The following is a 55,474-nucleotide window of genomic DNA, read 5'->3' as shown; positions in this document are numbered from 1 at the left end:
CCTGGTCGACCCTCAATGGCAGGACTCCCTGGCCGACGCCTTGGCCAGCTCCCTCGCGCGCTTCTTCTCGACGTCGGGCTACGGTGCCTCAGCGGGCGAGTCGATCATCGAGCACGTCGGAGCGTCCACCCACTGAGCTCGTCGGGCGCCCGATCGCTGCACCGGGGCCGTGAGGCCACGCCGGGTCAGGGAGCGCCACCCGGGCCCGTCTCCCAAGCGCGGCGACGGGGCAGTGCCGCAGCGATCACGAACCCCAGCCCCACGCCCATCAGCAAGCCCACGACGGCACGAACGATCGTGCGCCCGGCGCGGGGGCCGTCCTCGCGAGCCGCCACTGCCTGCGGGGCCAGCGCCAGCGCGACGACGCTCGGGTGGCTCACGCGAGCGGCACGATGCGCTCCTTCGGAGCGGTTTCGTGGAGCCCTCACGCTTCTCCTCCTCGATCGCTCGAACGTCCGGACCGGGCGTGGCGTGGATGGTCCCAGGTTCCCCGGTGCCTGCAACGCTACTCTGCAGCGGTCACCCACGGCGAGGAGCACACGGTGAGCGAGATCCGCCTGGACAGCTACGAGGCGCACTTCGCTGCCCGCACACGCGGTATGGCGGCAAGCGAGATCCGAGCGCTGTTCGCGGTGGCGAATCGCCCCGAGGTGGTGTCGCTGGCCGGTGGGATGCCCTTCCTGTCGGCATTGGACCTCGACGCGGTGGGCGACCTGGCACGGCAGGTGATCGCCGAAGAGGGATCCGTCGCGCTCCAGTACGGCGGAGGCCAGGGGCACGCGCCACTGCGTGAACAACTCGCCCACGTGATGGACCACGAGGGCGTCCCGGCCCATGCCGATGAGCTCGTCGTGACCACCGGGGGCCAGCAGGCGCTCGATCTGACCGCGAAGCTGTTGTGCAACCCCGGGGACGTCGTCCTCGCCGAGGGTCCGTCCTACGTCGGCGCCCTCAGCGCCTTCTCCGCCTACGAGGCCGAGGTCATGCACGTGCCGATGGATGGCGACGGCATCGCCCCGGATGTCCTCGCCGAGCGGCTGGGCCGGATCCGGGCGAGTGGCCGCCGACCCAAGTTCTTGTACACCGTGCCCAACCATCAGAATCCCGCTGGAGTGTCCCTTTCCGAGGGGCGCCGGCAGCAACTGGCCGAGATCGCGGCGCGGGAGGACCTGCTGATCGTCGAGGACAACCCCTACGGGCTCCTCGATTTCAAGGGGGAGATGCGCACGGCGCTGCGTAGCCTGGTGCCCGAGCGAACGATCTACATCGGCACACTGTCGAAGATCTTCTCCCCGGGCATCCGTGTCGGCTGGATCGCCGCGCCGGGTCCGCTCCGGGAGAAGTTCGTGCTGCTCAAGGAGGCCGCGGATCTTTGTCAGTCCAACCTCACGCAGCTTCTGGCGAACCGCTGGCTCTCGACCCAGGACTGGCAGGGACTGATCGAGGCGTTCCGGGACGGGCATCGCGAACGGTCCGACGCGATGCTGAGCGAGCTCACCGCTGAGATGCCCGAGGGTTCCACGTGGAACATCCCGGCTGGGGGATTCTTCGTGTGGCTCTCCCTGCCGCCGGGCATGGACGCGCGGGAGCTGCTCCCCAAGGCGCTCAACGCGCGCGTGGCATACGTACCGGGTGCTGCGTTCTTCGCCGACGGCAGCGGGGGAGAGCACATGCGGCTCAGCTACTGTTACCCGACGCCCGACCGCATCCGCGAAGGCGTCCGACGACTCGGCAGTGTCGTCCGCACCGAAGCCGAACTCCGCGACGCGATGTACGGAGAGCACCATTGACGGGCGTCGCGGTGGTTGCGGGCGGTCTGAGCCTCGAACGGGATGTCAGCCTCCGCTCGGGGGGCCGGGTCGCCGATGCCCTGACCGACCGCGGACACGAGGTTGAGCTCCTCGACCTCGATAGCGCCCTGGTCGAGCGGTTGTCCGAGAAGACCTTCGACGTGGTCTTTCTGGCGTTGCACGGCAAGTCGGGGGAGGACGGAACCGTCCAAGCGCTGCTGGACCTCATGGGGATCCCGTACACCGGGCCCGACGCGACGGCTTCCGCGATCGCGTGGGACAAGGGCGTGTTCAAGGGCCTCTCCGCGCGCCACGGGATCCCGACGCCCGACTGGGTACCGGTGAGCAGCGAGGCCATCCGGGACCTCGGCGCCGCGTCCGCGCTGCCCCGCATCATCGAGCGGCTGGGCTCGCCGCTGGTGGTCAAGCCAGCGCAGGGCGGTGCTTTCATGGGGGTGCGCGTGGTCGATGGGGACGACGATCTCCGCGCGGGCCTCGTCAGCGCGCTGAGCTACTACGACGTCGCTCTGGCGGAACGCTTCGTCCGAGGGTCCGAGGTTGCCATCGCCATCCTCGACGGGGAGGCCCTGCCGGCCGTGGAGATCGTCCCCAAGACGGGTCAGTACGACTTCTCCGCCCGGTACACCCACGGCGCCGCGGACTTCTACGCGCCGGCACGGCTCGACGACCGGACGCGGGGGGAGGCCGAGCAGGTCGCACTGCGCGCATGGGAGCTCGCCGGTTGCCGGGACATCACTCGGGCGGACCTGATCGTTGACGCCGATGGCCAACCATGGCTGCTCGAGTTGGACACCTGCCCGGGCATGACCGAGACGTCGCTGGTGCCCATGGCCGCCGAGGCGGCCGGCATCGGTTTCGACGAGCTGTGTGAGCGCTTGGTGCAGCTCGCACTTCGCCGCTGACCTGCGACGACGCCACGAGTGCCGATCTCCCGGGCGTGGAACCCGAACCGCAAGAGATTCGTCGAAGGGTGCGCTGACAGCGGCCAGAAGCACGAACTCGTCGCGTTATGGCTGCTCGTGGCCGAGCTCCTCGCCAGTTCGTGCACCAAGGATCGCCAGCAGCCGCTCCAGGTCTTCGGAGCCTGCATAGTCCACGACGATCCGACCCCGGTCGGCGCTTCCCTCGATCCGCACCTGCGTTGCGAGCGCGTCGCTCAGCGCCTCCTCGAGGTGGGGGAGTGAGGACCGCCCACGGCTCCCGCCGCGCCGGTTCGCCTCATCCGATCCGCGGCCTCCCGATCGTTCCCCCGTGCCGTCTCCACTGTCCGGTTTCGTGCGAGCGGACCCGGCGGCGCCCTTGCGCGCGAGTTCTTCGGTCGCTCGAACGGACAGCCCTTCAGCGACGACCCGCTGGGCGATGCGCTCCTGCTCGTTCTCGTCCTTGATCGCCAGCAACGCCCGCGCGTGACCGGGCCGCAGTGCACCCGTCGCGACCCGCTTCTGCAGCTCCGGCCCCAGCGAGAGGAGCCGCAGGGTGTTCGTGATCGACGGCCGGGATTTCCCGATGCGATCGGCGAGCTCGTCGTGGGTCAACCCGAAGTCGTCGAGAAGCTGTTGCATCCCCGCGGCCTCCTCGAGCGGGTTCAGGTCGACGCGATGGATGTTCTCGACCAGCGCCTCGGTCAGCAGGTCGCTGTCGTCGGTGGCCCGCACCAGCGCCGGGATCTCCTCGAGTCCCGCGATCTGGGCGGCGCGATACCGACGCTCCCCGGCGATCAGCTCGTACTTGCCGTCCTCGACCGGCCGCACCAGGACCGGCTGGAGCATGCCGAGCTGCCGCAACGACTGCGCCAACTCCTCCAGGCCCTGTTCGTCGAAGTCCTCCCGCGGCTGTCGCCGATTCGGCACGATCGCGCCCAGGCGCAGCGTGAGCAGGCCGCTCCGCCCCTCCGTGGCCGTCGGGATGAGAGCGTCGAGTCCGCGGCCGAGACCCCCTTGGCGACTCATGCGCGTGGTCCTCCGGCAATCGGGGCAGGGGTACCGAGTGAGGCGAGTCGCTCCACGAGCTCACGAGCCAACCGGTGGTACGCGATCGCTCCCCGGGAGGCCGGGTCGAAGACCGTGATCGGCTGTGCGTACGAGGGCGCTTCCGCCAGGCGTACGGACCGTGGGACTCGGGTCTTGCAGACGCGCTCACCGAAGTGTCCCGTCACCTCTGCCGACACCTGCTGGCTCAGCCGGGTTCGCCCATCGTGCATCGTGAGCACGTAGCCGATGATCTCCAGGCCCGGGTTCAGGTTCGTCCGGACCAGCTCCACGTTTCGCTGGAGGGCGCCGAGACCCTCGAGGGCGTAGTACTCGCACTGGATCGGGACCAGCACCCCATCAGCGGCGGTGAGCGCGTTGACGGTCAGCAAGCCGAGACTGGGTGGGCAGTCGATCACGATGAGGTCGTAGACCTCCCGCGCCGGCTCGAGCGCACGGCGCAGCTTCTGCTCCCGGCTGAACGCACTGACCAGCTCGATCTCCGCTCCCGCCAAGTCGATGGTTGAGGCGATGAGGGAGAGGTTGCTCCAGGCCGTGGCCTGTTCACCGTCCGCGAAGGTGGCGTCCCCGAGGAGCATCTCGTAGATCGTGGCCGTGTCCTGTGCGCCCCGCATGCCGACCCCCGAGGTCGCATTCCCCTGGGGATCGAGGTCGGCCAGAAGCACCCGGTGCCCTTGCTCGGCCAGTGCTGCTGCCAGGTTCACCGCAGTGGTTGTCTTGCCCACCCCACCCTTCTGGTTCGCGACCGCGATCACGCGCCCCGAGGGGGCTTCCACCTCTGCCGAAGCGCTCACGGGCTCGCTCCTTCCTCTGGGCGGAGAGCCGGGACCATGGTGCCCGCTCACCGGCACCGAGCCACCAGACATCCACAACGGGGCGACCTCGGACGCAGCACGGTACGCGTCCCAGTCTCACCGACCCGGCTGCAACGTCAGGGCGGGCACGGCGAGCATAGCGCCCGAACGAGCCCAGGCGGCCCCCGGAGTCAGGCGCTGGCTTGCCCCACGGTTCCAGCAGCGGGGTCGGCCACTCCAGCACCGCGCGATCGGCCACTCCAGCACCGCGCGGCCGGCCAGTCAGCGAACGGGCGAGTCAGGCTGACACGCCATCCCTCGCTCCTCGGACCGACCAACCGGTGCCCGGGAGTTCGTTCCACGTGGAACCAGGGGTGGAACAGCGACGGGCAGTTCTCCGGCTACTACGGACGGCCGCCGCGGTCACCGTCAAACGGCCTCGCTGTCCTCCGGGCTTCCGCCCCTGGATCGATCCGTGCGATCCGGCCGCCACGGCCTCCAGGCCGCGTCGTTCCACGTGGAACACCGTGCCCACCGCCAGCGACCAGCGTGCGGCTTCGGCAGCGCCCACCGCGACAGAGGTCACCGCGGGCTATCGCTCCCGACGCCCCCGTGTCCGAGCCTGTCACTCCCGCTCACGTCACGGTCGGCTTTCGCCGATCAGGCCAGGGGGTGGCGCTGCGGGACGCCGTCAGCCCGTGGTGTCGTAGCCGGAGGCGCGCCCACTGCTCGGAAGCGCACCAACCGCACCACGGTCGCGGCGTCGGCCACCTCCTCCACGGACTCGATGTCAAGCCCGAGCATGTCGGCGGCGGAGCGGCCAGCCTCAAGCTCGGCATCCACCCCGGGACCCTTCACCGCCACGATCTCGCCCCCGGGACCCACAAAGCCGCGGGCGAGTTCCGCGACCACCGGAAGTGTCCCCAGCGCGCGAACGAGAACCCCGTCGAACCTGCCGCGCAACTCTGGATCGCGGGCTAACTGCTCCGCCCGTCCACACCGCACAGCCGCGTTCGCGACACCGAGCACTGCGCAGAAGCGCTCCACCTCGCGGACCTTCTTCGCGCGGGCGTCCGCGAGCACCACCTCGACGTCAGGACGTTCGATCGCCAACACGATGCCGGGGAGCCCGCCACCCGTCCCGAGGTCGAGCCACGAGCTATCCGGGCGAGGATTGAGATGCTCGACGACAGCGCGGCTCTCCACGATGTGTCGCTCGCGCACGGACGCCCGCGCACCCCGTGAGACCAGATTGATGGGGCTGTCCCGCAGGAGCTCCGCATACCGGTCGAGCCGTTCCTCGGCCTCCTCCGTCACACTCGCCCCACCCTCACGGCTCGGACGCTCCCAGCGCCGTCCCAGTCGTCGGACCCGACGATCCGCTCGGCCGGACACGTCGCTCGCACACGGACGGCGCGGCCGGTGGTGCGATCCTCGCTCCCACCGACCCGGGACCCGACGAAGCTACTGCTCGAGGGGATGGATGACCACACGGCGCCGGGGCTCCGCCCCCTCGCTCGTCGACGTCACTCCACCCGCCTTGGCGATGATGTCGTGCATCATCTTGCGCTCGTAGGGATCCATCGGCTCGAGCCGCTGGGGTTCCCCGCTCTCCCTCGCGAGGGCGATCGCATCCCGGCACTTGTCGCGCAGCTTCTCGACCTGACGCTCTCGGTACCCCTCGATATCGACGCGCACGTGCGCTCGACGCTCCGTGCGCCGCTGCGTCGCGCAGCGCACGAGCTCTTGGAGGGCCTCTAGCGTCGCGCCTCGGCGCCCGATGAGCAGGCCGGTGCCCACGTCCGAGATGTTCACCAGGGCCTGCTCCTCGCGGACGACGATCTCGATGTCCCCCGGCAGGCCGAGTTGATCGAGCAGCCCCTCGATGAAGTCGGCCGCGATCTCGGCCTCCTCGTCGAGCTGCTCGATGCGCTGCTCCGGGGTCAGCTCGCTCGCCTCGGCGGTGTCGTCGCCCTCGAACTCTTCGTCAACAGGCGCCTCATCGGTCGACTCCGAGGCCTCGTGATCCTGTCCGTCGGCCATCGCGTCGGGTTCGGTGGTGTCGCTCACGGTAGGCTCCTCGCCTCGTTGCGCGGCCACGTGGTCTGTGTCGGCCGCAGGTGCTTCGGGCTGTGGTCCGGGCGGTTCGTGGCGGAGCGTGCTCTCGGTGTCGCGCCGCGTCGCATACACGCGCGCCGGCCGTCTCCGCAGCCAGCCTCTGGTGGGCCGCTCCAGCACCACGACCTCGAGCGCGTGGGGGGCCGCGCCCAGGACGACTGACGCCTCGGCGACGGCCTCCTCGATGGTCGGCCCCGTCGCTTCGGTCGAGCGTGCTCGCTCGTTGGTCACGCCGGCTTCGTGGTCGCTTGGGCGGGGGGTGGACCGACGTTGCGAAGCATCAGCCACTGTTGCGCCATCTGCCATAGGTTCGTCGTGACCCAGTAAAGCACGACACCTGACGGAAAGTTGAACGCGAAGATCGTCAGCATCGGGGGCAACACGTACATCAGGATCTTCTGCTGCGGGTTTTGCCCCGCCTGCGGGTTCATCGCCATCATCGTCTTCTGTGTCAGGAACATCGTGATGCCCATCAACGCCACCAGGACGAGGGCTCCGATACCGTTGCCGTCCGCGGCCCGCGCCGAGAGGCTCTCGACAAGGATGAACCCACTCGTTTCCAGTTCCTCGACCTGCACCTGGGCGCTCCGGGAATCGAGGACCCAGAACAGCGCGATGAAGATGGGGATCTGAGGGAGGAGCGGCAAGCACCCCGCCATGGGGTTGACGTTGTGCTCCTTGTACAGCGCCATCATCGCTTCCTGCTGCTTCTGGCGCTTCGCCTTGTACTTCTCCGGGTCCGTCTTCATGAGGGACCGGTCGACCTTGTACTTCTCCTGGATCTTCTTCATCTCGGGCTGCAACTGCTGCATGGCCCGCATCGACCGGATCTGCTTGACCGCCAGCGGCAACAATAGGACCCGCACAGCCACCGTCAGCAGCACGATCGCCACCGCCCACGAGTAGGCAGGGAGCACCGGCTCGATGACGCTCTGGAAGAACCGCAGGACCGACTCGAGTCCTTCCAGGAGGCTGATCCAGATCTGCACTGCGGTCTCCTTACGGAGTGGAGGGGGCGGCTACCGGCGAGGTGGGACGTGGTCGATGCCGCCGGGATGGAAAGGGTGACACCGCGCCAAGCGACGCGCGACCAGGCTCGAACCGCGCCGGGCACCGTGCGTGGCCAGCGCCTCCATCGCGTAGTCCGAACAGGTGGGCGCGAATCGACAGCGTGGCATGCCCCGCGGGATCAACTGGTAGACGCGCACCACGCCACGCAGTACGCGAGCGGGAGCCGACGGGCGCGGGCGCCCAAGCTCGTCAATCGTCTGGTGCGCCATCTCGTCCGCCTGGCAAGAGCGCAGCCAACTCGCTGCACAGTCCCTTGAAGGGTGCCGTCACCGCACGGGGTCGCGCGACCACCACCACGTCGTGCCCGGGTTCCACCCCGACCTCGCGCAGCCCGGCCCGCAGTCGTCGTTTCGCTCGGTTGCGATCCACCGCTCGCCCCACTCTGCGGCCCGCCACCACCGTGGCACGCGGAGGTGCACTGTCACCCCGGTCGTGTCCATGAACGACCATGTAGCGCCCGGTTCGCCGCTGCCGACGTGCAAGAACCGCACGAACCTCGCCGCTCCGGCGGAGGCGTGCGGGCGCGTGGCGCGCCCGAGCCCCGATCACTGCCCCCGCCCCGGCACCTTGGCCGGCCTCCCCCGCAGTCATGGCGCCTACGCCGTCAGGCGCTGGCGACCCTTGGCCCGCCGGCGACGGATCGTATCTCGGCCCTCGCGGGTCCGCATACGGGCGCGGAATCCGTGGCGCCGCTTGCGACGGCGGACCTTCGGCTGATACGTGCGTTTCATGGTTAGCTCGCTTCAAGACGGGCAACGGCGCGGATCGACCGGTGCCGCAACCCCGGAGCCTACCGGTCGACCCATGTGGACTTCGGTGGCGCTGGTTGATCAAAGGGCGCGCGCACCAAGCAGCCATCGTACGCACCCGCGGGCGGGACCGTCAACCTGCACGGACTCCGAGGGTCGAAAGAGCCAGGCCACACGATCCCCAACCGAATGCCCTCAACCGGTTGCGCCCGCTCGAAGCGCCTTCCTATACTCCGCCTTCCTGCGCAGGTCCCGGTCGCTCGGTCACGGTTCGGTCACGACGCAACGATCGAGCACGCCGGCGGGATCCACGCCTCGTGCGTGATGCAGCTTGCTGCGTCCCGACGGTGCTCCGAGCGACGATCCGGGCTGGGGCCCGGTGGTGCCCGCTTCCCTGGTGCCACGGCGGTACGGAGCCGCCGCACACCGGTGCACCGGTAGCGACGAGACCACCGCGAATGAGGAGCGCCCTTCCACATGTGTGGATCAGCTTGTGGACAACCTTCTCGCGTTGCTGGCCTCCAACACCGCCTCCCTCGCCACCACACCGGTCGCCGGATCGTCGGTGGCACCCTCGCGATCCGTCTCGACCGCCTCCCACTCCGCACACCTCACCCGCACGCAACCCACCGAGCCCTCGGGGCTCGCGTTCGACCGCCCGCCCCCCTGCACGCGGCGCGCTCCGCGGCCGGACGAGAGGACCGTCAATGTCTGATGCTGCCGTGATCGACCTCGCTGACCTGTGGCGCCGTTCGCTGGAGCATCTCCAGCACGAGCTGACCGGCGCCGCCCAGCGCACCTGGCTCGCCGAGACCGAGCCCGTGGGCTTCAGCCACGGCACGGTCTACCTCGCCGCTCCGCATCCCTTCGCCCGGGAGCAACTCGACCTGCGGTACGGCGACACGCTGCGCTCCGCGCTGTCGCACGCGGCCGGTGAGTCGGTCGAGGTCGTCATCACGGTGCGCGCCGCTCCCGCACCCGAGGCGTCCCAGTCGCCAGACGCCAGCGCCCCGTCGGACGCCGATCGCTCCCCGGCCGACGGCCCCGCCCTGGAACCCAGGGCCGCGCGGTCCGAGCAGGGGAGCGAACCCGGTCCGGAGGCGTTCCCCTCTCAACAGACGGCCGGTCCGCCCCTCAACGACAAGTACACGTTCGACCGCTTCGTGATCGGGGCCAGCAATCGCTTCGCCCACGCGGCGGCCTTCGCGGTCGCGGAAGCTCCCGCCAAGGCCTACAACCCCCTGTTCGTCTACGGCGGGGCCGGCCTGGGCAAGACGCACCTGCTCCAGGCCGTGGGGCACTACGCGGTCAACCTCTATCCCCGCCTGCGGGTGCGCTACGTCACGAGCGAACAGTTCACGAACGAGTTCATCGACGCGATCTCCAACGGCCGCCAAGTGCCCTTCCAGCGGCGGTACCGCGACGTCGAGGTCCTCCTCATCGACGACGTGCAGTTCCTCGCGACGCGGGAACGGACCCAGGAGGAGTTCTTCCACACGTTCAACGCCCTACACAACGCGGAGAAGCAGATCGTCATCTCCTCGGACCGCCCGCCCAAGCAGATGGGCCAGCTCGAGGAACGGCTGCGCACCCGCTTCGAGTGGGGGTTGATCACCGACATCCAGCCCCCCGACCTCGAGACGCGCCTGGCGATCCTTCGCAAGAAGTCGGCCCAGGAGCACCTCCACGTGCCCCCCGAGGTCCTCGAGCTCATCGCGAACCGGATCAGTTCGAACATCCGCGAGCTCGAGGGGGCGCTCATCCGCGTGACCGCCTTCGCATCCCTGCAGGGGACCGAACCCACGCTCGGTCTCGCTCAGACCGTGCTGAAGGATCTCTTCCCGGAGACCAGCACCAACGAGGTGAGCGTCAGCCTGATCATGTCCGAGACCGCGCGCTACTTCGGCATGACCGTCGAGGAGCTCTGCTCCAGCAGCCGCACCCGCCAGCTGGTCAACGCCCGCCAGGTGGCCATGTACCTCGCGCGTGAGCTCACCGACCTCTCGCTGCCCAAGATCGGTGACGCCTTCGGCGGACGCGACCACTCCACCGTCATGCACGCCAACCGCAAGGTCGCCGGGCTGATGAAGGAGCGGCACGCGCTCTACGATCAGGTCCAGGAGCTCACCAGCCGCATCAAGACCAGCGCGCAGTCGGCGGGATAGCTGTGGACATTCGGGGGACGAACGGCGGACGACGGGTGGACAGCTGTGGGGACACTGCCCATCCAGCAAGAATCACAAGGTTGTCATGGGAACTCCACCGGGTCGAGCCCACAGGAGGCCCACAAACTTGCCCGCAGCGTTTCCACAAGCCACCATCCCTCTACGCTGCACAAACGACCGTTATCCGCAGGAAGATCGGACCCCGACGACGGCGTCGGTCTTATGTATTCCTCCAAAGAGTAGAGACCGGTCCGGTGCCGAGCGGTGGACAACCATCCCGGCCCCACCCAGGGAGGCCCCATGAAGTTTCGAGCCGAGCGAGCCGAGTTCGCCGAGGCATCCAGCTGGGCACTGCGCACCGTCGGCGCACGCGCGACGCTGCCCGCCTTGTCCGGGGTGCGTCTGGAGGTGACCGGCGACCGCTTGCAGTTCGCCTCGACCGACCTCGAGATCTCCAGCGAGTTGTCGATCCCGGTGCAGGCCGAACGGGAGGGGGTTGCCCTCGTCCCGGGACGGCTTCTCGGGGACGTCGTGCGCACGTTGCCGCATGCCGCAGTCAGCGCCGAGGTCGATTCCGACCGCTTGCGGCTCGAATGCGGTCGCGCCAGGTTCGAGCTGCGCCTCATGCCCGTCGAGGACTACCCCCCGCTCGCCGCACCGAGCGAGGACGTCACCCCTGCGGTGATGAAGGCCGACGACTTCGCCGCCATGGTCAGCCAGGTCGCGCGGGCGGCGAGCAGCGACGATGCGCGGCCGGTGCTCACCGGCGTGTACCTCGAGGCGAGCGACGGGACAATCATCGCCGCGGCCACGGACTCGTATCGGCTGGCGGTTCGCACGTTGCCCTGGGAGGAAGCGACCGACGGCACCGTGCTGGTCCCCCGGCGCGCGCTTGAGGAGGCCCGACGCAGCGCGGAGAGCTTGGGAGGCGAGGTGCGCGTCATCGTCGAGCCGTCGCAAGTGACGTTCTCGCTGGGCGATCGACGGCTGACGACCCGCCTCATCGAGGGCAAGTTCCCGGACTACCGGCAGTTGCTGCCCGAAGGATTCGATCGGCGGTTGTTGGTTGATCGCGCCGCCTTGACCGAGGTCGTGCGACGTGTCGCCGTGGTCGGGGACGCGAACACCACGGCCACCCCCGTGCAACTGCACTTGAGTGAGGACACCGTGCGGGTCACCGCGGGGTCCGGCGAGGTCGGCGAGGCCGAGGAGTCGTTGTCCGGAGAGCTCGAAGGGGAGCCGTTGCAGATCGCCTTCAACCCGCGGTACTTGACCGACGGGCTCGACGCGTTCCGGTCCGATCGGGTTCAGTTGGAGTTCCGGGACGAGCTCAAGCCCGCGGTCCTCCGGCCCGCCGGTGAGGACCAGGACGACGACGACAGCCGCGACGGGGATCTGCTGTACCTGCTGATGCCCGTGCGGGTGTAGTCCCGGTGGCGCGGCTTTCCTGGCTGCATCTCTCCGACTTCCGCAACTACGAGCAGGCGGAGGCTTCCTTCGAGCAGGGGCCGTCCGTGCTCGTCGGCCCGAACGCCCAGGGCAAGACGAACCTCCTCGAGGCGGTCCATTACCTGGCCACGGGCGGAAGCCACCGGGTGAGCAACGACGGGCCGCTGGTTCGGGAAGGCGCTTCCGCGGCCGTGATCCGCGCGCGCGTGGTCGGCGACGATGCGAGGGAGCGAACCGTCGAGCTCGAGCTGCGGCCACGGGGCCGCAATCGGGTCCAGGTCGACGGTCAGGGCCAACCCCGGGTGCGCGACGCGGTCGGGGTCGTCCGAGCGGTGTTGTTCGCTCCCGAGGACCTCTCGTTCGTGCGAGGGGACCCTTCCGACCGTCGGCGCTTCTTGGACGACCTGCTCGCTCAACGGCGTCCCGCGTACCTCGCGGCTCGCCAGGACTTCGAGCGCTCCCTGCGGCAGCGCAACGCACTCCTCAAGGACAGCCGCCGCCGCGGTGCGGGGCTGGACCCCTCGTTCGATGCGTGGACGGACGCGCTCGCCCGATCCGCCTCCGCGCTCCTCGCTGCGCGCATCGCGGTGGTGCACGCGCTCGCCCGCCCGACCGCCGAGGCCTATCGCGCCCTGGTCGCTCCCGACGACCCGGCCGACGATGCCCCGGTGGACGCGGCGAGTGAGATCACGCTCGAGTACGAGCTGTCCACGGGTCGGCGAATCACGGGGGTCCCCGAGGCGGGTGTCCCCGATCCCAGCGAGCTCGCGGACGAGCTCGCCCAGGGACTCGCAGCTCGCGTCGAGGAGGAACGGGAGCGAGGCACGACCCTGGCTGGCCCCCACCGGGACGAGTTGCGCCTCGCGGTCGGGGACCTCCCGGCGAAGGGCTACGCGAGTCACGGGGAGGCGTGGTCCCTCGCTCTCGCACTCCGGCTCGCGAGCCACGAGGTGCTCCGCGAGATCGGTGATGAGCCGGTGGTGCTCCTCGACGACGTGTTCGCCGAACTCGACGCGTTACGGCGCGCGCGGCTGGCAGCCCGCTGCCACACCTTCGGCCAGGTGCTCATCACCGCTGCCGTGGACGAGGACGTGCCCGTCTCGGGGCCGAGGTTCCGGGTCCGGGGTGGCACGGTGCAGGCTCCCGACGGCGCCGCCGCTCCCTCGACGGTGAACCGGGAGGCCGGGTGAGCACCGGCGACCGGCCTCGCCGCCATCGGGACCATCTCGGGCGTGACCGGCTCGGCGACGACGCCGATCCGGAGGCGGGTCGCCGCCGGCTCCCGGGGGCATTGGCGGACGCCCTGGAGCAGGTGGTGCGCGACCACGGTTGGAGCGAGCGTCTCCAGGGCGCGCGCGTGCACGACGTGTGGGAGACCACGGTGGGTGGCGATCTCGCGCGCCACGTGCAGCCGTTGCGGTTGCACGGCGGCGTGCTCGTGCTGCAGGCGGACTCGGCCGTCTGGGCCACGCAAGTGCGCTATCTCACCGGCGATCTCACCCAGCGACTGAACACGGCATTGGGCGCTGAGCTGGTCACCAAGGTGCACGTCACCGTCCTCGGGGACGAGCGGTCGCGCCGCCGATGACCGATTCGTGACGTTCCGGCGTATCGGGCAGGTCACCCCAGTGCATCGCGTAGCTCCTTGACCTGCACAAACGCGCTGTGGAGCCACGAGCCGGCCGAAGTGACGCTGTGGTAGTCTGGTGGGGTGGCCAGGGTCGCTGCGATTCCCGCGCCCTGGGAACGGCCGCGCAGCCCTACCGCGCGCGGCTGCCACCCTTTCCCACCCGGTCGAGCGGCGCGCGCGCCGCCTGCCCACCGGCCCCTGCCGGTGCGATGCCCACCGAGAGGAGCACGCTGACCCTTGAGCGCAAGCGAGTACGGCGCCAGCGACATCACCGTCCTCGAAGGCCTCGAGGCGGTTCGTCTGCGACCCGGCATGTACATCGGCTCCACCGGATCGCGTGGGTTGCACCACCTGATCTACGAGGTCGTCGACAACTCCGTCGACGAGGCCATGGCCGGCCGCTGTTCGCGGATCGAGATCCGCCTGCTCGCCGACGGCGGTGCGCGTGTGTCCGACGACGGGCGCGGCATCCCCGTCGAGGAGCACAGCCAGGGCCGGTCGGCGCTCGAGGTGGTCCTGACGGTGCTGCACGCCGGGGGAAAGTTCGACAACAAGTCGTACGCGGTGTCCGGGGGCCTGCACGGGGTCGGGGTCTCGGTGGTCAACGCTCTGTCCTCCGAGCTGCTCGCGGAGGTGTACCGCGACGACCGGGCGTACCGGCAGACCTACCGCCAGGGGCTGCCCGCCGGTCCGATCGAGGACATGGGCCCCACGCCGGCCCGCGAGGACGGAGTCACCCTCACGGGGACCACGATCACGTTCTGGCCGGACCCCGAGATCTTCGAGTCGACCGAGTTCCACTGGGACACGATCACCACACGGTTCCGCGAGACCGCGTTCCTGACCGCGGGGCTCGAGATCCACATCGTCGACGAGCGGCCGCGTGAGCCCGACCCCGATGGCACCACGGGTGAGCTCGAGGCCGGGGAATCCGTCCCCGAGCCCCGCGAGCTGACGTACCGGTACGACGGGGGCCTTCGGGACTTCGTGGCCCACCTCAACGCCTCCCGGGAAGCGCTGCACCCCGAGATCGTGCACTTCTCCAACGCCGAGGAGTCGGAGCGGGGGCCTCAGGAGGTCGAGATCGCGCTGCAGTGGAACACGAGCTACAACGACTCGATCCACACGTTCGCGAACACGATCAACACGCAGGAGGGTGGCACGCACGAGGAGGGCTTCAAGAAGGCGCTCACGAGCGTGGTCAACCGCCAGGCCCGCGACCTGGGGATCATCGGCAACAAGGGCAAGGAGAAGGACCTCACGCTCACCGGCGAGGACATCCGCGAAGGACTGACCGCGATCATCTCGGTCAAGCTCTCCGACCCGCAGTTCGAAGGGCAGACGAAGACCAAACTCGGCAACACCGAGGTTCGAAGCTTCGTCGAGCGCACCTCGCACGAGCGCCTGCGCGACTGGTTCGCCGAGCACCCGAACGAGGCCCGCGCGATCGTGAACAAGGCGGTCCAGGGCGCTCGCGCCCGCCTCGCCGCCCGCCAGGCCCGCGAGCTCACCCGCCGGCGAGGCTTCCTCGACTCGGCCGGGTTGCCCGGCAAGCTCGCGGACTGCCAGCTCTCGGATCCCGAGGCCACCGAGCTGTTCGTCGTCGAGGGCGACAGCGCCGGGGGTTCGAGCAAGATGGCGCGTGATCGCGCGACCCAGGCGATCCTGCCGATCCGCGGGAAGATCCTGAACGTCGAGAAGGCGCGCCTCGGCAAGATCCTCGAGAACAAGGAGATCCAGGCGCTCATCACGGCGATCGGCACCGGCATCGGTGAGGACTTCGATCTTGCCAAGGCGCGCTATCACAAGATCGTGATGCTGATGGACGCCGACGTCGACGGTGCCCACATCCGCACGCTCGTGCTGACCTTCCTGTTCCGCCACATGCGCGAGCTCATCGACGCCGGCTACGTCTACATCGCGCAGCCGCCGCTCTACCAGATCCAGCCCAAGGGCGCGAAGTCCAAGGACAAGGTCCGGTACGCGTTCAGCGACGCGGAGCGCGATCGGGTGATCGCCGAGATGCGCAACGGCGACGGCAGCCGCCAGATCCAGGTCGCCCGCTTCAAGGGGCTCGGCGAGATGGAGCCCGAGGAGCTGTGGGAGACGACCATGGATCCGTCATCGCGGATCATGCTGCAGGTCGGCATGGAGGACGCCGCCGTCGCGGATGCGCTGTTCTCGACCCTGATGGGCGACGACGTCGAGGCGCGCCGGGAGTTCATCATCCAGAACGCCAAGGACGTGCGGTTCCTCGACGTCTAGGGGGGCTCGGTCGACGACCGCCACGGTCGTCGCCGCGCGCTCCGCTGCCGTCAGTGACCGCTTCCTTCTCGACCGGGACGTGAGACCGTGAGCGACGAACATCCCCCCACCGACGACGAGCCGACCCCGCCCCCCGACGGGGCGGAGCCGGTGACCGCGAGCCCGGCCACGGCCGAGTCCGCGGGTGACGGCGTGGCGTTACACGTGGAACCGGTCGAGATCGAGGACGAGCTCAGCCGCTCGTACCTCGACTACGCGATGAGCGTCATCGTCGGGCGTGCGCTCCCGAGCGTGCGTGACGGCCTCAAGCCCGTGCATCGACGCATCCTCTACTCGATGTACGAGGGCGGGCTGCGCGCGGGCACGCAGCATCGCAAGGCCGCGTCGGCGGTCGGCGACGTGATGAAGAAGTACCACCCCCACGGGGACTCGGCGATCTACGACGCGCTCGTGCGCATGGGACAGCCCTGGGCGATCCGCTACCCCCTGATCGACGGGCACGGGAACTTCGGCTCGATCGACGGCGATCCCCCCGCGGCGATGCGCTACACGGAGGCACGGCTCGCGCCGATCGCGATGGAGCTCCTGCGCGACATCGACGAGGAGACCGTCGACTTCATCGACAACTACGACGGGGAGGAGGAGGAACCGGTCGTCCTGCCGAGCCGGTTCCCGAACCTGCTCGTCAACGGCTCGGCGGGCATCGCGGTCGGCATGGCGACGAACACGCCGCCGCACAACCTGGGTGAGGTGGTCGATGCGGTCATCGCCCAGCTCGACGACCCGGAGATCGACCTGGATGGGCTCATGCAGTACGTGTCCGGGCCCGACTTCCCGACCGGTGCCTACATCCTCGGCACCGCCGGGATCCGCCAGGCCTACGAGACCGGCCGCGGCACGATCCGGATGCGCGCGGTGACCGAGATCGAGGAGGACGGCCCGAACGCCAAGAACCCGGGCACACGGATCGTCGTGACGGAGCTGCCCTACCAGGTCAACAAGGCCAACCTCGCGATGAAGATCGCCGACCTGGTGCGGGACAAGCGCATTCCCGGCATCCGTGACCTGCGCGACGAGTCCAAGCGCGACATCCGGCTGGTCATCGAGTTGAAGCGCGACGCCAACCCGCAGGTGGTACTGAACCAGCTCTTCAAGATGACCCAGCTGCAGGAGAGCTTCGGGGTCATCAACCTCGCGCTGGTCGACGACGTGCCGCGGACGCTGTCGCTGAAGGACACGATCCAGGCCTACATCGATCACCAGCTCGAGATCATCCGCCGGCGCACCGAGTACCGACTGCGCAAGGCCGAGGAGCGGGCGCACGTCCTCGAGGGCCTCATGGTCGCCCTCGACAACCTCGACGACGTGATCGAGCTGATCCGCAACGCGGCCAGCGCCGATGCCGCCCTCACCCAGTTGCAGGAGACCTACGAGCTCAGCGAGGTGCAGGCGCGCGCGATCCTCGACATGCAGCTGCGGCGACTCGCCCAACTGGAACGCCAGCGGATCATCGACGAGTACGAGGAGCTGCAGGCGCGCATCGCCGACCTGCGCGACATCCTCGCGCGCCCCGAGCGAATCAAGGAGATCATCCGCACCGAGCTCGGCGAGATCCGGAGCGACTACGCCGACCCCCGGCGCACGCGCATCGTGCCCGGGGGCGGGGACCTCGACGACGAGGATCTCGTGCCGGTCGAGGAGGTCGTCGTCACCCTCACCGATGTGGGCTACGTCAAGCGGACCCGAGCCAGCGAGTACCGCACTCAGCGTCGCGGGGGCAAGGGTGTGGCGGGCACGAGCCTCAAAGCCGACGACATCGTCAGCGACGTGCTCATCACCTCGACGCACAACTGGCTGCTGTTCTTCACCAGCCAGGGACGCGTCTACCGGGTGAAGACGTGGCGGATCCCCGAGAAGTCCCGGACCGCGCGGGGGACGCACGTCGCGAACGTCGAGGGCCTCGCGCTCGAGCCCGGGGAGGAGATCGCCCGGGTGGTCGATCTTCCGGAACTGTCCACCCAGGACGAGCGCTACCTCGTCTTCACCACGCGTCAAGGGATGGTGAAGCGCACGCGGCTCGCGGAGTACGATTCCCCGCGGCAGGTACTGATCGCCATCAACCTGCGTGAGGGGGACGAGCTCGTCGGGGTGCAGGTGACCGAGGGGAACGACGAACTCGTCCTGGTGTCCCGACGCGGGATGGCCATCCGGTTCCACGAGAGCGATGCGCGCCCGATGGGCCGTGACACGACCGGGGTCCGCGGCGTGGAGCTGTCGGCGAACGACGAGGTCCTCGCCCTGACGAAGGCCGTGGACGACGGGCAGTTGCTCGTCGTCACCGAGGAGGGGTACGGCAAGCGAACCCCGCTCGAGCGGTACCCGCTGCAACGCCGCGGGGGCAAGGGCGTCAAGACCGCGCAGCTGACCGACGCGCGGGGCGGCCTCGTCGGCGCACTCGTGGCAGCGTACGAGCAAGAGATCTTCATCGTGACCGATCAGGGGACGATCATCCGCATGGATGTGAAGGACATCCGGCCGACGGGGCGTGCGACCCAGGGGGTCCGCGTCATGACGCCCACCGACGGTGCGCACGTGGCGTCTGTCGCGCCGGTGGTCGAGCCCGACGAGCCCGAAGAGGGCTCCTAAGTTCCCGCCGAGGTGTCGTGATGACCGCGCAGAACCCCGGGTCGGCGACCCAACCGACCGCGCCGCAACAGCCCGTGCCACCGGCCCGCCCGCAGACGCGTCAGCCGGCGCGCAGCGGCCGCCGGGTCCTGCAGGTCCGTAAGGTGCATCCCTGGAGCGTGCTCAAGCTCTCGCTGGTGTTCTACTTCGCCTTCCTGCTCGTGGTGATGCTGGGGCTAATCGCCTTCTGGGCAGTGCTGGTCCGCATGGGCGTCATCGACACCGTCCTGGGGCTCGCCGCAGAGGTCGGGCTGCCCTTCGAGATCGACGGGGGTGCGCTGGCCAGCGGGGTGTTCCTCGTCGGACTGCTCAACGTCGTCCTCTGGAGCGGCATCAACGTCTTCGCGGCGCTGCTCTACAACCTCGTTGCCGATCTCCTGGGCGGGCTCAAGCTCACCCTCACCGACGACCGGTAGGCGGCCTGCATCGCGACCGGCTGTCCCGCCCTCGGCGGACGTCCGCGCAGTGCGCATCGCGCGGTCGCCGACTAGACTGTCGACATGATTGGGGCGATTAGCTCAGGTGGTTAGAGCGCACCCCTGATAAGGGTGAGGTCCGAGGTTCAAGTCCTCGATCGCCCACGCTCCGGCCGCTCGACCCGCCGCTACGCCGGTATGTCGGCCGGGTGTCACGGCCCGCTCCGACGGTGGAGGTTCCATTGCGCAAGCTCCTGATCCTTGCTGCCACCGCGGCCGGTGTGGCGTTCGCACTGAAGAAGCAGCGCGAACGCGAGTTGAGCGAAGCCATTTGGGAGGAGCCCACGGGACCTCCCAGCGCGTGAGCGGTCGGCGCGCGTCGCGCGCCGCCACGCGTCACTCCACCGCCAGGGGGCCGTAGCTCAGCTGGGAGAGCACCTGCCTTGCATGCAGGAGGTCGCCGGTTCGAATCCGGTCGGCTCCACCACCATCTCCGTCCTCGATCGCGCGGGGTGTCGAGCGCTGCCGAGCCCCCACATCGGGCGTTCTCCGCGCTGCGGTGGCCGTCATCGGGTCCGCGGGCCGGGACCCTGGCCCAAAGGCCTTGACACGGCTCAGTGCCGCGCAGTACATGGAATTCTCGGGGCCCGAGTCTGGGCGGGGCAGGCTCCGACGCGGAGGACGGCGGCATTCGCTGGCTCCGCGGCCCCGGACCGGTTCGGCCATTGGGCCGAGGTCCTCGGAGCGGAGGCGATGTCCTCGCGCCGCGTCGTGAGAGGAACACGTGATGAACGAACCGACCGCGGGAACGCGGTTTGGCGGTTGGCTGGGCGATCGACCCGCGTCGAAAGGCGCGGTGGCACGAGCGGTCGCGTTGGTGGTCGTGATCGTCGCGCTGGGGCTGGCGCACGTTCCACCGGCGCTGTTCCAGGGTCCAATGTTGGTCACAGCGTGGACGGTGGAGGGTCCGGAGGCGATCCATCAGCTGCACGGGCTGTTCAACGGAGTGTGGGTCGTCATGTTGTACGTGCCGCTCCTGGCGTTGCTCTACCGTCCGGCTCCCCGCCCGGCGGTGGCCGTCTTCGTGGCCGCGGTGGTCGCCGCCGGGGTGCTGAGGGTGCTGGCCAGCCCGGTGATCCTCGCGGACGCCGGGCCCGGGCCGTTGGTCGTCGCGGGCGTCCTCACGATCGCGCTGCTCGCACTGGTTCCGGGACTGCGAGGGGCGTTCCGGCCAATGGGGCGACTCGATCCGATCCTGGGCGGAATCGGCAGCGCTGGGGTGCTCTTGGCGGTGCTCTATGCGGTCCAACAGTCGGTGATCTGGCTGCAGCTGAGCGCCACCGACCCGCACACCCAGTTGGCTCACTGGACATTGATGGCCCTGACGGGGCTGCTGGCGGCGTTCGGTGTCGCACTCGGCGCGGCCAGGCTGCCCGGGGGGCGGTTGCCGTTGTGGCTGGGAGCGATGGCTGCTGCCTACCTCGGAGTGGCCTCGCTGGTCATGCCGGGACAAGCGTCGGCACTTCCGCTGTGGGCGGCGCTCGGCGTGCTCGTGCTCAGCGCCGCAGCGGTCGTGCGGTTCGAGATGCTGGCGTTCGGTGCCGCGCGCGGCGTGGCGACACCGCCCGCGCCCCAACCGCGGCCGGGTCCCGCAGTCGCCGGCGGGTAGCGCCCGGGTTGGAGCCTCCGGCCGGCCCGTGCGCGTGACACCCTCGGTACGGGCCGAGCCGGCTCCGAGTCGCGGATCGGCGGGACCGCGACGGGTGAGCCACCGACGGGGCGGACCGAGGCTGACCCCATGAGCGGCGGGTTCCCCCGGGGTGGGTTCCCGTTGATCGGCCGCGCCACGTACCCTGGTGACCCCCCGTCCCTTGGCGAGCCCGCCGAGCGCGGAGAAGGAGGCCACCATGCGGGATGCGGTCATCGTCGAGGCCCTGCGCGTTCCCACCGGTCGGCGCAAGGGCGCCCTCGTGAGCGAGCACCCCGCCGACCTGCTCGCGCAGGTCCTCGGGCAGCTGGTCGAGCGGACCGGCTTGGAGCCCGAGCGCGTCGATGACGTCATCGGCGGCTGCGTCGGCCAGGCGGGCGAGCAGTCGCTCAACGTGACCCGTCACGGGTGGCTCGGCGCGGGTCTGCCGGAGTCGGTGCCGGCGACCACGGTCGATCGGCAGTGTGGCTCGTCCCAGCAGGCCGCGCACTTCGCTGCTCAGGGCGTGCTCGCCGGCGTGTACGACATCACGATCGCCTGCGGCGTGGAGTCGATGACCCGCGTGCCGATGATGAGCAACGTCGCGGGCGCGAACCCGTACGGCGAGCAGATGAGTGCCCGCTATGACGGCGGCCTCGTCCACCAGGGCATCAGCGCCGAGATCGTGGCGCAACGTTGGGGTGTCACGCGCGAGGAGGCCGATGAGTACGCGCTGCGCTCGCACCAGCTGGCCGCGGCCGCCGCCGACGGCGGACACTTCGACGACGAGATCCTGCCGGTCAAGGTCACCGGTGCGGATGGCCAGGTCCGCGAGGTCAGGGCAGACGAGGGGATCCGTCGCGAGACCTCGCTCGAGGCCCTGGCCGAGCTCGAGCCCGCCTTCTACGAGGAGCGGGTCGCGGCTGCGCACCCCGGCCTCCCGTGGATCGTGACCGCCGGGAACGCGAGCCAGATCTCCGACGGCGCCGCGGCGGCGCTGATCATGGAGCGCGAGACCGCGGAGCGACTCGGGTTCGTGCCGCGCTGGCGCTTCCACACGTTCGCGCTCGCGGGTGTCGACCCGGTCACCATGTTGTCCGGGCCGATCCCCTCGACCCGCCGGGTCCTGGAGCGCAGCGGCCTGGACATCGACGAGATGGAGCAGATCGAGGTGAACGAGGCGTTCGCCAGCGTCGTGCTGGCGTGGCAGCGCGAGTTGGACGTCGATCCCGGGCGCGTCAACCCGCGGGGTGGCGCCATCGCGCTGGGACATCCATTGGGCGCGAGTGGCGCGCGGCTGCTCACGACCCTCTGCCATGGTCTCGAGCAGGGCGGGGGTCGCTACGGACTCCAGACGATGTGCGAGGGCGGGGGCATGGCCAACGCCACGATCATCGAACGGCTCGGCTGAGCCCATGGCCGTCCGGGGCAGGGTCGTTCTGTGGGGCGTCGTCGCGTTGGCGGCGGTGGTGGCGCTCGCGACGGACGTTCCGGCGGCCTACGTGCTCGGACCGCTGCTCGGGTTGGCGATCCTGCGGGTGGGGTTCGCCACGTTCGGGCAGCTGGGTGCCACCGTCCCGGTCGACGAGGATCCCCAGCCGGTGGACCAGGCGATGGAGAGAACCGTGTACTCCTGCCAGCCGTGCGGGGCCGAGGTGCTGCTCCTCGTGCGCGGATCGCAGAGCCCCCCGCGACACTGTGGGGAGCGCATGACCGAACATCGCGAAATACCTCGAGATGCCTCGGATCCCTCGGCGTGATCGGAACTCTGACCGTTGATCTGGACCCTGAAGCCGTACGATGTGATCCTTGTCCCCAGGTGTGGACGATCTTGGGGACGAAGCTCCCGTCGTGTGATTCAGCGCCGTGACAGGGCTTGGTGACCGCCGCACTCGTCCCCAGTTGTGGGCTTCGTTGTGGGAAACCCCAACGTTGTCACGCGAACTCCTGGGGCCTGGACGACGCCCGTGTAATGATTGCCCGTCCGCATCCACAGTTGTGGAAAGCCTTGGGGAAAACCCGTCGGAGGCGGGACCCCCGGCCGTGTCCCGCGGATGTCCCGACGGGACCGTCGCCGGCCAGCGGCGGCCGGTCGGAGGTCGCCGGTCAGGGGAGGCGTGTCAGCGGTAGTAGCTCAGCGCGATCAGCCCACCGGCCATGAGGGCGAACCCCAGCAGCAGGTCGATGCCTCCGCCCGGCAGCTCGAACACGAAGCTGACGACGATCAGCGCGACGCCCCCGAAGATGAGGCCGAGCCCCAGGCGCGGCACCCACTTCGGGCTGCGCGGGGGCTTGCGTCGTGGCGGTGGTTGCGAGCGTGTGCGGCGGGAGCGTGATTTCGGCACGGCGACCCCCTCGTACGGCGGCGTGTCGGATCACGGCGACCCGGCCTGGGGCACAATGGAGACTACCCAGCGGCGCCGGTGGCTACCGTCGCCGCGGTCGCGGATCAGCAGGCAGCCATGCCACAGACAGGAGCGGTGATGGCAACGGGTCTGGATGGCCCAGCGTACGGAGCACGACGATGACCGCGACCGCGGCCCCCGAGGCCCGCTCGGTGCCGGCTCCGCGCCACAGGAGGTCATGGCCCTTGCTCGCGTTGCGGGGCATCGGGTGGACCCTCACGATCGCCGGGGCGGTGATCCTGCTCTACGTCGTGTACGCCCTGTGGTTCACCGGTCTCGAGACCGACCGGGCCCAGACCGATCTGTTGGAGCAGTGGGAAGCCGGCGTCGGCGCCCTCGATCCAGAGGGGTCCTCGGGTACCGGCGACAGCGGCGGGGACGATGCCACGACCGACGGGGACAGCGCCGAGGAGGCTGGCGACCGCGACCCGCCGACCGTCGCTGAGGCAGGTGGGGAGGTCGAGGCGCCCGACGTCGCCGGTGGCGCCAGCGCCGTCGCGGTCATCGCGTTCGAGCGACCCGGCAGCGACGAGCCGCCGGTCCTCGACGAACCGGTCGCGGTCCTCGGTGACGTCACCGTCGCCGACCTCCGCAACGGGCCGGGGCACTATCCCAGCACCGCCGACCCCGGCGACGACAGCAACTTCGCCGTCGCCGGTCACCGTGTGACCTACAGCGCGCCCTTCCGCCGCCTCGACGAACTGCGGGAGGGCGACCGCATTCACGTGTGGGACCTCGACGGAGAGCGCCATGAGTACGAGTTCAGCGAATCACGGATCGTGCTCCCCACCGAGACGTGGGTGCTCGACGACGACCCGGTCGGCCTCGGCGCGGGCACCATCACGTTGACGACCTGCCACCCGGTGTACTCCGACCGTGAACGCCTCGTGACCTTCGGTGAGCTGGTCCCGTGAGCCGGATCGTGCGGGTGCTCGTCGGACTGCTCGTCGTGTCGGTGGCGGTCTGGGTGTTGTTCACCGTCGTGTTCCCGTGGGTCGATCGCACCTTGATCGACGACCCCGTCCTCGGGCTCGCCGGCGTCGGCGGGGCGCTGTACCGCTGGTGAGCCCCTCGGCCCGACCGACCGGTGTCCCGGCCACCTATCCGTACCCGGCGGTGCCGTTCACCCGGCTGCTCGACGACGCCGCACACGACTTCCCGAGCCACGAGGCAGTGGCGTTCCGCGGCCACACGCTGACGTACCGCGAGCTGCTGGACCAGGTGGACCGCTGCGCCGCCGGGCTCGCGGACCTGGGGATCACGCAGGGCGACCGCTTGGCCTCGCTCCTCTCGCCGAGCCCACAGGTGGTCATCGTCACCCTCGCCGCCGCGCGCCTCGGAGCGGTGCTGGTGCCATTGCCCTTCGATATCTCACCCGAACCAATCGCGCACGCCGTGACCGACACGGGGTGCCGGGCCCTCGTGTGCGAGGATCGGGCCTACGCCACCGTCGCGCAGCTCAAGGGGCGGCTGCCGACCCTCGTCCATCTGCTCGTGACCAGCCCGGTCGCCTACGCCGCCTTCCCCCGTACGTTGCGGGGCCGCTTGCCGCGGCAGGCCCGGCGTGACGGCGCTGTCGGCCTCAAGGAACTGATCCGCCGGAGCCCACCGGCCGCTCGCCAGGCACCGGTGGATCCCGCCGGCGACCTGCTGGCCGTGGTGGGCACGTGGGGCGCGGGAACGACCGCGGACCGGGTGCCGGTCAGCGCGTGGGACCGGGGGGTCGCGCTCACCCACGATGCGGCCGTGGTGGCGAGCTTCCAAGCCCGCCTGTGGATCCCCGACGTGCAGGCCGGCCGCGAACGGGTGCTGCTGGCCGCCGACCCATGGAGCGGGTTCTGGTTGTCCGGGGGCCTCGGCCTCTCGCTGCTCTCCGCCGCCCGCATGGGTTTCCCGTCCGCCGAGGCGACCCGCATCGACCGTGACGTCGGTGACCAGCAGGCAACCCTCGCCGTGGGCGGCGTGGCGCGACTGGCGGGCGACCGCGGCGACCACGACCCACCCGCGGCGGACGCGGGTCTGGGTGGCCGCGCCGAGCTCACCTCCCTGCGGGTCGCGCTGGTCGATGGGCCGGTCGCGCCCGCCGCGGTCGAGCGCGCGCACTCGCGGGGCGGGGTCCGGCTGCGCGGCGGCCTCGCCCTACCGGAGCTCGCCGGCCTCGCCATCGCCGACCCGGTGTACGGTCGCGCGCGGGCGGGTTCGTACGGGCTCCCTTTGCCCGACGTCGCCGCGCGCGTCGTCGACGAGGACGAGCGACCGGCCGCGGACGGGGCGACGGGCCGACTCGAGGTGGCCGGCCCCCAGCTGCTGCGTGGATACTGGGGCCGGCCCGAGCAGACTCGGGCGGTACTGCGGGACGGCTGGTTGCGGACGGGTCGATGGGCCGTCCGCGACGCCGAGGGGTTCCTCTGGCCGGCGCCCCCACCCGCGACCGCCTAGAATGTCGGCATGGCGCGGGTCTTTTTGATCGACAACTACGACAGCTTCACCTACAACCTCGCGCAGGAGCTCGGCGAGCTCGGCGCCGAGGTCGAGGTGGCCCGCCACGATGCGTTCGCCCTCGCCGACCTGGAGGCCGATCCGCCGGACGGCATCGTCATCTCGCCCGGTCCGGGCACCCCCGACGACGCCGGGCTCTCCAACGAGACGATCCGCGTCTTCGCCGGACGCGTGCCGCTGCTGGGCGTGTGCCTCGGACACCAGTGCATCGGGCAGGTCTACGGCGGACCGGTGGTGCGCGCGCCCGCACTCTTCCACGGCAAGACGTCCCACATCCGCCACGACGGACGCGGCGTCTTCGCCGGCCTGCCGCAACCGTTCGAGGCCACCCGCTACCACTCGCTCGTCATCGATCCGGCGACGATGCCCGACGAGCTCGAGGTGACCGCCACGACCGACGACGACAGCGGCGTGGTGATGGGACTACGGCACCGCCGCCTCGCGGTCGAGGGGGTCCAGTTCCACCCCGAGTCGATCCTGACCGGCGCGGGGATGTCCCTGCTCGGCAACTTCCTCGACAGTCTCGAGCCCTCGCCGCCGGTCCCCGCGTGACGGCCGGGTGGATGGGGCGTTAGCCCTCCTCCTCGTCCTCCTCGTCGCCATCCCCGTTGTTCTCGTTGTCCCCGTCGTCCCCGTCGTCCCCGTCGTCCCCGTCGTCCCCGTCACCGTCGTCGGGATCCGTGCCAGGTTCGTCGTCCGGTTCGGTATCGTTGTTGTCGTCCGGTTCGGTGTCGTCCTCTTCCTCCTCGGCCCCGCGGGACACGACGATCGAGACCTCCGAGCCGATGTCGACCGAGTTGTTGGGACGCGGATCCTGCTCGATTACGCGACCCTCCGCGGTGTTGGCCGAGAACTCACGGCTGACGGCCACCTCGACGCACGGGTCGCGGTCGCAGGCGTCCTCGAGCCGCTCGATCGCCTGGGCCTCGGGCTGGTTCTCCACATCCGGGAGCTCGACGGTGTCCGGACCCTCGGAGACGACGATCTCGACGGTCGAGCCGGGCTCGGCCTCGGTGCCGCCGCTGGGGTTCTGGCGGATGACGTCGTCCTCGTCGACGAGGTTGTCGGGTTCGTACTCGACCTCGACCGTGAAGCACGGCTCGGGCTCGCAGGCCCCCTCGAGCATCTCGCGGGCCTCGTCCTCGGGGGTGTTGACGACCATCGGGACCGCGACGACATCGGGCCCCACCGCGACCCAGTAGTCGACCGGCTCCCCGAGCCGGTGCTCCTCGCCCGGCTCGGGACGGGCGTCGACGACCTCCCCCTCCTCGGCGTCCTCGACGTCGCGCTCGGTACGCTCGCCAACCGTGAACCCGGCGTCCTCGATCGCGTCGACCGCGACCTCCTCCTCGACCCCGATGATCTCGGGGACGGCCGCGGTCTCCGGCCCGGCGGAGATCACGAGGATGACCTCGGTGCCCTCGGCTACCTCGTCGAGCGGCGCGGGGTCGGTCTCGGCAACCGTCCCCTCCTCGTACTCCTCGCTGGTCATCCGGTCGGGCTCGCGGGAGACCTCGAAGCCGGCGTTCTCGAGGGTCTCCTCGGCGAACTCGGGATCCTCGCCGAGCACATCGGGCACGATGACGGTGTCCTCGCCGCCCGCGAGCAGGTTCGTGAGCAACACCGCCCCGAGCGCGAAGACCGCGAGGATCAGCAGGACGATCATCGCGGTCGCGAGACCACGGCGGGGCGGGGGGTCGTCGGGAGGGGGCTCCGCTTCGTACGTCGCCGGTGGGCCGGGAGGGAGCACGGTCGTGCCGCCGTCGTCCCACGCGCCGCCCTCCGGGATCGCGGCAACCGGGAGGCCCGCGGCAACGCGCTGCAGATCGCTGTGCAGGTCCCGCACCGTGGCGTAACGCTGGGCAGGGTCCTTCGCGAGCGCGGTCAGCAGCACCGTGTCGAGCGCCTCGGGCAGGTGGGGGGCCACCTCGGACGGCAACGGCGGGTCGGCGGTGACGTGCATGTAGGCGAGCGAGACGGCGCTGTCGCCCAGGAAGGGCTGTCGGCCCGTCAGCAACTCGTAGAGCACGCAGCCCATGGCGTAGACGTCGGTGCGGCGGTCGACGTGGCCGCCCTGGGCCTGCTCGGGCGCGATGTAGGCGGCAGTGCCGAAGACGCTGGCGGTCTGGGTGACGGTCTCGGCATTCACCGCGCGGGCGATGCCGAAGTCGGTCACCTTCACCTGCCCGTCCTCGGACACGAGGATGTTGCCGGGCTTCACGTCGCGATGGATGAGGCCGCGCTCGTGCGCGTAGTGGATGCCGAGGGCCGCGTCACCGCCGATCTGCAGGGCGCGCTCCAGCGACGGCTGCTCGTGGTTCAGCATGGCCGAGAGGCTCTCGCCCTCCACGAGTTCCATGACGATGAAAGGGCGGGAGTCGTGCTCCCCCGCGTCGTAGACGGCGACGACGTTCGGGTGGGAGAGGCTGGCGGCGGCCTGCGCCTCCCGTCGGAAACGTTCCAGGAACGAGGGGTCCTCGGCGTAGCGCGCGTGCAGGATCTTGACGGCGACCTCGCGGTCGAGCTGGGTGTCGAGCGCGCGCACGACGTCGGCCATCCCCCCGTGACCGAGCCGACCGCGCACCTCGTAGCGGCCACCCAACAAGCCGGTGCCGCCGCTATCCACCCGCGTCGTGTCGTCCATGTGCTCCTCGCTCGTGCCCGAGCGCCTAGGGCAGGGCCGCTTCCAGCACCGACCGGGCGACCGGGGCCGCGACCGTGCCACCGCTGGCGTCGGCACCGCCGTCGGTGATCACCACCGCGACCACCACGTCGGTGTCCTCCGAGGTGGCGAAGCCGGTGAACCACGCGATCGGGTCGCGGCCCTCCACCCCCTCGGCCGTGCCGGTCTTGCCGCCCACCTCGACCCCCTCGATCTGCGCGGAGGTGCCGGTGCCGTCCTCGACCGCTGCGACCATCATCGCGCGCAGGCCGCGCGCCGTCTGGGAGGAGATCGGGTGGGCGCTCCCGCCCACGAGACCGCCGACCCGCAGGGGCTCGGGGTCATGCGAGGCGACGACGCGGCCGGAGGCGTCCTCGACGTGGCGCACGAGACGGGGCTGCATGAGCTCCCCGTCGTTCGCCGCGGCCGACGAGATCAGCGCCATCTGCAAGGGGGTCATCCGAACGTCACGTTGGCCGATCGCGCTCTGCGCCGCGCCCGGCTCGTCCAGATCCTCGCGCGGGAACGCGCTCGGCGCGACCCCCGGCAGGTCGAAGTCGAGTTCGCCCGCGACGCCGAACGCCTCGGCCGTGTCGACCAGCGTGTCGCCGCCGAGATCGAGGCCCAGCTGTCCGAAGGTCGTGTTGCAGGACTGGGCGAAGGCGTCCTCGAGCGTGATCTGACTTCCGTCGGCGCAGGGACCGCCATCGAAGTTCGAGATCGTGGCCGTGGTCTGTGGCAGGGCCAGCTCGGTGGGATCGTCGAAGGTGCTCGAGAGGCTGTAGCCGTTCTCGAGCGCGGCGGCGGAGGTCACGAGCTTGAACGTGGAGCCCGGCGCGTAGGTCTCTCGCACCGCCCGGTTGAGCGCGGGGTTCGACTCGTCGGCCTCCAACTCCTCCCACGCGTTGGTGACTTCCTCGACGTCGTGGCTGGCGAGCGGGTTCGGGTCGTACCAGGGAGAGCTGGCGAGCGCGAGCACGGCCCCGGTATCGGGCTCCAGCGCGACGATGGCGCCGGTGTTCCCCTCGAGCCCGGCGATCGCCGCGTCCTGTACCGAGGGTTCGATCTCGAGGCGCAGCGTGTCACCAACCGGATCCTGTCCGGCGAGCAGGTCCGCGAGGTTGCGGGCGAACGCGTCCGCGCCGCGACCGGACAGCTCGTCCGTATAGGCGCTCTCGAGCTCGGAGCGCCCGTAGATGAACGAGTGGTACCCGGTGATGTGCGCGTAGGCCGCGCCCTCGGGATACCGGCGCAGGTACCGCAGCCTGCCGCCCTCGCTCTCCTCGCTGCGGGCGACCGAGATCGCCTCTTCGCCGTCGCCGGCGATCATGAGTCCGCGAGGCTCCGCGTACTCGCGGATGAGGCCGCGCGTGTTCTCCGGGTCCTCCCGCAGGGAGCTGCCCTGGACGACCGCCAGGACGTTGAGGTTCACGAAGACGGCCGCGAACAGCACCATGAACACGATCGCGACCCGGCGGATCTGGGTGGCCATCATCGCCGGCCCCCACCCCGATCGGGCGGGCCCCAATCCTCTTCGTCGTCCTCGCTGCCGGGCTCTTCCCCGTCATCGGCCTCCGCATGGGAGGCCCCGGGCGGGGACCCCGTGTCCGCCGGGCTCCCGCTGGCCTCGGGGTCGGGCAGGTCGACGGGGTCCATGGCGCCGGTCGGCTGGTCGACGCCGGTTCCGCCCGGCTGCTCGCCAGCCCCAGCCGCCTCGGGCTCACGCGTCGGAGTGCCCGCCGGTGCGGCCTCCGCGGCAGACGCGGCCGCTGGGACGTGGGCGGTCTGGGCGTCCTCGGGGAACTCGTCGTCGGTGCGTTCGCGGGTGCGGCGCGGGGTGATGGGCGCGCTCACCCGCACGAGGAGCGCGATCAGCACCCAGTTGGCCAACAGCGACGAGCCGCCGTACGAGACGAACGGCAACGTGATCCCGGTGAGGGGAATGAGACGGGTCACCCCAGCGACGATGATGAACACCTGCAGCGCGAAGATCGTGGTGAGGCCGAGGGCGAGCAGCGTGCCGAACTCGTCGCGGGCGCCCAGCGCGATCCGGAAGCCGCGGCCGGCGAGCAGCACGAAGCACAACAGGACCGCGGTCGCGCCGAGCAGGCCCATCTCCTCGCCGATCGCGGCGAACACGAAGTCCGTGCGCACCGCCGGGATGAAGTCCGGCTGCCCCTGGCCGAGGCCCACGCCGAAGATCCCGCCGGTCCCGAAGGCGAACAGGGACTCGAGCAGCTGCCCCGCACCGAACTCGTCGCCGCGCGGGTCGAACCAGATCGCGACGCGCGACGACACGTGGGCGAACTGGGTATAGGCGAACCAACCGCCGAGGGCCGCCAAGAGCAGGCTCGCGATCGGGTAGATCGCACGCCCGGTCGCGACGTAGATCATCACGATGAAGACGCCGAACAGCAGCAGCGACGGGCCGAGGTCGTTCTGCAAGCCCTGTACCGCCATGCCCAGCGCCCACAGGATCAGCAGCGGGGCGAACGCGCGTGGCGGAGGGGACATGAGCGGGCCGAGGCGGCTCGTGGCGAACGACAAGAGGTCGCGCTTCTCGGCGAGGTAGCTCGCGAAGAAGACGACGAAGCCGAGTTTGGCGACCTCGACCGGCTGGATCGTCATGCCGCCGATCTGCAGCCAGATCCGCGCGCCGCTGATCTCCTGCCCGAGCCCCGGCAGCAGTGGGGTGAGCAGCAGGACCACCGCGCCGAGCCCGATCACGTAGCGGTAGCCGTCGAGGGTCCCGTAGTCGCGCAGCACGACGAGCGTCCCCGCGAACGCCAGCACCGCAACCGTCGTCCACACGCCCTGGGTCGGCGCGAGCTGCGCAGCGTCGGCGTCCTGGGCGAGCTCGGCGAGGTCGATGCGTCGCATCATGACCAGCCCGAGCCCGTTCAGCAGAAGCGTGACGGGGATCAGGACCGGGTCGGAACCGGGGGCGAGGCGGCGCTTCAGCAGGTGGACCCCCGCCGCGAGGACCGGCAGGGGCGCGAGGTAGAGGAAGCGCCCGGGCGGGAGGTCGGGGTCCACGACGAGCTCGACGAGCACCGCCGCGAGCGCGGTCACGAGCAGCGCGATGAGCAGCAGCCCCAGCTCGGTGTTCGCGCGGCGACCCGCGGGGGTCATGGTTGCTCGATGCGGCTCGGTCTCGCCGTCGCGTCGAGCGACGAGGTGCCGAACACCACGTGCCGGGTGTCGGCGTTCGCGTCGTCGCCCTCCTGGGTGTCGTCCGCACCGTCGTCGGCGTCGTCCCCGGCCTCGTCATCGCCGTCGTCCCCGTCGACGCGCTCGGTCTCGAGATTGGCGAGGATGTCGCGCGCGTCGGCGAGGTCGCGGGCGTGCAGTCCTGCCTCCACCTCGCGCTGGCGCCAGGCCGGCAACGCGTCCATGGGCACCCGCTCGCTGTCCTCGTCCTCGACGACCCGGAACAACGGCTGCCCGGCGATCTCGGTGTCGACCCCTTGGAAGATCGCCACCTCGCCCTCGTGGTCGCTGACGAAGTAGGAGGTGCCGATGAACAGCCACGCGCCTCCGCCGATGACGGCCGCGAGGACGATGATGCCGAGGATCCACGCGCCCACGACACCGACCCGTCCGCGGCGCCCGGAGCGGGCCTTGCGGGAATCGATGTCGCCGGTAGCGCGCTGCCCGCGGCCCTGGGGCGCGCCGAGCCGGCCCATGGACGAGGCCCAGTCGCTGCCGGACTCGGTGCGCGTCGAGATCTGGCGCACCGGCATCCGCGCGGTGTCCGTGCTGGCGTCGACCCCGTGGGTCGCGAGAGCGGTCCCGGTGTCGGTCGCGTCGGGATCGCTCGTGTCGCCCACGGCACTCGCGGCCACCGGTGCGGCCGACCCGTCCGGCGTCCCGTGGGCCCGCAGCAGCACCACGGTGATGTTGTCGGGCCCCCCGGCCTCGTTGGCGCGCTGGATGAGGGTGGCGACCGCCTCCCGCGCGTCGCTGAGGCCCTCGAGGGCGCCGGCGATCTCGGCATCGTGCACCGGACCGGTCAGTCCGTCGGAGCACAGCAGGATCTGGTCGCCGTCCTCGAGGTGCAGCGGCGGGAGCGTGTCGACGATGACCTCGACCTCGTTGCCGATCGCGCGGGTGATCACGTTGCGCTGGGGATGGGTCTCGGCCTCCTCGCGGGTCAGGCGCCCCTCGCGGATGAGCCGCTCGACCAGGGTGTGGTCGGTGGTGAGCTGGGTGATGGGCTCCTGACCGCGGAGGAGGTAGGCGCGGCTGTCGCCGACGTGCGCGACGTGCAACCGGTCCTCCCGCCACAGCGCGGCGGTCAGCGTCGTGCCCATACCCCGGTAGCTGGGCTCGGCCTCGGCCTTCTCGACGACCTGCCGATTGGCCTCCTGCAGGGCCTCGGCGAGTGCCTCCTCCGCCTCGTCGTCGCTGGCGAACTCTCGCTGGTCGAGCGCGGCGATCGGCTCGAGAGCGGTCTGGGCCGCGACCTCGCCGGCGACGTGGCCACCCATCCCGTCGGCGACCGCGAACACCGTGCGGCCGACGAAATAGTCGTCCTCGTTGCCTGCCCGGACCTGGCCGATGTCGGACTGGCCGTGCGCTTCGATCTGCATCCTCCGCCTCACTATCACTTGCGCACTTCGACGACCGTGCGGCCGATGCCGAGCTGGTCCCCGGCATAGATCGGCGTCGGCTGGGCGATCTTCTGACGGTTCACGAACGTACCGTTCGTCGAGCCGAGATCCTGCAGGACCCACGCCTGCCCGTCGTGGGCCAGACGGGCGTGTCGGTCGCTCGCGTAGGAGTCGACGATCCGGACGGTCGCGTGCTCGCCCCGCCCGAACGTCAGCTCGCGGCCGTTCAGCGGAACGACGGCGGGTGCGGCGTCGGGGCGGTGGACGACGAGCTCGCGCGGGGGTGTTCCCGACGCCTGCCGGCCTCGGGGCGCGGGTTGGCCACCGGAGGCGGTCTGACCGGCCGGGGCGCGCCGCCCCGACGGCGCCGCGGCCGGGCGGGCCGAGCTCTGTTGCGCCCCTCCCGTCGCCTGGCGCGCCTGCTGCCGGGTTGCCTGGTTGACATCGCGCAGGATGGCGCGCATCGCTCGCCAAACGAACAGGTAGAAGAAGAGCAGGAAGACGCCCTGCAGGAGGGTGAGCACGACCTGCGGCATGAGCTAGTTTCCCCCCGTGGGCGAGAACGGCATACGAGACCCGGCGCGGGCGGTCATCGCGCGGAGCCTCCGCCCGCCGCAGCCCGGAAGCGAAGGCGCACGCTGCCGAGCTTGACCTCGTCGCCGTCCTGGAGCGGACCGTCGCCGATCCGCTGGCCGTTGACGCTGAGGCCGTTCGTGGAGCCGAGATCCTGGATGCGCCAGCTCGCCCCGTCGTGGTCGATCCGTGCGTGGCGGCGGCTCACGCTGGGATCCTCGATGGTGACATCGCACTCGGCGAGGCGACCGATGACCGAACCCCCGGCGATCGTCCGCGTCTCGGGTGGGTGGTCGGGTCGTGAGATCTCGAGGGTGGCCTGCTGACTGTCGCCGAGCATGACCGTGGCCGCAGCTGCGCTGCTGCCCGGGGCCGCGGACGCGGAGGGCGCAGGGGAGGGTGGCTGGGACCGTGGAGGGGGGGCGGATGCCTGCTGGCGCCGGGGAGCCTCCACACGTCCGCGCAGCTCGTAGGTGCCGACCCGGATCGCCTCGTCGGGCACGAGCTCCACCCGCGGAGGGCCCTTGAGCTGCCATCCACGCTCACGGGCGGTGCGCTGCACCACGCCAGCGAGCTCGTGCTTCAGGGTGTCGCCGTAGCCGCTGAAGCGCTCGAGGTCGGTCGGGGCGAGCTGGACGCGGTACGCGTTGGGCACGAAGACGCCGTCGACGCCCACCTGCCGGTGGTTGCTCGCGTACCGCTGCACCGCCTTCGCGAGCTCGACAGGCTGCAGGCCGGACCGGAAGGCGCGCGCGAAGAAGCCTTCGACGGCGCCCTCGAGTCGCTGCTCGAAGTCGCGCAAGATGCCCATGCCGTACGGGGGTCCTCTCACGGAGACGTTGTGCACCGAGTTTAATGGGGTTGCAGGGGGCTGGTGCGAGCCTTGTCGTTGTCCCCAGGGGTACGGACGGCCGCCGTCCACGGCGTCGGTGTGGGCCTGTTGCTAGAATCTCCGCTTGCTGACCTCGCTGTCAGCGCCCTCGGGCGAGTGGCGGAATTGGTAGACGCGCAGGCTTCAGGTGTCTGTGGGCTTCGGCCCGTGGGGGTTCAAGTCCCCCCTCGCCCACCAACCAGTCCATATTCAAACCCTGGCCAGACGAGACAGGGTCCGTTCCGGCGGTGACTCCGAGTAAGGGTTGCGGCCGGTCTGCGTTCTGGGGGTCGGGCTCCTGTTCGGAGAGCTCGAGGGCACGGCGGCGAACGTTGGGCTCGAAGTAGATGTCCCAGGGACCGGCCAGCTCGGATGTAACGGTGTACTCGTCGTCGATCTCGATGCGCGTGAAGAAGGCCTGGTTGTACTGCCGGCGCACGCTCTCCGAGCCCTCGATGTAGGCGGTCTGGATGTCGGGGAGCATCGCCAGGGTGCGGTCAAGGTTGGCCTCAATCTGCTCGGCTCGGCCTTCGGTGCTGCGGAGCGTTCGCTCCGCCTGGTTGATCCAGCGGTGCAGCGTGGTCTCGGAGATCCCGACGTCCTCGGCGATCCGCCGTTTGGGCACCTCGCCCTTGAGCGCCATGGCCACCACGTCAGCCTTGAACTCCAGTGGGTAGTGCTTGGTCGTGTCGACATCCTTCCGTGAGCGCAGTCTCGCTCACATCACGGATGTCAACCGAACCGGGGGCAGCCCCCGGGGAAGGCGACCCCGTGCTGGAGGACGCGAGCGTCTCGTAATCGTGGCGGGTGACACACTCGGAAGGGTTCATGCGTGTATGTGGGGAGCAGGCGAGACGGCGAGCGGGACGGCATGGACGAGACAGGACGAGACGAGGCGGAGGGGTTCTGCTCCGCGCAGTTCCCGAGGCTCGTTGGTGGCCTGTCGCTGCATCTGGGTGACCGGCGGCTCGCCGAAGAGGTGGCCCAGGAGGCGCTGCTGCGCGCGTTCGCCCGGTGGGAGCACGTCCGCGGGCTGGACAATCCCGCGGGGTGGACATGGCGGGTGGCGTTGAACCTGGCCAACAGCACGTTCCGGCGGCGCGCCGCCGAGCGGCGCGCCAGCCAGCGTCTTGCTGGTGGCCCCCCGTCAGGCGAAAGCAGCGCCACGGACGGCAGCACCCGGATCGCGATTCGACACGCGGTCGCCAGGCTCCCCAAGCGCCAGCGAACGGTCATTGTTCTGCGGTTCTATCTCGACTTGCCCGTGGCCGAGGCCGCGACGCACATGGGGGTGTCCGAGAACGCCGTGCGGTCGCTCACCAAGCGGGCGGTTGCGGCGTTGCGCGTGTCGTTCGGCGACGACGTGCCCACCGACGGTCCGGGTGTCCCTGTCGATACGGAGGCCTGTGATGCCTGACGATCCGCGCCGATGGTTGCACGACGCCGCAGCCGAGCCGACCGGCCCCGCGGCTTTCGACTTGCTGTGGGCCTCGGGGCGTCGCCGTCGCCGCCGGCGACAGGCCGCTCTTGGTGGCTCAGTCACGGCGCTGGTGGCCGCGGTGGTGGCCGTCGTGCCGATGGTCGCCGGCCCATGGGTCGGCGACGACGCGACCGTCCGGCTCGCCGGGGGCTCGTCGGGCGAGGGCTGCCCGGTGACCGAGCTCGAGGAAGCCCGGTTCTCCCCGCCCGATCCCTACCCTGCCGAGCCGCCCGTCGACGACGGGATGTGGTACGGCACCGCCGAGTTGTGGACCGTGCTGGTCGATGACGCCAGCGGCGGGCTCAAGAGCGTGTGGTGGAGCGCGGACTTCGAGGGCGGCGCCGACGAGCCCGAACCCGACATCGAGGTGGCCTACGAGCGCCTCGATGCCCCCGGCGCCGACCCAGTGGTGCTCGGACCTCCGGGCACGAACGCGTACGAGTACAGACGCGGCTGGTTCATGATCGCCGGGATGACCCCCACTGACCCGGGCTGCTGGCGTGTCACCGCGACCTACCGCGACGCGGAGCTCACCTACGTCTACGCCATCGACGACGAGGAGTGAGGATCGAGACGCCGCCGGGCGCACCCCCGAAGAAGGGACTGCATATGGCCGAGATCGCGCTGTTCCACCATGCCCACGGACGCACGTCGGGAGTCCTCGCGTTCGCCGACGAGCTCAGGCAGGCCGGGCATTCCGTCCACGTGCCCGATCTCTTCGAGGGGCAGACGTTCGAGCGACTGGAGGACGGCGTCGGCTACGCCGAGCAGGTCGGTTTCGGCACCATCGTCGACCGCGGCGTGCTCGCCGCCGAGGGCTTGCCGCCCGCGCTCGTCTATGTCGGCTGGTCTCTCGGGGTGCTGCCCGCTCAGAAGCTCGCTCAGACCCGAGCAGGCGCCACCGGGGCCGTGCTGCTGGAAGCCTGCGTGCCTGCCCACGAGTTCGGCAGCCCATGGCCGCCAGGGGTGCCGTTGCAGGTGCACGGCATGGACGCTGACGAGCTGTTCGCCGACGAGGGCGATGTTGACGCCGCCCGCGAACTCGTGACGAGGGTGGAGGACGCCGAACTGTTTCTGTACGCCGGAAACCGTCACCTGTTCGCCGACAACGGGCTGTCGTCCTACGACCAAGCCGCAGCCCAACTGCTTCTCGACCGTGTCCTCAGCTTCCTGGACGCCGAGGCCTGACCACTGAGCGGCGCCACACAAGAGGTTTGAGGCGTACGCCAATAGATGAGGTGAGACGATCGTGCCAGCGGTTGTCGGCGCTCTGTCGGGGGGCATGGCGGGGTAGGACATTAACAAGGCAGTCAGGTCTGGGTGCGGCGTGTGGCGGCCGCGGCGGCGCTGGTAGAGAGGACGGTGGAAGGCCGCGGGCAGGGGGAAGTAGCGGATATTGCGGTGGTGTGTTCAGCCGGGTGGCGCCCAGCGAGGGCCCAGTCGATGAAGGGCCTCATGCACCACTCGGAGTATGACCCCGCGAACCTAGGACCTCATGGCCGCGCAGACGAATGCCTCGAGCGGCGAATCCATCCGCACATAGCCTTCGGAACCCGCCGGGTAGGTGGGCCTGCCAGACCTGGGCAGGTTCGCCTCCCGGTCACCGGATGGCACCGATGAACTCCGCGGTGTAGGACCGTCTATCCAGCGGACCGCTCCTCTCACGTAACCGGGAAAGGATGTCTGATGCGTAGGCTCTTGTTCCAAATGCTGGTGACCGCCGACGGATCGATGGCGGGTCCCGGAGGCAAGCTGGATTGGCACATCGTCGATTGGGACTTCAGCGCCTACGTCGACCGGATGCTGCGCTCGATCGACGCGATCCTGCTCGGCCGGCGCACCTACGAGGGGCTCGCTGGATACTGGCCCGACGCCCGCGAGCCCGAAGCGGCGCTCATGAACGCCCTCCCAAAGTTCGTCTTCTCATCCACGCTGCGACAGGCCGCCTGGTCCAATAGCCGCATCGTCACCGAGGATCCCGTGGGCGAGGTGCGCCGCCTGAAGGCCATGGAAGGATCCGACCTCGCGTTGTTCGCCAGCTCCACACTCGCTGCGACGCTGGCCGATGCCGGCCTCGTCGACGAGTACCGCATCATCGTCAACCCCGTCCTGCTCGGTAAAGGGAGGCCCGTCCTGCCCAGACTCGCCAAGCGCATCCCGCTGCGACTCGCGCGGACCGACGTGTTCGCCTCCGGGACCATCTGCTTGTGCTACCAACCTGCCTGATGGAGGATCGAGCGTGCTCATCGTCGCTGGATGCTTGCGAGTCCAAGCCGCCGGCCGCGAGGACTACATCGCCGGCTGCAGGGAGGTCGTGAAGGCGGCGCTACGCGCCGAGGGTTGCCTTGACTTCGCCCTGACCGCCGACCCGATGTCGTCGGACCGCATCTACGTCTACGAGCGGTGGACATCACGCGAAGCCCTACAGCGGTTCCGCGGCTCCGGCCCCGACCCCGCTCAAGCCAGCAAGATCCCCGAAGCGGATGTGCAGCATTGCCACGCCCCCTTCCGTGGCCGACTCAGTAGCCCGATGGAACCACGAGCCTGTGACAAGCATACGGCTCAGGGCCCCGAGATTGGCCAAGCGCCGCCATTCCGGTGGTTCTGGTGCGCGGTTCGAACGATCCACGCCAGCCACACGGTTACGGACTGAATGGCGCCGCCACCGCTTCGGCGGAGGGGCTCGCAACGGTGACTTCCGTGCACGGCGAGGCAGCGGCTTCGCCCAGCCACGCTCTCGCGCCTGTGATCGGCGCTCCGACGTAAGGCGCTCGTTGCTCACCTCGTCGGTCACAGGGCCTGTCGATTGCCGGCGGTAGCGACGGAGTGGCCTACGCTACGGTCGGCCTGGCTTGCCGAGCGGATTCGGGATCCCGTCGTCGTTCCATCCGAGGCTTGAGAGCTGTCCCCTCAGGCCCACTGCTCCGGTAGGGGCTTGTTCCGTTCTCGAGCCGAGCGCCCCTCATGGTCACCGGCGCGGCTGCATGGCACAGCTCGTAGCTCTCTGCAGTGGCAGGCGCGGTCCGAGCTGCTGGCCCTCCGACGTGCCGATTGCCACCGTGTAACAGGGGGGCAAGAGCCGCTCGCGCCCGTGGAGACGCACGAACTAATCGAAAGGCAGCGTCACCGACGTCTTGAAGTTGGTGCAGCCAGACAGTGTGCAGTACGTCGTGACCTCGACGACCTATTGGGGGCTGCGGATCTATGAGGAGTCGACGCCCGTCGCCTGGCCGGACGGCGAAGAGTGTGCATACGGACACGAGCAAACACCGGAAGCATTCATTCGCCACACCCTTCTTCCCATTGGTCTCAGGAGTCATGTTTCCCGCGTACATGTCGCGATGGTGGCGGTGATCGCGGCTCGGGAGGTCAGGGAGGCCCTGGAAAGCAGGGTGCCGCAGACGTTGGCGACAGCCTTGCCCAGGTTGCCGAGGGGTTGAGCATCCCGGCAGAGGCCATCGAAGACTATTTCGCTGAGAATGAGTACGGAGAGCTTATCTTCACCAACGACCCCGAGAAGTTTGGCAACAACAACGCTGACCGTGTCCGGGCGCTGGCCATCACGCTCGTCTTCGCACGCAAGGTGGGTGGATATGACCGAGACGGGACGACGTACGACACCTTGAAGGCTGAGTGCGAACGGTTGGGAATCTACGACGCCAAGAACTTCTCGACGCAACTCAACGGCATTTCTAAGTGGGTCATCCCGAGCGGTAGCGGGGTGAGTCGGACCTTCAAGACTAAGCCGTCGACGAAGGATGAAGCACGAAAGCGGATGGGCGTACTGCATGAGTGAGCCGTTCGCGCTTCGGCTGCAGATGCTCCCATCAGCCCGGAAGAAGGTGCTGGTTGCGTCCGTCTTGGTCTCTGCTCGAAACGAAGGGGCCTTTGCTGTCCAGCAGGTTGAGCAGTTGTTCGGAGACCTCTCGGTCCCCGCTCCAGGGATTCGGCAGGCACTCGGTCGCCTAAAACCTTCGGGCTCGGATGGCGGCGGACTCTGCCGTGGTTCGGGCAGTTCCGCCCGTGGCGAGACCCCACGGTTCTGGAACGCTATCGACCGCAGCGCGACGGAGATCGTCCGGCGGCAGGTCAGGTAGGATCTCGCGTGGCGAGGGACCTACGAGCGAGTCGGCAGCTCGACGCGCCACCTCGATGAGCAGCGCGAGGTCGGAGGATGCCTCGACTTGGCCCACACGCCCGCAACCGCCGCGTCGCCTCGGACGGCCACGGTTCGCTGCGGCATGGTCACGAGCTCCTCGAGCCAGCAGCGTAGCTGCCCGTGTGGGGGCTACAGTCCAAGGGGATGTCTCACCCGGCTGCCACAATCTCGTACGCTGACGACAACCGCTGCCAGGGGGATTCCGATGTCACCACGTGTCCTGCAGCCGAGCCGCGCGGAGCTTGAGGCTCGGCGCGCGCGCCTTCTTGCTCGCCTCGCGATGAGCCGGGACGAACTCGACCGTGCAGCGGACTCGGGAGCACTGACCGGCGAGCAGTACTGGCTGCTGGAGGACATCCGCTCGATTGAGTTCCTCCTCGGCACAGACGATGACGGAGGCTGATCCGGCACTCATCGAGACCGCCAGCGAGTTCGCGGCCGAGGTCAGCGACCTGCTGGACCGGACGGTGGTCGATGAACCGCCTATCGGCGCCCAGGTGGCGGACGACCGTGTTGTAGTGGGTGCGTTCGACGATGATGGCAACACGGTCGACATGCCGCTGGCGATCCAGGGCGAGCACCGACTCGACCTGCGCGCCTCGTTCCGGTGCACGTTCGACTTCACCGGATCATTCCTGGCGATCGACCAGTCCGAGTTCGCGTTGATCGTGCCCACGGTCCGGCACCCGGTGGTTCGATTCGACTACGTCCGCGAACGTGCATGGGCATCAGCGCATGTGCAGCTCCACGCAGAGTCCTCGGCAGTCGGCTTCCTTCGCGCCCACGCGGGCAAGGCCTCCGAGACCTGGCGGCTCCACCTCCCCGTCGGTGGCCGGCGATTCCGGCCGTCGCTCGAGGACGTCATCGAGTTCGCGATTGCTGAGTTCAACGTCGACAGGAAGCACGGCTACGCCCACCGCATCGAAGAGGGACGAAAACGGTGGCGGCGGCTCCAAGTCAAGGCTGCCATCCGCGACGTCATCAGGGACGACCCCAGAACGGGACCGGGTGAACTCAATGAGGCCATTGAGCTCGCCGCCCAGTCTGTCGAGGGCGGCACCGGCGAGTAGCGCGCGCCGGGTGATCGGGTATGTCACCGCCGGGTCCCTCTGGTCTCCGGGTTGGGTTCGGGGTGCCGTCGTCGTTCCATCGAAGGTTCGAGAGCTGTCCCCTCAGGCCCACTGCTCCGATAGCGGGTGGCCCATACTCACACCGTCGGTGAGGCGATCGACCACTCCCGGCCGCTGACGTTCATGGCAGATGTTCGACGTCAACCGGTGAGCTGCGTGCGAGCTTGTGGTCGAGGGTGAGTAGGGTGGCGCCGAGCAACTCAGCGCACGCGACGTAGATGGCGTCGCGTGCGGCGACGTTGTCCCGTAGGGCCCACGCGCGCTCCAGCAGTGGCGTGATCGGATACCGCTCGACCGGAAACCGCCCAAGCTCTACCAGGGCTCGGTCCACGCTCGCGGCCGCTGCCGCACCGCCCCCTACCAATCGCGCGAGCGCCGAGAGCACCTCGGCGTCGAGATGGGCGGGTGTGGCCAAGGCAGCGCTGCGCATCGCGCCGGCTACGGCATCGCCGAGCTCGCTGCGGCGCAGCACCTCGACGACGGCCGAGGCGTCGACCACCAGCAGACGAGAACTCACGCCACATCGCTGTCGCGTCGGCCCTCCTCGACGAGCGTGACACTGTCCGGCCCTTCGGCCGGCAGGGGCGGGTCCCTACGGACCTCGTCGAGCCAGTCCTCGACCGTTGGCAGACCGGTGTGCCGGCGCAGAACCTCGACCACGTAGGCCCGCAGGCTCACCCCCGCGGCATCAGCCCGGCGCACGAGCTCTTGATGCGTGGGCTCGTCGAGGTCGCGGATGTGCATGCTGATCGTCATGACGGCTACGGTAGCAGATCGCTACCATGCAGCCACGGAAGCGTGCGCCCGCTTGATTCCGTGGTCGCGTCCCCCATCGCTCGTGGAAGACGACTTCGTTGACGGGGCGACGGGTGGCGGGCGAGAGATCCGTCCCGGTGAAACGGGCCACCGGGATCAGTCCAGCCTGTGACACTCGCGGTGTCCGACGACGTGGACTCGTTGTCGGTCGGCTCGGTGTACTGCGAGCTCGTGTGCCCTGGCAGGGCCTGGCCCAGCACGTCTGAGGAGCTGCGGCTCTTCCCGCCTCGGAGCGGGCCCGCGTCAGCGCGCACCGGCACCTACCTCACCTATCGCCCGGACCCGCAGAGCGACCCCCAAATGGGAGGTGTGAGGTCCTGCCCCAACCGCCTGCGTCCACGCGCCGCGGGTCAGGCTTCCTGCGGTCCCGCCGCGGGACGGCCGACCGCGGCGGGCCCCACCGGCACCGCGTCGTCGGGATCAGGGGGGCCAGCCTGTGCGTCCACCGGAGAGGGCCGAGCGTCCATGCGCCGGGTCGCGACCCGGTCGCGCCCCGCCGCCTTGGCGTCGTAGAGCGCTTGGTCGGCGAGGTCGACGAGGTGTGACGGGTCGACGCTCGCGTGGGGGGCGCCGGCGGCGACGCCGACGCTCGGGGTGAGCCGCCCGCCGATCGGCGAGGTCGCGTGTGGGACCGCCGCCTCGTCGAGGTAGCGACGGAACCGCTCGCAGACCGCCCGCGCCCCGCGGGTTGCCGTGTTGGCGAGCACGGCGGTGAACTCCTCGCCGCCGTACCGGCACGCGAGGTCGTCGGGGCCGGCGATCGCGCGGGCGAGACACTCGGCCACCACGCGCAGGGCCTCGTCCCCGGCGAGGTGGCCGTAGTGATCGTTGTACGGCTTGAACGCGTCGACGTCGACCATCAGCACGGCGAGCTCACGCCCGGTCTCGAGGTGCTCGCGCCACTGCTCGTCGAGGTGCTCGGCGAACGCGGTGCGGTTCGCGAGCTGGGTTAGGCCGTCGCGCATCGCCGAGCGCTGCAGCTCGCCGACGGCACGCTGCAGCTCGCGCTCGGCCCGCCGGCGCGTCACGACCTCTGCCTGGAGTTCCCGGGTGCGGCGCTCGACGACCTGCTCGAGGTAGCGTGCGTGCTGGAGGAGTTCCTCGCCGGTGAACACCCCGTCGATGGCGCGGCTCAGCTCGGTGCGCATGAGGGCGGCGACGCGGGCCGACCCGGTCGACTGCTCGAACAGCAGGTACCCCAGCGGGCGATCGAGCACGGCGAGCGGCTGGAGCACGAGCATTCCGCCTTCCAGCTCGTCGGCGAGGTCCGGCGGGAGCAGTTCGTGGGAGGCGATCGGCTCGGTCGGGGCCCCGTGGCGCTCGCCGTTCCGGTAGGCGAGGACGACGCGCGCGCGGTCGGTCTCCACGCGCGTCGGACCGTCGTCGCCGTCGGGATCGAAGCGGCGCTCGTACAGGCCGAGGTAGCAGCGGATGATGCCGAGGCGGTGCAGGTGGGCGCTGACCGCGTCGACGATCTCGTCGACGGTCCAGCAGTAGTTGAGGGCGCTGCTGAGGGCCAGACTCGCGTCGCGTGCGGCGAGCTGCTCCTTGTCGCTCTTGGCGATGGCGATCGCTTCGTCGAGGTCGGTGACCGGCGGTTCGCCCTTCGGCCGTGTCGACCCGCGGACGACGACGCGCGAGGTCACGGCGACCTCGCGGGCGATCGGGCCGTCGCGGATCTGCTCGAGCATGAGCTCGGCAGCGACACGACCCTGCTCGCCGAAGCTCTGGTCGACGGTGGTCAGACCCGGCCACTGGGTCGCGATGAGGTCGTTGTCGTAGCCGGTGACGGCGACGTCCTCCGGGACCCGCAACCCCGCATCGTTGAGGGCGGCGATCGCGCTCACCGCCGACATGTCGTTGAGCGCGACGACGGCGTCGAAGTCCCGGCGGCGCTCGAGCAGCTCCCACATCGCGGTGTACGTCGGCTCCGGCGTGAACCACCCGGTGATCACGAGGTCCTCGTCGACGGGCATGCCGCGGCGGGCGAGTCCGTCGCGGTAGTGGCGCTCGCGGGCGATCGAGTCGGGGTGGTGGGGGATGCCACGGACGAGCGCGGGGCGGCGGGCGTCGCGCTCGTCGAGCAGATGGGCGAGCAGCGGGCGCATGCCGGCGGCGTTGTCGCCCCACACGCACGCGGCATCACGCCGGCGGAGGCCATCCGCCGGCGGCGCGACGTGCGCGCGGAGTTCACCGGCAAGGAGGTCGACGAGGCGACGCTCACCCGCGTGCTCCATGCCGCGCACGCAGCGCCCAGCGTGGGGATGAGCCAGCCGTGGGACTTCGTGCTCGTGCGCGATCGCGGCACGCGCGAGGCGTTCTGGGATACACGTGCAGCACGAGCGCGCTGCCTTCGCCGAGCAGCTCGAGGGGGAGCGGGCTGCGACGTTCGCTCGTATCAAGGTCGAGGGGATCCTGGACGCCTCGTTGGGACTGGTGGTCACCTACGACCCCGACCGGGGGACCCCCGCCGTGCTGGGCCGCCACGCGATCGCCGACGCCGGCGTCTACTCGGTTTGCCTGGCGATCGAGAACCTCTGGTTGACCGCCACCGCCGAGGGGCTCGGGGTCGGTTGGGTGTCGTTCTACCGGGAGGAGTTCCTCCGCGATCTGCTGGGCATCCCGGCGTCGATCCGGCCGGTGGCGTGGCTGTGCCTCGGCCCGGTGACCACGTGGCAGGAGACCCCCGATCTCGAGCGGCACGGCTGGCGTGCGCGCCGGCCACTGCAGGAGGCACTACACCACGAGCACTGGGGCGGCTGAACAGGCTCGTCGGGCCCTTGGCGGAGCCGAACTCCTGAGCCCGCCGTGAGCCCCAGTTCCGCGAGCACCCGCCGATCGGACGGCGGCGGGGTAGCCGCCCGGCTACGGTCAGAGGTCGAGGTCGCCGCCGACGACTTCGTCGGCGACCTCGTGGATGCGGCGTCGGTGCGAGCGCGCGTAAGAACGCAGGCGCTCGAACGCTTGAGCGGTCGAGAGATCGTGGCGTTGCGCGAGCATGCCGTTCGCGCGCTCGATGACCACGCGGCTGTCGAGCGCCTGCTGGAGCTGCTCGGCGAGCGTGCGATGCTCATCGAGCTTGCGGGCGTTGAGAACGTAGCCGGTGGCCATGTCAGCCAGGAGCTGGCCCATCTCGGCCTCGTCGCCGGTCCACTCGTGAGGCCGCTGGCGGTAGAGGTTCACCGCGCCGACGCGGTGGCCGGCGACCTCCATGGGCAGGCCCGCGACCGCGACCATCCCGTGCCCGAGTGCCTCTGCGCGGTAGTCGGGCCAGCGCTGCTCGTGCTGCAAGTCATTGACGAACACTGCGTGGCCGGTCCGGTAGGCCTGGTGGCAGGGTCCTTGACCGCTGGCGATCTGGGTTGCCTCGACGTGGACGACGTCCTCATCCGTGGCCGCCACGAACCGTAGGCGCTCGTCTTCTGCCAGCGACACCGCCGCGGCATCAACGGCCAGCAGCTCGACGCACTGGTCGGTGAGTCGGTACAGCACCTCCCCTACCGAGTACTCGTCGAGGATGGTCCGCGCGTAGTCAGCGAACGCGCGACGAAGCACGCTGGGGTCGATCATGGTGCTGCCCTTTCCCGGGGTCGCGCCGCGGCTGGGCGAAGCGGCGGCGGAACACCATGGCGAGAAGTGTCCAGCCCCATCCCGACCACCGGCCCGGGCGGGAAACCCCGCGCGGTCGCGCGCGAGCTAGCACCTCACTTCGCAACCGATCACCTTAGCGGACAGCCCGCATCGCGGAAGCCCCTGCGCGCCGCAGGCGCCCGTGAACCGGGTTAACCTTGCAAGGATATGACCCGTCACGTCGCGCTACTTCGAGGGATCGGGCCGTCGGATCCGAACATGCGCAACGATCGGCTGCGTGCCGTCTGTGAGGATCTCGGGCTCGACAACGTGGTAACGGTCCAGTCCAGCGGCAACATCGTCTTTGATGTGGGAGATTCCGAGCGGGCCGATCTCGAAGGCCAGTTGGAGGCGGCGTGGCGGGAAAGCCTGGGCTTCGAGAGCACCACGATCGTGCGCACCTGTGATGAACTTGCCGCACTCACCGATCTCGCTCCGTTCGGTGACCGGCAGCACGGCAGGGAGTCGTATCTGCTCGTCACGTTCGTCAAGAACCACATCGAGCCGACCTTCTCGATGCCGCACACTCCGGCAGGTACAGCGTGCACCATGCTTGGCGGGACAGGCCGCGAACTCTTCACCGTCACGGACGCGACCAAGGCGGGCTCGCCGAACACGATGAGCTGGCTGGAGGGTGAATTCGGCAAGGCCATCACGTCGCGGACGTGGCTCACGGTCCAACGGATCCTCGGCAGGTGTCGCTGACGACACGGAGCGCCGGTTCGACTTGAACCTCGTTGCTTAGGCCAAGTGCTCCTCGGGGGTGGTGGCGGTCGACTCGCGGGTGGCCAGCCTGCGGCCGCTCACGATGAGGGTGATCAGGATCCGTTCCCCGGCTCATCACGACTCCGGGGAGACGAGATCGATACCGTGCTGGGCGAACACCTTGGTGATGCGTTCGAGGTCGGGCTCCACCTCGGGCGGGTCCGGCAAGCGCAGTTCGTCCGTGCGCTCGCCGAGGGCCTCGACCATGGCCTCGAACGCGGGGCCCGTGTGGATGTTGAACATCCGTGCCGGCCCGTCGTCGGTGACCCTGAAGGTGTGGGGACGCCGGCGCGGTAGCCACGCCATTCCGCCTCGGGTGAAAGTCTGCTCGCGGCCGTTGCACCAGAAGCTCACCTCGCCATCGAGGACGTAGAACAGTTCGTCCTCCTCGCGATGGCTGTGCGGCGGCAGCGCGAATCCGGGGGGAAGCTCGAACTCGGCGATCGTCATGCGTCCGCCGGTGGCGTCTCCTCCGACCTTGATGGTGGTGAGCGTGCCCAGCATCCACCAGTGGTGCCCTCCGCCAGGGGCCACCAGACGCAGGGTCGCGCCTCCGTCGGTCATGATGTCGCTCATCTCGGTCTCCTGTCCGCTCGACTCGGGGCCGGTCTCCGCGTTCTCGCGTAGGACGGCTCGTTGGTGACGAACCGAGCGAGCCACACCTGCGTCCAGCCGTCACTCCCCCGTTGCGGTGGCGATCCGTCGTCGCACCCCCCAGAACGCGGGGGTGGCCGATCTCGGGCAGAGGTTTAGGCTCAGGACGAGCCGCAAGTCAGCGAGCCACGACCGATCGGGCTGCGCGATGGCTGCACGCACGACCTCGTTCGCCGCCCGCGATCGCGTGCGCAACGAGATCGGCGAGGTGTGCCGCAGCGGGACGGGGCCGGGGCCGCTGCTGCACGGGGTGCTGGACCGCCTGCGCACCCAGGTCGGCTTCGACGCCGTGTTCATTTCCGCCACCGACCCCTCCACGATGCTGTTCTCTCAGGCGGGGATCGTGGAGGGCATCCCGTCGGCGATGTGCGCGCCGTGGCTGGACAACGAATTCGCCGCCGACGACTTCAACAAGTACGCCGATCTGCACCGCACGCACAGCGGCCCCTCGACGCTGCAGCGCGCGACGTTCGGACGGCCCGCCCGCAGCGCCCGCCACCGTGAGCTCAACACCGCCTACGGGTTCGGTCCCGAGCTGCGAGCCACGTTCAGCGTCGACGGGGAGTGCTGGGGTGCGCTCAACCTGCTGCGCGCCGAGAACGCGGCCGACTTCGATGATGCCGACCTTGACCTCGTCGGCTCGGTCTCCGAGTTCGTCGCCAAGGGCTTGCGACGGATCGTGCTCGCCGTCGACGTCGACGGCGAACCCCACGCTGAGCCCGGCGTGATCCTGCTCGACGGCGACGGCTCGGTGGTGTCCATGACCGAGCACGCCGCGCTCTACCTTGCGGAACTTGCCCACCCCGAGGTCCAACAAGCCGGCATGACACTGCCGGGAGAGGCTTACGTCGTCGGTGCGCGAGCGCGAGCGCGGGCTTCAGGAGTTCCCGGCCCCTCGCCCGTGGCGCGCACGCGGGCACGCAATGGACAATGGTTGACGCTGCGTGCCGACTGCTCGCGGAACGTCTCGGGAGCGGTCGTGTCGACCGCGATCGTGATCGAACCGTCCCGAACGAGCGAGATGCTCCCGCTGTTCGTCGCCGCCCACGGTCTCAGCTCGCGCGAGCAAGCCGTCCTCGCCGAACTCGTGAAGGGTGCGACGACGGCCGAGACGGCCACCGCGCTGCACATCTCTCCCCACACGGTTCGTGACCACGTGAAGTCCCTCCACGAGAAGGTGGGCGTCCGCTCGCGAGCCGAGCTCATCAGCCAGCTCTACCGCCTGCACTACGCTCCGGGCTTCGAAGTGCAGCACCACATCTGACGGCGATCGGGCCCCGCTTGGGAACCCTGATACACGAAGCGTCCGCGGATTGCCGGGATGCGGGGCATGCGCGAGAAGGTTACGCCCAGCGATCACACCACCGACCGGAGCTGGTACCGGTGGCGGGCGATGAGGTTCGTGCTCCTCGTTGCGGTCGGGGTGATCGTGCTGCTGGTCGCGTTCCCGCGCGCAGGGAACGACGGCGAGCCCCCCTCACAGCCGGAGGGTGGAGGGCCGGCCGAGGCAGGCCAGGACACGCTCGACTGGTCGGAGGAACTCGACCACATCGAGGTGACCGCGCGGGACTTTCGCGCCGACTGGAACCGCCTGGTCGATGAGCTCGACTTCGGTCACGAGCTCCAGCCGTTCGCGTTCGACCACGAGCGCCGCCGCATGGGAGTGGAGGCCCAACGCTTCCCCGACGGCTCCGAGCTGGAGGTGGTCGAGCATCCCGACGGGTACGTCTCGCGCATGGAGCTGCGCGGTGAGCCCACCGACGTGGACGAGGCCGCAGACTACGTCGCGATGGTCTACGCGCTGATCCATGCGACCAGTGGCATGGGCACCGACGAGGTCAGGGCGTTCGCCGGGGCCGAGTTGGGCCTCGACGAGACACTCGACGCGACCAACCACTCCGAGCAGGGTGACCTCGGGGGCGTCGCGTACGAGGCCGACGCCTTCCAGGGACAGTGGCTCGTGTGGGCCGGGAGCGCCCACGACGCGAGATAGCGAGGCTCACGGTTTCAGCCGACGAGACCGACGAGCGCGAAGCCCAATGCGCCCACGGCAACGAGGGCAGCGATCCCGGCGCGCAGGAGCAACGCAGCGCCCTGCGCGGAGGGATCCTTGCCGGCCAGCGACACCTTCCCCGCGATGGTCGGCTCGCCACCCTGCTGAGTGACCGTTCCAGCGACGTAGAGCCGGTCGCCGACGAAGGCCGCGTGCTCCTCCACCCAACTGCGCTGATCGCCGCTGCCACTGACGCTGAGGCCGCCGACGTTGACGTTCAAGCCTCCGCTGCCCTGACTGGCGGTGCGCATCATCGGGAGATGGTCGATGTCGATGTCCCCGTCCGGTTGGACCGAGATCCTGGGCGCGCCCTCGTCGCCGGCGAGCACGAGAGGTATCCCGACCTGGCCGAGGTCGTGGCTGCGACGCCGCCGTTGAGAGCGCGAGCCCGAACCCGCCGAGGTTGACGCGCCGCCTTGGCGGCGCTCCTCGACGACCTCCTTGGCCGAGAAGAAGGCGCCGGTCCGCTCACTCCAGGGAGACGTGACCTCCTCGCCAGCGGCGGTGCCGGTGACGACGGCCTCTCCCTCATGGTCGACCGCCTGCTCCGGCGCCAGGACCGGCAGTGCCATCAGCCGGGCTCGCTTGCGGAGCCACAGGACGGCGAATACGAGCGCCACGACGCCGATCGCACCGACGATCGCGGCTGCAACAGGATCGATGTCCATCTCGCCCACCACACTCCGTCCGGGACCCCGGGACGTGGAAAGCGAGACGCGCTCCCCGACAGGAGGTCCGCCACAACGCTGTCAGAAACGTCAGCTTGCGGGCGGTGGCCGCGCAAGTCAAGAACCGCGCCCGAAGCGGTAGAGCCGACAGCCGCATGGATAGGACGGGCAGGACCCGCATGGGGTGGCGTAGACTCACGGCTCCCCACACATCGCACAAGGGAGCCAAGCAGTGCGGGTGCTCGTGACCGGTAGCAGCGGCCACCTCGGCGAAGCGCTGGTCCGAACCCTGCGGGGACGGGGCGACGACGTCGTCGGTATCGACGTCACGCCCTCGCCGTCCACGACGGTCGTCGGCTCGATCACCGACGCCGGGACGGTGCGCGAAGCCGTCGCGGGGGCCGAGGCGGTGCTCCACCCGGCGACGCGACACAAGCCGCACGTCGCGACGCACGGTCGCCAGGACTTCGTCGACGTCAACGTCACCGGGACGCTCACGCTGCTGGAGGCCGCGGTCGACGCCGGTGTGGGGGCGTTCGTGCTGACGAGCACCACGAGCACGTTCGGCCGGGCCATGACGCCACCCGCGGGAGCGCCTGCCGCATGGATCACTGAGGACACCGTGCCGCAGCCGCGCAACATCTACGGCGCGACCAAGCTCGCCGCCGAGCACGTCGCCGAGGTGGTGCACCAACGTGACGGGTTGCCGGTGTTGGTCCTGCGAACCTCGAGATTCTTCCCCGAGCCCGACGACCGCGCCGACGTGCGGGCGGCCTTCGAGGACGAGAACGTGAAGGCCAACGAGCTGCTGCACCGTCGGGTCGACATCGCTGACGTCGTCTCCGCGCACCTGCGGGCGCTCGAGCGGGCCGCGAGCATCGGCTTCGGGCGCTACGTGGTCAGTGCGACCACTCCCTTCGCAGCTGCGGATCTCAGGGAGCTGGGCGTTGATCCCGCGCGAGTTGTGGCCCGCCACTACCCGGACCAGCCGGAGTTGTACGCCGCGGGGGGATGGCGCCTGCCGGAGGCCATCGACCGTGTCTACAGCAACGAGCGCGCCCGCCGCGACCTCGGCTGGAACCCCGAGTACGGGTTCGAGCAGGTGCTCGAGAGCCTGCGCTCGGGGAGCGACTGGCGCAGCGCCCTCACCCACGCCGTTGGCGTCAAGGGCTATCACCGCGACGCGTTCCCCGACGGCTTGTACCCGGTCGAGTGAGCGCGATTACTCGCGACGGAGGCGGCGCTCGGCCAGCGCGCCGGCCACCACGGCGAGTGCGGCGAGGGCGGCGAGGGCGACACCGTCGACCCCGTGCCCGTGCCAGGGGGCGCTGATGGCGTCGACCAGCGGTCCCATCGGGGTGAGCTCGACGAGGCGGTTGACGGCCTCGGGGAGCAGGGCGGGCGGAGGGCCGCCGCCGGCGACGAAGAAGAGGCCGAAGAACAGGAGGAGGCCGAGGCCCTGCGCGGCCCGGGCGGTGGGCAGGACCGAACCGAGCAACAGCCCGATCGCGGCGAACGCCAACGTGCCGGCGACGAAGCCGAGGGCCACGCCGGGCACCGATGCGGGCGCGGTGAGGTCGTACCCGGCGAACCCGATCGCGACCATGGCGGCGACGCCGACGGCGACGAGCGCGGCCATGACGATCAGTTGCGCCGCCATGACCACGAGCGGCGACAGCCCCGACGCCCGGAAACGTCGCAGCACCCCGGTCTGGCGATACATCGCCAGGTGCGTCGGGATCCCGAGCAACCCCATCACCGCGACCGTGGCCGCCGTGTACACGGGCACGTAGAAGTCGGTTCCGCCGACCCCGCCGAAATCGGGATCGGGATCGTTGCCGAAGGAGCCGACGAGCAGGACCATCAGCACGACCGGGAACAGCAGGCTGACCAGCAGCGTGAGCGGTTCACGGGTCAGCAGCTTGAGCTCGGTCCACACCACCTGAGCGGTCACGCGGTCACCTCCGTGGTGAGGCTCCGCCCGGTCCGGGCGAGGAAGACGTCCTCGAGGCTCGGATGGTGGGTGCGGAAGTCCGGGGGGAAGATCCCGTGCTCGGCCAGCGCCGCGGCCAGGCGAACCGGTGTCGCTGGGTCGCCCGCGACCGTGATCTCCCCGTCCGCGACGGCGAACGAGGTGACGCCGGGCAGCGCCCGCAGGAACGCCACCTCCCGGCCGTCCGCCGAGAACGTGACGTGAACGTCCCCGCCCGACCCGGCGGTGAGCGCGGCCGGCGTGTCCAGCGCCACGACACGTCCGTCGTCGACGATGGCGACCCGGTCGCAGAGGGCTTCGGCCTCCTCCATGAAGTGGGTCACGAGCACGATGGTCGCGCCGCGGTCGCGCACGCCCCGGACCAGCTCCCAGGTGGCGCGTCGAGCGGCCGGATCGAGCGCGGCGGTCAGCTCGTCGAGGAACACCACCTCCGGGCTGCCGAGCAGCGCCAGCGCGAGGAACAGGCGCTGCCGCTGGCCCCCCGACAGCACCGCGTAGGGCCGACGGCGCAGCCGCGTGAGATCCCATTCCTCGAGGGTCCGGTCGACGTCGACCGGGCGGTCCTGCAGTCGCGCGAAGAAGCGGACGGCCTCGCCCACGCGCAGGCGGTCGGGCAGCGCCGCCGATTGCAGCTGCGCGCCGATGTGACGCCGCAGGCGATCGGGGTGCCGCGCCGGGTCGAGGCCGAGCACCTCGACGCTCCCGCCGTCGCGGGATCGCAGGCCCTGCAGGCACTCCACGGTCGTGGTCTTGCCCGCGCCATTGGGTCCGAGCAGCCCGAAGACCTCTCCCCGCTCGACCGTGAAGCTCACGTCGCGGACCGCGGGGACGTCCCCGTAAGCCCGCCGGAGCCCGTCACTGCGAATGATCGTGTCCATGCGCGGCACGCTACGGGCCCGCGGATCGCGCCACGTCCGCGCAACGGGCGATCTTCGGGGTCCTCCGAAAGCAGTACGGCGGGGGTCCGGTACGCCGAACGGGGGTCAGGCGCCGGGGGCGAGCCAGCCGGCCCGGTAGGCCAGGGAGGCCGCCTGCACGCGGCTGGTGACCCCCAGCTTGGTGAGCACGCGGGAGACGTGGGTCTTGGCGGTCAACTCCGAGATCGTGAGCCGAGCGGCGATCTCGCGGTTGGAGCAGCCCAGCGCCACGAGACGCAGGACCTCGCCCTCGCGGTCGGTCAGCACCCCGAGTTGCGCGGCGTCGGGACGGTCACGGTGCGGGCGGGCGGCCAGGAGGTGGTCGAGGAGCCGTCGCGTCGTGCCGGGGGAGATGGTCGCACCGCCCGCAGCCGCCGAACGGAGCGCGTCGACGAGTTGCGCCGGCGGGGTGTCCTTGACGAGGAATCCTGCCGCGCCGGCCTCCAGAGCCTCGAAAACGTTCTCGTCGCTGTCGAACGTGGTGACGATGAGCACCTCGGGGGGTTCGTCCAGCGTGCGGATCCGCCGCGTGGCGTCGATGCCGTTGGTGCCGGGCATGCGGATGTCCATCAGGACCACGTCGCACCGGTTGGCCGTGACGGCCGTCACGGCCGCATCGCCCGTCGCGGCTTCGGCGACCACTTCGATGCCCGGCTCGGCGTCCAAGAGCGCCCGGAAGCCGGCTCGGACGAGCTCCTGATCGTCGACGATCGCCACGCGCAGCGGCGAGGCCTGCTCAGGCACCGGCCGTCTCCTCGATGGGAAAGCGGGCGGACACGGTGAAGCTGCGCTCGTCCGTGCTCGTCGTGAGGGAGCCCGCGTACAAGGCGACACGCTCGGACATCCCACGCAAGCCGTGCCCGTGCACCGGGGGTTCCGTGCGACGCCCGGCCGGGAGGCCGTTGGACACCTCCACGTCCAGGTGCGCGGGGGCGTACGTCGTCGTAACCGTCGCGCGGCTGCTGGGGGCGTGCTTGACGACGTTGGTCAACGCCTCCTGGATCACGCGGTAGACGGCGAGCTCCAGTCCTACGGGAAGCCGACGGGCGGCTCCCTGTGTCACCAGCGCGACGTGGATCCCAGCACGCTGCGCACTGTCGACCAGGGTGGGCAGGTCCGCCAGCGTGGGCTGGGGCTCGGGCACCGGCGCGTCGGGGGCGTCGTCCCGCAGCACCGTCAGCATGCGGCGCATCTCGGCCAGCGCCTCGCGTCCCGTGTGCTCGATCACCTCGAGCGACTGCGCTGCCTGCGCCGGACGCTGCCCGACGATGTGCGCGCCCACGCCCGCCTGGACGGTGATCACGCTCATCGCGTGGGCGACCACGTCGTGCAATTCTCGGGCGATCCGGGCCCGTTCGTCGGCCACGGCGCGTTCGGTGAGCTGCTGACGTGCCTGCTCGAGCTCCAGCGTTCGGGCCTCCAGCGTGGCGGCCCGTGCCCGCCGGTCCGCGATCAGCACACCCAGCGCCCACACCGCCACGAAGAACACGCCGACGAAGGTCAGCTCGAGCAGGTCACCGCCCCACAGCAGGGTGCCACCGGACACCATCCACACGGGCGCGGCCAGCCCGGCCGCACGGACCCGCAAAGGCCGGTCCCAGGCGCCCAGCGCGTACATCGCGACGACGGTGGGCAGCGACTGCAGCTCGTGGATCGGGTAGCCGAGCTCGACCCAGGCGGGGTAGGCGATCGAGCACAGCGCCACCACCGCGAGCGGGTTCCGGCGGATCGCCAACAACGGCAGCGTGTTGGCGCCGACCATGAGAAGTTCACCCGGCAGCCGCGTGGGCTCGAAGCCTTCCAGCAGCCAACCCGAACCCGCGAAGACCACCGCGAGAACCGCGGTCAGGGCCCCCACCCTCGGGTTCGAAGCGAACATGAGGTGGTGACGTTACACCCCGACCGCGGTGTGCGGGCACCCCCACCCGGACGTGCGCGAGCGCGTGCGGACGGACGGCCGGGCCGGCGGCTCCGGCGATCCCCGTACTACCCACCCGGGTTCGGAGTGGGCGGCGTTCCGGAGCCGGGGGCGGGCGAGGCCCCCGGCGGCGGGACCTCCTCGGGTCGCGGAGCCGCGGTCGGCGGCCGTGTGCTCGCCGCCGCCAGGAGGACGGTGCCGGCGAACAGACCGACGCCGTACGGCACGTGCACGGCCGTGGAGGCGGCGAACGGCATGTGCCCGAGGGCTTCCTGGACGAAGAGCAGCATGGGCAGCAGCACGGCCCCGATCATGACGCCGCGGCTGACACGACGGTTGCTGTGGGCGACGACGGCCATCACGGCGGGCACGATCGCGCTCCATGGCAGCAACCAGCCGACGATCATGTGGCCGAGGCGGGCACCGGGAACGCCCGCGAGGAAGAGGCCGGCGAGTGCGGCCTGTGCGAGCACCGCGAGCGCGACGAGCCCCAGGAGGACGGCGAGGGCGCGGTTCGTGCTCACGGCTCGACCACCACCACGGTCCCGTCCATCCCCCCGTGGGGCGTGCAGGTGTAGTCGTACTCTCCCGGCTCCTCGAACGTGTGGGTGAACGTGCCCTCCTCCTGCAGCGGGCTCTCGAAGCCGTCGCCGCTGACGTTGTGCGCGCTGGTGCCCTCCCAGTTCCACGTGACGGTCTCGCCGACCTCGACCTCGAGCACCTCGGGCTCGAAGGCGTTGTCCACGACGGACACCTCCGTGCCCTGCACGGGGTCCTCTGAGGTCGGGGTGCTTCCTGCCTGGCCGCAGGCGGCGAGCACGAGGCTCAGCGCCGCGGTCA

At 70.1% G+C, this 55,474-nt stretch carries 58 protein-coding genes, 3 tRNA genes and 3 pseudogenes (2 of these 64 cut by a window edge); 34 read left to right on the top strand and 30 right to left on the bottom strand.

Annotation, left to right across the window (positions count from 1 at the left end; translation table 11 throughout):
- A protein-coding gene (locus tag ER308_RS10870) for an N-acetylmuramoyl-L-alanine amidase (protein WP_131155008.1) crosses the window boundary here: on the top strand, positions 1-136 show its final stretch. 1,010 nt of this gene lie to the left of the window's left edge; 136 of the gene's 1,146 nt are visible here — the last part of the coding sequence; its start codon lies beyond the left edge, outside the window; its stop codon occupies positions 134-136.
- A gap of 49 nt (positions 137-185) precedes the next feature.
- On the opposite strand, the gene ER308_RS10865 is transcribed toward ER308_RS10870, so the two are convergent.
- On the bottom strand, positions 186-380 hold the full coding sequence (locus tag ER308_RS10865) for a hypothetical protein (protein WP_131155007.1): 195 nt from the start codon (positions 378-380) through the stop codon (positions 186-188).
- A 162-nt stretch (positions 381-542) separates the two neighbouring features.
- Between ER308_RS10865 and ER308_RS10860 the strand changes: the two genes are divergently transcribed.
- Both ER308_RS10860 and ER308_RS10855 read left to right on the top strand, forming a co-directional pair.
- A complete protein-coding gene (locus tag ER308_RS10860) occupies positions 543-1,790 on the top strand; it encodes an aminotransferase-like domain-containing protein (protein WP_165491996.1) in 1,248 nt (415 codons plus the stop codon).
- A complete protein-coding gene (locus ER308_RS10855; protein WP_131155005.1) occupies positions 1,787-2,713 on the top strand; it encodes a D-alanine--D-alanine ligase family protein in 927 nt (308 codons plus the stop codon). Before ER308_RS10860 ends, ER308_RS10855 begins: the two co-directional genes overlap by 4 nt.
- Positions 2,714-2,818: 105 nt before the next feature.
- Here ER308_RS10855 and ER308_RS10850 read toward each other — a convergent pair whose 3' ends face one another.
- From ER308_RS10850 to rpmH, 9 genes and pseudogenes are all read right to left on the bottom strand, one after another.
- The gene (locus ER308_RS10850; protein WP_131155004.1) at positions 2,819-3,760 is read right to left on the bottom strand and encodes a ParB/RepB/Spo0J family partition protein; all 942 of its coding nucleotides are present in this window, start codon (positions 3,758-3,760) and stop codon (positions 2,819-2,821) included.
- Positions 3,757-4,593, bottom strand: coding sequence for a ParA family protein (locus tag ER308_RS10845; protein WP_276319838.1), 837 nt, complete (start codon positions 4,591-4,593; stop codon positions 3,757-3,759). Before ER308_RS10845 ends, ER308_RS10850 begins: the two co-directional genes overlap by 4 nt.
- A gap of 660 nt (positions 4,594-5,253) precedes the next feature.
- Complete coding sequence (rsmG, locus tag ER308_RS10840; protein ID WP_165491995.1) at positions 5,254-5,910, bottom strand: 16S rRNA (guanine(527)-N(7))-methyltransferase RsmG; 657 nt, start codon at positions 5,908-5,910, stop codon at positions 5,254-5,256.
- A 147-nt stretch (positions 5,911-6,057) separates the two neighbouring features.
- Complete coding sequence (locus ER308_RS10835) at positions 6,058-6,663, bottom strand: Jag family protein (protein WP_240731806.1); 606 nt, start codon at positions 6,661-6,663, stop codon at positions 6,058-6,060.
- 120 nt (positions 6,664-6,783) lie between these two features.
- Positions 6,784-7,017 (bottom strand): annotated as a pseudogene (locus tag ER308_RS23210) (Jag N-terminal domain-containing protein); the annotation flags it as partial.
- The gene (locus tag ER308_RS10830; protein ID WP_131155000.1) at positions 6,939-7,700 is read right to left on the bottom strand and encodes a YidC/Oxa1 family membrane protein insertase; all 762 of its coding nucleotides are present in this window, start codon (positions 7,698-7,700) and stop codon (positions 6,939-6,941) included. The pseudogene ER308_RS23210 and the gene ER308_RS10830, both read right to left, overlap by 79 nt.
- A gap of 30 nt (positions 7,701-7,730) precedes the next feature.
- A complete protein-coding gene (gene yidD / locus ER308_RS22790; RefSeq protein WP_131154999.1) occupies positions 7,731-7,991 on the bottom strand; it encodes a membrane protein insertion efficiency factor YidD in 261 nt (86 codons plus the stop codon).
- On the bottom strand, positions 7,972-8,373 hold the full coding sequence (gene rnpA, locus ER308_RS23205; RefSeq protein ID WP_131154998.1) for a ribonuclease P protein component: 402 nt from the start codon (positions 8,371-8,373) through the stop codon (positions 7,972-7,974). The genes yidD and rnpA overlap by 20 nt, the downstream gene beginning before the upstream one ends.
- 5 nt (positions 8,374-8,378) lie before the next feature.
- Entirely contained in the window at positions 8,379-8,513 is a 135-nt protein-coding gene (rpmH, locus tag ER308_RS10815; protein WP_131154997.1) for a 50S ribosomal protein L34, read from the bottom strand.
- Between the two features lie 476 nt (positions 8,514-8,989).
- On the opposite strand from rpmH, the gene dnaA reads away from it, so the two are divergent.
- The 13 genes from dnaA (at position 8,990) to ER308_RS10755 (ending at position 22,588) form a co-directional block, all read left to right on the top strand.
- A complete protein-coding gene (gene dnaA / locus ER308_RS10810; protein ID WP_420826159.1) occupies positions 8,990-10,696 on the top strand; it encodes a chromosomal replication initiator protein DnaA in 1,707 nt (568 codons plus the stop codon).
- A 300-nt stretch (positions 10,697-10,996) separates the two neighbouring features.
- Positions 10,997-12,124, top strand: coding sequence for a DNA polymerase III subunit beta (gene dnaN / locus ER308_RS10805; protein WP_131154995.1), 1,128 nt, complete (start codon positions 10,997-10,999; stop codon positions 12,122-12,124).
- Positions 12,125-12,129: 5 nt separating this feature from the next.
- Positions 12,130-13,335, top strand: a complete 1,206-nt coding sequence (gene recF, locus ER308_RS10800) for a DNA replication/repair protein RecF (protein WP_131154994.1) — start codon at positions 12,130-12,132, stop codon at positions 13,333-13,335.
- Positions 13,332-13,733, top strand: a complete 402-nt coding sequence (locus ER308_RS10795; protein ID WP_165491993.1) for a DciA family protein — start codon at positions 13,332-13,334, stop codon at positions 13,731-13,733. The genes recF and ER308_RS10795 overlap by 4 nt, the downstream gene beginning before the upstream one ends.
- Before the next feature lie 279 nt (positions 13,734-14,012).
- Positions 14,013-16,040 carry a DNA topoisomerase (ATP-hydrolyzing) subunit B gene (gene gyrB, locus ER308_RS10790; protein WP_131154992.1) on the top strand — a complete coding sequence of 676 codons (2,028 nt, stop codon included), beginning with the start codon at positions 14,013-14,015 and terminating at the stop codon, positions 16,038-16,040.
- An 87-nt stretch (positions 16,041-16,127) separates the two neighbouring features.
- Positions 16,128-18,686: a DNA gyrase subunit A gene (gyrA, locus tag ER308_RS10785; RefSeq protein ID WP_240732032.1), complete on the top strand. Its 2,559-nt coding sequence runs from the start codon at positions 16,128-16,130 to the stop codon at positions 18,684-18,686.
- Between the two features lie 20 nt (positions 18,687-18,706).
- Positions 18,707-19,141 carry a DUF3566 domain-containing protein gene (locus tag ER308_RS10780; RefSeq protein WP_131154991.1) on the top strand — a complete coding sequence of 145 codons (435 nt, stop codon included), beginning with the start codon at positions 18,707-18,709 and terminating at the stop codon, positions 19,139-19,141.
- A 91-nt stretch (positions 19,142-19,232) separates the two neighbouring features.
- A tRNA-Ile gene (locus ER308_RS10775) sits at positions 19,233-19,306 on the top strand.
- Positions 19,307-19,371: 65 nt separating this feature from the next.
- The gene (locus tag ER308_RS22385; RefSeq protein WP_240732031.1) at positions 19,372-19,506 is read left to right on the top strand and encodes a DLW-39 family protein; all 135 of its coding nucleotides are present in this window, start codon (positions 19,372-19,374) and stop codon (positions 19,504-19,506) included.
- Positions 19,507-19,552: 46 nt separating this feature from the next.
- Positions 19,553-19,628: transfer RNA gene (locus ER308_RS10770), tRNA-Ala, on the top strand.
- 300 nt (positions 19,629-19,928) lie between these two features.
- Complete coding sequence (locus tag ER308_RS10765; RefSeq protein WP_131154990.1) at positions 19,929-20,810, top strand: hypothetical protein; 882 nt, start codon at positions 19,929-19,931, stop codon at positions 20,808-20,810.
- 238 nt (positions 20,811-21,048) lie between these two features.
- Entirely contained in the window at positions 21,049-22,239 is a 1,191-nt protein-coding gene (locus tag ER308_RS10760) for a thiolase family protein (protein ID WP_131154989.1), read from the top strand.
- A 4-nt stretch (positions 22,240-22,243) separates the two neighbouring features.
- A complete protein-coding gene (locus ER308_RS10755) occupies positions 22,244-22,588 on the top strand; it encodes a hypothetical protein (protein WP_131154988.1) in 345 nt (114 codons plus the stop codon).
- A 360-nt stretch (positions 22,589-22,948) separates the two neighbouring features.
- Here ER308_RS10755 and ER308_RS10750 read toward each other — a convergent pair whose 3' ends face one another.
- Entirely contained in the window at positions 22,949-23,173 is a 225-nt protein-coding gene (locus ER308_RS10750) for a cell division protein CrgA (protein ID WP_131154987.1), read from the bottom strand.
- 179 nt (positions 23,174-23,352) lie between these two features.
- Between ER308_RS10750 and ER308_RS10745 the strand changes: the two genes are divergently transcribed.
- The 4 genes from ER308_RS10745 to ER308_RS10735 are packed head-to-tail and all read left to right on the top strand — an operon-like array spanning position 23,353 to position 26,284.
- A complete protein-coding gene (locus tag ER308_RS10745) occupies positions 23,353-24,147 on the top strand; it encodes a sortase (protein ID WP_131154986.1) in 795 nt (264 codons plus the stop codon).
- Positions 24,144-24,299: a hypothetical protein gene (locus ER308_RS21555; protein ID WP_165491992.1), complete on the top strand. Its 156-nt coding sequence runs from the start codon at positions 24,144-24,146 to the stop codon at positions 24,297-24,299. Before ER308_RS10745 ends, ER308_RS21555 begins: the two co-directional genes overlap by 4 nt.
- 50 nt (positions 24,300-24,349) lie before the next feature.
- On the top strand, positions 24,350-25,672 hold the full coding sequence (locus tag ER308_RS10740; RefSeq protein ID WP_165491991.1) for an AMP-binding protein: 1,323 nt from the start codon (positions 24,350-24,352) through the stop codon (positions 25,670-25,672).
- Positions 25,673-25,681: 9 nt separating this feature from the next.
- A complete protein-coding gene (locus ER308_RS10735) occupies positions 25,682-26,284 on the top strand; it encodes an anthranilate synthase component II (RefSeq protein ID WP_131154984.1) in 603 nt (200 codons plus the stop codon).
- A gap of 19 nt (positions 26,285-26,303) precedes the next feature.
- Here the strand turns inward: ER308_RS10735 and pknB are convergent, their stop codons facing one another.
- From pknB to ER308_RS10705, 6 genes are read right to left on the bottom strand one after another with little or no spacing between them, the layout of a single operon-like run.
- Positions 26,304-28,376: a Stk1 family PASTA domain-containing Ser/Thr kinase gene (pknB, locus tag ER308_RS10730; RefSeq protein WP_131154983.1), complete on the bottom strand. Its 2,073-nt coding sequence runs from the start codon at positions 28,374-28,376 to the stop codon at positions 26,304-26,306.
- Positions 28,377-28,401: 25 nt separating this feature from the next.
- On the bottom strand, positions 28,402-29,889 hold the full coding sequence (locus tag ER308_RS10725; RefSeq protein ID WP_131154982.1) for a peptidoglycan D,D-transpeptidase FtsI family protein: 1,488 nt from the start codon (positions 29,887-29,889) through the stop codon (positions 28,402-28,404).
- Positions 29,886-31,526 (bottom strand): FtsW/RodA/SpoVE family cell cycle protein, encoded by a 1,641-nt coding sequence (locus tag ER308_RS10720; RefSeq protein WP_131154981.1) that lies wholly within the window; start codon positions 31,524-31,526, stop codon positions 29,886-29,888. Before ER308_RS10720 ends, ER308_RS10725 begins: the two co-directional genes overlap by 4 nt.
- The gene (locus ER308_RS10715) at positions 31,523-32,986 is read right to left on the bottom strand and encodes a Stp1/IreP family PP2C-type Ser/Thr phosphatase (RefSeq protein WP_131154980.1); all 1,464 of its coding nucleotides are present in this window, start codon (positions 32,984-32,986) and stop codon (positions 31,523-31,525) included. Before ER308_RS10715 ends, ER308_RS10720 begins: the two co-directional genes overlap by 4 nt.
- Positions 32,987-33,000: 14 nt before the next feature.
- Positions 33,001-33,543 (bottom strand): FHA domain-containing protein FhaB/FipA, encoded by a 543-nt coding sequence (locus tag ER308_RS10710; protein ID WP_131154979.1) that lies wholly within the window; start codon positions 33,541-33,543, stop codon positions 33,001-33,003.
- Positions 33,544-33,596: 53 nt separating this feature from the next.
- Positions 33,597-34,391: an FhaA domain-containing protein gene (locus tag ER308_RS10705; protein ID WP_131154978.1), complete on the bottom strand. Its 795-nt coding sequence runs from the start codon at positions 34,389-34,391 to the stop codon at positions 33,597-33,599.
- Between the two features lie 171 nt (positions 34,392-34,562).
- Between ER308_RS10705 and ER308_RS10700 the strand changes: the two genes are divergently transcribed.
- Positions 34,563-34,649, top strand: a tRNA-Leu gene (locus ER308_RS10700).
- Positions 34,650-35,019: 370 nt separating this feature from the next.
- On the opposite strand, the pseudogene ER308_RS23200 reads toward ER308_RS10700, so the two are convergent.
- Positions 35,020-35,094 (bottom strand): annotated as a pseudogene (locus ER308_RS23200) (hypothetical protein); the annotation flags it as partial.
- A gap of 228 nt (positions 35,095-35,322) precedes the next feature.
- Between ER308_RS23200 and ER308_RS10690 the strand changes: the two are divergent.
- From ER308_RS10690 to ER308_RS10655, 8 genes are all read left to right on the top strand, one after another.
- Positions 35,323-35,868 carry an RNA polymerase sigma factor gene (locus ER308_RS10690; RefSeq protein ID WP_131154977.1) on the top strand — a complete coding sequence of 182 codons (546 nt, stop codon included), beginning with the start codon at positions 35,323-35,325 and terminating at the stop codon, positions 35,866-35,868.
- Positions 35,861-36,496, top strand: a complete 636-nt coding sequence (locus ER308_RS10685; protein WP_131154976.1) for a hypothetical protein — start codon at positions 35,861-35,863, stop codon at positions 36,494-36,496. The genes ER308_RS10690 and ER308_RS10685 overlap by 8 nt, the downstream gene beginning before the upstream one ends.
- Before the next feature lie 44 nt (positions 36,497-36,540).
- Positions 36,541-37,119, top strand: coding sequence for a dienelactone hydrolase family protein (locus ER308_RS10680; RefSeq protein ID WP_131156989.1), 579 nt, complete (start codon positions 36,541-36,543; stop codon positions 37,117-37,119).
- A 498-nt stretch (positions 37,120-37,617) separates the two neighbouring features.
- Positions 37,618-38,157, top strand: a complete 540-nt coding sequence (locus ER308_RS10675; protein ID WP_131154975.1) for a dihydrofolate reductase family protein — start codon at positions 37,618-37,620, stop codon at positions 38,155-38,157.
- Positions 38,158-38,170: 13 nt separating this feature from the next.
- Positions 38,171-38,584, top strand: a complete 414-nt coding sequence (locus ER308_RS10670) for a putative quinol monooxygenase (protein ID WP_131154974.1) — start codon at positions 38,171-38,173, stop codon at positions 38,582-38,584.
- Positions 38,585-39,367: 783 nt separating this feature from the next.
- Positions 39,368-39,727, top strand: coding sequence for a hypothetical protein (locus tag ER308_RS10665; protein WP_131154973.1), 360 nt, complete (start codon positions 39,368-39,370; stop codon positions 39,725-39,727).
- 568 nt (positions 39,728-40,295) lie between these two features.
- Entirely contained in the window at positions 40,296-40,493 is a 198-nt protein-coding gene (locus tag ER308_RS10660) for a hypothetical protein (protein WP_131154972.1), read from the top strand.
- Between the two features lie 64 nt (positions 40,494-40,557).
- Positions 40,558-41,160 (top strand): hypothetical protein, encoded by a 603-nt coding sequence (locus ER308_RS10655; RefSeq protein ID WP_131154971.1) that lies wholly within the window; start codon positions 40,558-40,560, stop codon positions 41,158-41,160.
- 181 nt (positions 41,161-41,341) lie between these two features.
- Here ER308_RS10655 and ER308_RS10650 read toward each other — a convergent pair whose 3' ends face one another.
- The 3 genes from ER308_RS10650 to ER308_RS10640 form a co-directional block, all read right to left on the bottom strand.
- Positions 41,342-41,719, bottom strand: coding sequence for a type II toxin-antitoxin system VapC family toxin (locus tag ER308_RS10650; protein WP_165491990.1), 378 nt, complete (start codon positions 41,717-41,719; stop codon positions 41,342-41,344).
- Positions 41,720-41,733: 14 nt separating this feature from the next.
- Positions 41,734-41,976 carry a FitA-like ribbon-helix-helix domain-containing protein gene (locus ER308_RS10645; protein ID WP_131154969.1) on the bottom strand — a complete coding sequence of 81 codons (243 nt, stop codon included), beginning with the start codon at positions 41,974-41,976 and terminating at the stop codon, positions 41,734-41,736.
- A gap of 410 nt (positions 41,977-42,386) precedes the next feature.
- Entirely contained in the window at positions 42,387-44,273 is a 1,887-nt protein-coding gene (locus tag ER308_RS10640; RefSeq protein ID WP_131154968.1) for a diguanylate cyclase domain-containing protein, read from the bottom strand.
- Here ER308_RS10640 and bluB point away from each other — a divergent pair.
- Positions 44,214-44,799 (top strand): annotated as a pseudogene (gene bluB / locus ER308_RS10635) (5,6-dimethylbenzimidazole synthase). The gene ER308_RS10640 and the pseudogene bluB overlap by 60 nt on opposite strands.
- Before the next feature lie 108 nt (positions 44,800-44,907).
- Here the strand turns inward: bluB and ER308_RS10630 are convergent.
- Entirely contained in the window at positions 44,908-45,606 is a 699-nt protein-coding gene (locus ER308_RS10630) for a GAF and ANTAR domain-containing protein (protein WP_131154967.1), read from the bottom strand.
- A gap of 228 nt (positions 45,607-45,834) precedes the next feature.
- Here ER308_RS10630 and ER308_RS10625 point away from each other — a divergent pair, with 228 nt between their 5' ends.
- Positions 45,835-46,371, top strand: coding sequence for a DUF1697 domain-containing protein (locus ER308_RS10625; protein WP_131154966.1), 537 nt, complete (start codon positions 45,835-45,837; stop codon positions 46,369-46,371).
- A gap of 135 nt (positions 46,372-46,506) precedes the next feature.
- On the opposite strand, the gene ER308_RS10620 is transcribed toward ER308_RS10625, so the two are convergent.
- Positions 46,507-47,007 carry a cupin domain-containing protein gene (locus ER308_RS10620; protein WP_131154965.1) on the bottom strand — a complete coding sequence of 167 codons (501 nt, stop codon included), beginning with the start codon at positions 47,005-47,007 and terminating at the stop codon, positions 46,507-46,509.
- A gap of 151 nt (positions 47,008-47,158) precedes the next feature.
- Between ER308_RS10620 and ER308_RS10615 the strand changes: the two genes are divergently transcribed.
- On the top strand, positions 47,159-48,349 hold the full coding sequence (locus ER308_RS10615) for a helix-turn-helix transcriptional regulator (protein ID WP_131154964.1): 1,191 nt from the start codon (positions 47,159-47,161) through the stop codon (positions 48,347-48,349).
- Between the two features lie 66 nt (positions 48,350-48,415).
- Positions 48,416-49,078 (top strand): hypothetical protein, encoded by a 663-nt coding sequence (locus tag ER308_RS10610; protein ID WP_131154963.1) that lies wholly within the window; start codon positions 48,416-48,418, stop codon positions 49,076-49,078.
- 14 nt (positions 49,079-49,092) lie between these two features.
- On the opposite strand, the gene ER308_RS10605 is transcribed toward ER308_RS10610, so the two are convergent.
- Positions 49,093-49,806 carry a hypothetical protein gene (locus ER308_RS10605; protein ID WP_131154962.1) on the bottom strand — a complete coding sequence of 238 codons (714 nt, stop codon included), beginning with the start codon at positions 49,804-49,806 and terminating at the stop codon, positions 49,093-49,095.
- 232 nt (positions 49,807-50,038) lie between these two features.
- Here ER308_RS10605 and ER308_RS10600 point away from each other — a divergent pair, with 232 nt between their 5' ends.
- The gene (locus ER308_RS10600; protein WP_131154961.1) at positions 50,039-51,022 is read left to right on the top strand and encodes an NAD-dependent epimerase/dehydratase family protein; all 984 of its coding nucleotides are present in this window, start codon (positions 50,039-50,041) and stop codon (positions 51,020-51,022) included.
- Between the two features lie 6 nt (positions 51,023-51,028).
- Here ER308_RS10600 and ER308_RS10595 read toward each other — a convergent pair whose 3' ends face one another.
- The 6 genes from ER308_RS10595 to ER308_RS10570 form a co-directional block, all read right to left on the bottom strand.
- Positions 51,029-51,760, bottom strand: coding sequence for an ABC transporter permease (locus ER308_RS10595; RefSeq protein WP_131154960.1), 732 nt, complete (start codon positions 51,758-51,760; stop codon positions 51,029-51,031).
- Positions 51,757-52,677: an ABC transporter ATP-binding protein gene (locus ER308_RS10590; protein ID WP_131154959.1), complete on the bottom strand. Its 921-nt coding sequence runs from the start codon at positions 52,675-52,677 to the stop codon at positions 51,757-51,759. Before ER308_RS10590 ends, ER308_RS10595 begins: the two co-directional genes overlap by 4 nt.
- A 105-nt stretch (positions 52,678-52,782) precedes the next feature.
- Entirely contained in the window at positions 52,783-53,460 is a 678-nt protein-coding gene (locus tag ER308_RS10585; RefSeq protein WP_131154958.1) for a response regulator, read from the bottom strand.
- Entirely contained in the window at positions 53,453-54,595 is a 1,143-nt protein-coding gene (locus ER308_RS10580) for a sensor histidine kinase (protein ID WP_131154957.1), read from the bottom strand. Before ER308_RS10580 ends, ER308_RS10585 begins: the two co-directional genes overlap by 8 nt.
- 107 nt (positions 54,596-54,702) lie before the next feature.
- The gene (locus ER308_RS10575) at positions 54,703-55,158 is read right to left on the bottom strand and encodes a hypothetical protein (RefSeq protein WP_131154956.1); all 456 of its coding nucleotides are present in this window, start codon (positions 55,156-55,158) and stop codon (positions 54,703-54,705) included.
- Positions 55,155-55,474 carry the 3' portion of a cupredoxin domain-containing protein gene (locus ER308_RS10570; protein ID WP_131154955.1) on the bottom strand. The gene runs 49 nt beyond the window's last position, so 320 of the gene's 369 nt are visible here — the last part of the coding sequence; the start codon falls outside the window, past its right edge; it ends in the stop codon at positions 55,155-55,157. The genes ER308_RS10575 and ER308_RS10570 overlap by 4 nt, the downstream gene beginning before the upstream one ends.

The sequence above is a fragment of the Egibacter rhizosphaerae genome, from assembly GCF_004322855.1.
Lineage (GTDB): Bacteria > Actinomycetota > Nitriliruptoria > Euzebyales > Egibacteraceae > Egibacter > Egibacter rhizosphaerae.
Note: the sequence above shows the minus strand (reverse complement) of the source record. Positions and strands in the feature narration are given on the sequence as shown.

Excerpts from the sequence above, each read along its gene's own strand:
- ER308_RS10725 (WP_131154982.1), bottom strand. The coding sequence starts at position 29,889 with ATGATGGCCACCCAGATCCGCCGGGTCGCGATCGTGTTCATGGTGCTG.
- ER308_RS10780 (WP_131154991.1), top strand. The coding sequence starts at position 18,707 with ATGACCGCGCAGAACCCCGGGTCGGCGACCCAACCGACCGCGCCGCAA.
- ER308_RS10690 (WP_131154977.1), top strand. The coding sequence starts at position 35,323 with ATGGACGAGACAGGACGAGACGAGGCGGAGGGGTTCTGCTCCGCGCAG.
- ER308_RS10765 (WP_131154990.1), top strand. The coding sequence starts at position 19,929 with ATGAACGAACCGACCGCGGGAACGCGGTTTGGCGGTTGGCTGGGCGAT.
- dnaA (WP_420826159.1), top strand. The coding sequence starts at position 8,990 with ATGAGGAGCGCCCTTCCACATGTGTGGATCAGCTTGTGGACAACCTTC.
- ER308_RS10580 (WP_131154957.1), bottom strand. The coding sequence starts at position 54,595 with ATGTTCGCTTCGAACCCGAGGGTGGGGGCCCTGACCGCGGTTCTCGCG.
- ER308_RS10640 (WP_131154968.1), bottom strand. The coding sequence starts at position 44,273 with ATGGAGCACGCGGGTGAGCGTCGCCTCGTCGACCTCCTTGCCGGTGAA.
- ER308_RS10755 (WP_131154988.1), top strand. The coding sequence starts at position 22,244 with ATGGCCGTCCGGGGCAGGGTCGTTCTGTGGGGCGTCGTCGCGTTGGCG.
- yidD (WP_131154999.1), bottom strand. The coding sequence starts at position 7,991 with ATGGCGCACCAGACGATTGACGAGCTTGGGCGCCCGCGCCCGTCGGCT.
- rpmH (WP_131154997.1), bottom strand. The coding sequence starts at position 8,513 with ATGAAACGCACGTATCAGCCGAAGGTCCGCCGTCGCAAGCGGCGCCAC.
- ER308_RS10625 (WP_131154966.1), top strand. The coding sequence starts at position 45,835 with ATGACCCGTCACGTCGCGCTACTTCGAGGGATCGGGCCGTCGGATCCG.
- ER308_RS10760 (WP_131154989.1), top strand. The coding sequence starts at position 21,049 with ATGCGGGATGCGGTCATCGTCGAGGCCCTGCGCGTTCCCACCGGTCGG.
- ER308_RS10645 (WP_131154969.1), bottom strand. The coding sequence starts at position 41,976 with ATGACGATCAGCATGCACATCCGCGACCTCGACGAGCCCACGCATCAA.
- ER308_RS10720 (WP_131154981.1), bottom strand. The coding sequence starts at position 31,526 with ATGACCCCCGCGGGTCGCCGCGCGAACACCGAGCTGGGGCTGCTGCTC.
- ER308_RS10685 (WP_131154976.1), top strand. The coding sequence starts at position 35,861 with ATGCCTGACGATCCGCGCCGATGGTTGCACGACGCCGCAGCCGAGCCG.
- ER308_RS10590 (WP_131154959.1), bottom strand. The coding sequence starts at position 52,677 with ATGGACACGATCATTCGCAGTGACGGGCTCCGGCGGGCTTACGGGGAC.
- ER308_RS10850 (WP_131155004.1), bottom strand. The coding sequence starts at position 3,760 with ATGAGTCGCCAAGGGGGTCTCGGCCGCGGACTCGACGCTCTCATCCCG.
- ER308_RS10610 (WP_131154963.1), top strand. The coding sequence starts at position 48,416 with ATGCGCGAGAAGGTTACGCCCAGCGATCACACCACCGACCGGAGCTGG.
- ER308_RS10630 (WP_131154967.1), bottom strand. The coding sequence starts at position 45,606 with ATGATCGACCCCAGCGTGCTTCGTCGCGCGTTCGCTGACTACGCGCGG.
- ER308_RS10680 (WP_131156989.1), top strand. The coding sequence starts at position 36,541 with ATGGCCGAGATCGCGCTGTTCCACCATGCCCACGGACGCACGTCGGGA.
- ER308_RS10715 (WP_131154980.1), bottom strand. The coding sequence starts at position 32,986 with ATGCAGATCGAAGCGCACGGCCAGTCCGACATCGGCCAGGTCCGGGCA.
- dnaN (WP_131154995.1), top strand. The coding sequence starts at position 10,997 with ATGAAGTTTCGAGCCGAGCGAGCCGAGTTCGCCGAGGCATCCAGCTGG.
- ER308_RS10735 (WP_131154984.1), top strand. The coding sequence starts at position 25,682 with ATGGCGCGGGTCTTTTTGATCGACAACTACGACAGCTTCACCTACAAC.
- ER308_RS10705 (WP_131154978.1), bottom strand. The coding sequence starts at position 34,391 with ATGGGCATCTTGCGCGACTTCGAGCAGCGACTCGAGGGCGCCGTCGAA.
- ER308_RS10660 (WP_131154972.1), top strand. The coding sequence starts at position 40,296 with ATGTCACCACGTGTCCTGCAGCCGAGCCGCGCGGAGCTTGAGGCTCGG.
- pknB (WP_131154983.1), bottom strand. The coding sequence starts at position 28,376 with ATGGACGACACGACGCGGGTGGATAGCGGCGGCACCGGCTTGTTGGGT.
- ER308_RS10745 (WP_131154986.1), top strand. The coding sequence starts at position 23,353 with ATGACCGCGACCGCGGCCCCCGAGGCCCGCTCGGTGCCGGCTCCGCGC.
- ER308_RS10605 (WP_131154962.1), bottom strand. The coding sequence starts at position 49,806 with ATGGACATCGATCCTGTTGCAGCCGCGATCGTCGGTGCGATCGGCGTC.
- ER308_RS10620 (WP_131154965.1), bottom strand. The coding sequence starts at position 47,007 with ATGAGCGACATCATGACCGACGGAGGCGCGACCCTGCGTCTGGTGGCC.
- ER308_RS10710 (WP_131154979.1), bottom strand. The coding sequence starts at position 33,543 with ATGCCGCAGGTCGTGCTCACCCTCCTGCAGGGCGTCTTCCTGCTCTTC.
- rnpA (WP_131154998.1), bottom strand. The coding sequence starts at position 8,373 with ATGACTGCGGGGGAGGCCGGCCAAGGTGCCGGGGCGGGGGCAGTGATC.
- ER308_RS10675 (WP_131154975.1), top strand. The coding sequence starts at position 37,618 with ATGCGTAGGCTCTTGTTCCAAATGCTGGTGACCGCCGACGGATCGATG.